Origin of the sequence: Luteibacter sp. ME-Dv--P-043b (assembly GCF_030209605.1) — a bacterium.
In the GTDB taxonomy this organism is placed as follows: domain Bacteria; phylum Pseudomonadota; class Gammaproteobacteria; order Xanthomonadales; family Rhodanobacteraceae; genus Luteibacter.
In genome coordinates this window covers 115,344-173,014 of record NZ_JARVRT010000012.1, presented here as the reverse complement: position 1 = coordinate 173,014, position 57,671 = coordinate 115,344, and the positions used below count along the sequence as shown (strand labels likewise).

The 57,671-nt window shown below is 68.0% G+C and carries 45 protein-coding genes and 1 riboswitch (1 of these 46 only partly in view); of the genes, 26 read left to right on the top strand and 19 right to left on the bottom strand.

The window, feature by feature from the left end; translation table 11 throughout:
- Positions 1-156, bottom strand: partial view of a YafY family protein gene (locus tag QRN34_RS07470; protein ID WP_036138794.1) — the start only. It extends 837 nt beyond the left edge of the window; 156 of the gene's 993 nt are visible here — the first part of the coding sequence; its start codon is at positions 154-156; the stop codon falls past the left edge of the window.
- A gap of 194 nt (positions 157-350) precedes the next feature.
- Between QRN34_RS07470 and QRN34_RS07465 the strand changes: the two genes are divergently transcribed.
- Complete coding sequence (locus tag QRN34_RS07465) at positions 351-1,277, top strand: hypothetical protein (RefSeq protein WP_285403387.1); 927 nt, start codon at positions 351-353, stop codon at positions 1,275-1,277.
- Positions 1,278-1,362: 85 nt separating this feature from the next.
- Entirely contained in the window at positions 1,363-2,241 is an 879-nt protein-coding gene (locus QRN34_RS07460; RefSeq protein ID WP_285403386.1) for a DUF481 domain-containing protein, read from the top strand.
- Between the two features lie 28 nt (positions 2,242-2,269).
- On the opposite strand, the gene hemC is transcribed toward QRN34_RS07460, so the two are convergent.
- Positions 2,270-3,190: a hydroxymethylbilane synthase gene (hemC, locus tag QRN34_RS07455; RefSeq protein ID WP_285403385.1), complete on the bottom strand. Its 921-nt coding sequence runs from the start codon at positions 3,188-3,190 to the stop codon at positions 2,270-2,272.
- Positions 3,191-3,276: 86 nt separating this feature from the next.
- Positions 3,277-3,993 carry a LytTR family DNA-binding domain-containing protein gene (locus QRN34_RS07450; protein ID WP_285403384.1) on the bottom strand — a complete coding sequence of 239 codons (717 nt, stop codon included), beginning with the start codon at positions 3,991-3,993 and terminating at the stop codon, positions 3,277-3,279.
- Positions 3,994-4,270: 277 nt separating this feature from the next.
- Here QRN34_RS07450 and QRN34_RS07445 point away from each other — a divergent pair, with 277 nt between their 5' ends.
- Positions 4,271-5,224, top strand: coding sequence for a hypothetical protein (locus QRN34_RS07445; protein ID WP_285403383.1), 954 nt, complete (start codon positions 4,271-4,273; stop codon positions 5,222-5,224).
- A gap of 74 nt (positions 5,225-5,298) precedes the next feature.
- Positions 5,299-6,360, top strand: coding sequence for a hypothetical protein (locus tag QRN34_RS07440; RefSeq protein WP_285403382.1), 1,062 nt, complete (start codon positions 5,299-5,301; stop codon positions 6,358-6,360).
- Here the strand turns inward: QRN34_RS07440 and QRN34_RS07435 are convergent.
- Together QRN34_RS07435 and QRN34_RS07430 are read right to left on the bottom strand one after the other, a co-directional pair.
- A complete protein-coding gene (locus tag QRN34_RS07435; RefSeq protein WP_285403381.1) occupies positions 6,344-7,426 on the bottom strand; it encodes a histidine kinase in 1,083 nt (360 codons plus the stop codon). The two genes, QRN34_RS07440 and QRN34_RS07435, sit on opposite strands and share 17 nt — an antisense overlap.
- Before the next feature lie 40 nt (positions 7,427-7,466).
- Positions 7,467-8,132 (bottom strand): carboxylesterase, encoded by a 666-nt coding sequence (locus QRN34_RS07430; RefSeq protein ID WP_285403380.1) that lies wholly within the window; start codon positions 8,130-8,132, stop codon positions 7,467-7,469.
- 175 nt (positions 8,133-8,307) lie between these two features.
- On the opposite strand from QRN34_RS07430, the gene QRN34_RS07425 reads away from it, so the two are divergent.
- Together QRN34_RS07425 and QRN34_RS07420 are read left to right on the top strand one after the other, a co-directional pair.
- The gene (locus QRN34_RS07425; protein ID WP_285403379.1) at positions 8,308-9,390 is read left to right on the top strand and encodes a hypothetical protein; all 1,083 of its coding nucleotides are present in this window, start codon (positions 8,308-8,310) and stop codon (positions 9,388-9,390) included.
- A gap of 129 nt (positions 9,391-9,519) precedes the next feature.
- Positions 9,520-12,354: a TonB-dependent receptor gene (locus QRN34_RS07420; RefSeq protein ID WP_285403378.1), complete on the top strand. Its 2,835-nt coding sequence runs from the start codon at positions 9,520-9,522 to the stop codon at positions 12,352-12,354.
- 21 nt (positions 12,355-12,375) lie between these two features.
- Here the strand turns inward: QRN34_RS07420 and QRN34_RS07415 are convergent, their stop codons facing one another.
- The 3 genes from QRN34_RS07415 to QRN34_RS07405 all read right to left on the bottom strand — a co-directional run bounded on the left by QRN34_RS07415 (position 12,376) and on the right by QRN34_RS07405 (position 16,182).
- Positions 12,376-13,362, bottom strand: coding sequence for a FecR domain-containing protein (locus QRN34_RS07415; protein WP_285403377.1), 987 nt, complete (start codon positions 13,360-13,362; stop codon positions 12,376-12,378).
- The gene (locus QRN34_RS07410) at positions 13,359-13,904 is read right to left on the bottom strand and encodes a sigma-70 family RNA polymerase sigma factor (protein ID WP_285403376.1); all 546 of its coding nucleotides are present in this window, start codon (positions 13,902-13,904) and stop codon (positions 13,359-13,361) included. The genes QRN34_RS07415 and QRN34_RS07410 overlap by 4 nt, the downstream gene beginning before the upstream one ends.
- A gap of 163 nt (positions 13,905-14,067) precedes the next feature.
- Positions 14,068-16,182, bottom strand: coding sequence for a prolyl oligopeptidase family serine peptidase (locus QRN34_RS07405; protein ID WP_285403375.1), 2,115 nt, complete (start codon positions 16,180-16,182; stop codon positions 14,068-14,070).
- Between the two features lie 449 nt (positions 16,183-16,631).
- Here QRN34_RS07405 and kdpF point away from each other — a divergent pair, with 449 nt between their 5' ends.
- The 8 genes from kdpF to QRN34_RS07365 all read left to right on the top strand — a co-directional run bounded on the left by kdpF (position 16,632) and on the right by QRN34_RS07365 (position 26,223).
- A complete protein-coding gene (gene kdpF, locus QRN34_RS07400) occupies positions 16,632-16,724 on the top strand; it encodes a K(+)-transporting ATPase subunit F (RefSeq protein ID WP_081908594.1) in 93 nt (30 codons plus the stop codon).
- The gene (gene kdpA, locus QRN34_RS07395; protein ID WP_285403374.1) at positions 16,721-18,442 is read left to right on the top strand and encodes a potassium-transporting ATPase subunit KdpA; all 1,722 of its coding nucleotides are present in this window, start codon (positions 16,721-16,723) and stop codon (positions 18,440-18,442) included. The genes kdpF and kdpA overlap by 4 nt, the downstream gene beginning before the upstream one ends.
- 3 nt (positions 18,443-18,445) lie before the next feature.
- A complete protein-coding gene (gene kdpB / locus QRN34_RS07390) occupies positions 18,446-20,524 on the top strand; it encodes a potassium-transporting ATPase subunit KdpB (protein ID WP_285403373.1) in 2,079 nt (692 codons plus the stop codon).
- 18 nt (positions 20,525-20,542) lie between these two features.
- On the top strand, positions 20,543-20,749 hold the full coding sequence (locus tag QRN34_RS07385) for a hypothetical protein (RefSeq protein ID WP_285403372.1): 207 nt from the start codon (positions 20,543-20,545) through the stop codon (positions 20,747-20,749).
- A gap of 64 nt (positions 20,750-20,813) precedes the next feature.
- Positions 20,814-22,232, top strand: a complete 1,419-nt coding sequence (locus QRN34_RS07380; protein ID WP_285403371.1) for an outer membrane beta-barrel protein — start codon at positions 20,814-20,816, stop codon at positions 22,230-22,232.
- 11 nt (positions 22,233-22,243) lie between these two features.
- Positions 22,244-22,819, top strand: a complete 576-nt coding sequence (gene kdpC / locus QRN34_RS07375) for a potassium-transporting ATPase subunit KdpC (protein WP_285403370.1) — start codon at positions 22,244-22,246, stop codon at positions 22,817-22,819.
- 42 nt (positions 22,820-22,861) lie between these two features.
- A complete protein-coding gene (locus QRN34_RS07370; protein ID WP_285403369.1) occupies positions 22,862-25,522 on the top strand; it encodes a sensor histidine kinase KdpD in 2,661 nt (886 codons plus the stop codon).
- Positions 25,519-26,223, top strand: a complete 705-nt coding sequence (locus QRN34_RS07365) for a response regulator transcription factor (protein ID WP_285403368.1) — start codon at positions 25,519-25,521, stop codon at positions 26,221-26,223. The genes QRN34_RS07370 and QRN34_RS07365 overlap by 4 nt, the downstream gene beginning before the upstream one ends.
- A 36-nt stretch (positions 26,224-26,259) precedes the next feature.
- Here the strand turns inward: QRN34_RS07365 and QRN34_RS07360 are convergent, their stop codons facing one another.
- Positions 26,260-27,066, bottom strand: a complete 807-nt coding sequence (locus QRN34_RS07360; RefSeq protein ID WP_285403367.1) for a helix-turn-helix transcriptional regulator — start codon at positions 27,064-27,066, stop codon at positions 26,260-26,262.
- 143 nt (positions 27,067-27,209) lie between these two features.
- Here QRN34_RS07360 and QRN34_RS07355 point away from each other — a divergent pair, with 143 nt between their 5' ends.
- The 5 genes from QRN34_RS07355 to QRN34_RS07335 all read left to right on the top strand — a co-directional run bounded on the left by QRN34_RS07355 (position 27,210) and on the right by QRN34_RS07335 (position 32,250).
- Complete coding sequence (locus tag QRN34_RS07355) at positions 27,210-27,452, top strand: hypothetical protein (protein ID WP_285403366.1); 243 nt, start codon at positions 27,210-27,212, stop codon at positions 27,450-27,452.
- Between the two features lie 77 nt (positions 27,453-27,529).
- Positions 27,530-27,988: a MarR family transcriptional regulator gene (locus tag QRN34_RS07350; protein WP_285403365.1), complete on the top strand. Its 459-nt coding sequence runs from the start codon at positions 27,530-27,532 to the stop codon at positions 27,986-27,988.
- A 23-nt stretch (positions 27,989-28,011) separates the two neighbouring features.
- Positions 28,012-29,475: an efflux transporter outer membrane subunit gene (locus QRN34_RS07345; protein ID WP_285403364.1), complete on the top strand. Its 1,464-nt coding sequence runs from the start codon at positions 28,012-28,014 to the stop codon at positions 29,473-29,475.
- Between the two features lie 24 nt (positions 29,476-29,499).
- Positions 29,500-30,711, top strand: a complete 1,212-nt coding sequence (locus QRN34_RS07340) for an HlyD family efflux transporter periplasmic adaptor subunit (RefSeq protein ID WP_285403363.1) — start codon at positions 29,500-29,502, stop codon at positions 30,709-30,711.
- Positions 30,712-30,723: 12 nt separating this feature from the next.
- On the top strand, positions 30,724-32,250 hold the full coding sequence (locus QRN34_RS07335; RefSeq protein ID WP_285403362.1) for a DHA2 family efflux MFS transporter permease subunit: 1,527 nt from the start codon (positions 30,724-30,726) through the stop codon (positions 32,248-32,250).
- A gap of 676 nt (positions 32,251-32,926) precedes the next feature.
- Here QRN34_RS07335 and QRN34_RS07330 read toward each other — a convergent pair.
- Positions 32,927-33,460, bottom strand: a complete 534-nt coding sequence (locus QRN34_RS07330; RefSeq protein WP_036138845.1) for an acyloxyacyl hydrolase — start codon at positions 33,458-33,460, stop codon at positions 32,927-32,929.
- Between the two features lie 189 nt (positions 33,461-33,649).
- Here QRN34_RS07330 and QRN34_RS07325 point away from each other — a divergent pair, with 189 nt between their 5' ends.
- The 3 genes from QRN34_RS07325 to QRN34_RS07315 are packed head-to-tail and all read left to right on the top strand — an operon-like array spanning position 33,650 to position 38,309.
- Complete coding sequence (locus tag QRN34_RS07325) at positions 33,650-36,652, top strand: GGDEF domain-containing phosphodiesterase (protein ID WP_285403361.1); 3,003 nt, start codon at positions 33,650-33,652, stop codon at positions 36,650-36,652.
- A 53-nt stretch (positions 36,653-36,705) separates the two neighbouring features.
- Positions 36,706-36,927, top strand: coding sequence for a DUF2239 family protein (locus QRN34_RS07320; protein WP_285403360.1), 222 nt, complete (start codon positions 36,706-36,708; stop codon positions 36,925-36,927).
- Positions 36,924-38,309 carry an MATE family efflux transporter gene (locus tag QRN34_RS07315; protein WP_285403359.1) on the top strand — a complete coding sequence of 462 codons (1,386 nt, stop codon included), beginning with the start codon at positions 36,924-36,926 and terminating at the stop codon, positions 38,307-38,309. The genes QRN34_RS07320 and QRN34_RS07315 overlap by 4 nt, the downstream gene beginning before the upstream one ends.
- Before the next feature lie 339 nt (positions 38,310-38,648).
- Here the strand turns inward: QRN34_RS07315 and QRN34_RS07310 are convergent, their stop codons facing one another.
- The 5 genes from QRN34_RS07310 to QRN34_RS07290 all read right to left on the bottom strand — a co-directional run bounded on the left by QRN34_RS07310 (position 38,649) and on the right by QRN34_RS07290 (position 47,277).
- A complete protein-coding gene (locus QRN34_RS07310) occupies positions 38,649-41,810 on the bottom strand; it encodes an efflux RND transporter permease subunit (RefSeq protein ID WP_285403358.1) in 3,162 nt (1,053 codons plus the stop codon).
- Positions 41,811-41,953: 143 nt separating this feature from the next.
- Positions 41,954-43,864, bottom strand: coding sequence for a TonB-dependent receptor (locus tag QRN34_RS07305; RefSeq protein ID WP_285403357.1), 1,911 nt, complete (start codon positions 43,862-43,864; stop codon positions 41,954-41,956).
- Between the two features lie 157 nt (positions 43,865-44,021).
- Positions 44,022-44,256, bottom strand: a riboswitch (cobalamin riboswitch).
- 41 nt (positions 44,257-44,297) lie between these two features.
- A complete protein-coding gene (gene nagA / locus QRN34_RS07300) occupies positions 44,298-45,446 on the bottom strand; it encodes an N-acetylglucosamine-6-phosphate deacetylase (protein ID WP_036138854.1) in 1,149 nt (382 codons plus the stop codon).
- Positions 45,447-45,473: 27 nt separating this feature from the next.
- Positions 45,474-46,514 carry an SIS domain-containing protein gene (locus QRN34_RS07295; RefSeq protein WP_285403489.1) on the bottom strand — a complete coding sequence of 347 codons (1,041 nt, stop codon included), beginning with the start codon at positions 46,512-46,514 and terminating at the stop codon, positions 45,474-45,476.
- Between the two features lie 10 nt (positions 46,515-46,524).
- Positions 46,525-47,277: a GntR family transcriptional regulator gene (locus tag QRN34_RS07290; RefSeq protein ID WP_285403356.1), complete on the bottom strand. Its 753-nt coding sequence runs from the start codon at positions 47,275-47,277 to the stop codon at positions 46,525-46,527.
- A 234-nt stretch (positions 47,278-47,511) separates the two neighbouring features.
- Between QRN34_RS07290 and zwf the strand changes: the two genes are divergently transcribed.
- Genes zwf through eda form a run of 4 tightly spaced genes read left to right on the top strand, consistent with a single transcriptional unit; the run spans position 47,512 to position 52,216 of the window.
- Positions 47,512-48,984, top strand: coding sequence for a glucose-6-phosphate dehydrogenase (gene zwf, locus QRN34_RS07285; RefSeq protein ID WP_285403355.1), 1,473 nt, complete (start codon positions 47,512-47,514; stop codon positions 48,982-48,984).
- Positions 48,981-49,682 (top strand): 6-phosphogluconolactonase, encoded by a 702-nt coding sequence (pgl, locus tag QRN34_RS07280; RefSeq protein ID WP_285403354.1) that lies wholly within the window; start codon positions 48,981-48,983, stop codon positions 49,680-49,682. The genes zwf and pgl overlap by 4 nt, the downstream gene beginning before the upstream one ends.
- A gap of 58 nt (positions 49,683-49,740) precedes the next feature.
- A complete protein-coding gene (gene edd / locus QRN34_RS07275) occupies positions 49,741-51,552 on the top strand; it encodes a phosphogluconate dehydratase (protein ID WP_285403353.1) in 1,812 nt (603 codons plus the stop codon).
- Positions 51,553-51,571: 19 nt separating this feature from the next.
- Positions 51,572-52,216 carry a bifunctional 4-hydroxy-2-oxoglutarate aldolase/2-dehydro-3-deoxy-phosphogluconate aldolase gene (eda, locus tag QRN34_RS07270; protein ID WP_285403352.1) on the top strand — a complete coding sequence of 215 codons (645 nt, stop codon included), beginning with the start codon at positions 51,572-51,574 and terminating at the stop codon, positions 52,214-52,216.
- A 262-nt stretch (positions 52,217-52,478) separates the two neighbouring features.
- Here eda and QRN34_RS07265 read toward each other — a convergent pair whose 3' ends face one another.
- The 4 genes from QRN34_RS07265 to QRN34_RS07250 form a co-directional block, all read right to left on the bottom strand.
- Positions 52,479-53,354 (bottom strand): EamA/RhaT family transporter, encoded by an 876-nt coding sequence (locus tag QRN34_RS07265; RefSeq protein ID WP_285403351.1) that lies wholly within the window; start codon positions 53,352-53,354, stop codon positions 52,479-52,481.
- 52 nt (positions 53,355-53,406) lie between these two features.
- A complete protein-coding gene (proP, locus tag QRN34_RS07260) occupies positions 53,407-54,897 on the bottom strand; it encodes a glycine betaine/L-proline transporter ProP (protein ID WP_285403350.1) in 1,491 nt (496 codons plus the stop codon).
- Between the two features lie 188 nt (positions 54,898-55,085).
- Complete coding sequence (locus QRN34_RS07255) at positions 55,086-56,126, bottom strand: LacI family DNA-binding transcriptional regulator (protein ID WP_285403349.1); 1,041 nt, start codon at positions 56,124-56,126, stop codon at positions 55,086-55,088.
- A gap of 67 nt (positions 56,127-56,193) precedes the next feature.
- Positions 56,194-57,483, bottom strand: coding sequence for a sugar MFS transporter (locus QRN34_RS07250; protein WP_285403348.1), 1,290 nt, complete (start codon positions 57,481-57,483; stop codon positions 56,194-56,196).
- Between the last annotated feature and the right edge of the window lie 188 nt (positions 57,484-57,671).

Genomic DNA, 57,671 nt, shown 5'->3' with positions numbered 1-57,671 from the left:
CACCGGGGCACCCAGGGCATCGCGCAAGAAGGCCACATCTCGATAGAGGGTGGCGCGCGAGCACTCCAGTTCGTCCATCAACCGGGACAGGGGCACCGGGTAATGCGCGGACTTCAGCAGGCGGTGCAGGGTAAGAATGCGCTCGTAGCGGTCCATGGGTGTCGCCGGCAGGAGGAGCGTGGGGAAGTGTGTCCGCGCAGGCGTGACGCCCGTATCTACGCAGGCCAAGCATGGCGGCGCCCGGCGCCGTCCGCAAGGGAGTCTCGCCCGCCGCGCGACCGTGGGTTTGCGCCCGGGACGATAAGGCGCAAAAATGTGCCTTTGCGATTCGCCGAAGGCCTTTTTCGACCATGGCGGAACCCAACGACGCCGCCGTCGCGCTGGACCCTCTGGGCCGGCATGACGAAACCACGCCCGCGCGCAGCCTGTTCTCTACCTCCGTGGTGGTGATCCAGGCCTGCACGGCGGCGGGCTATGGCCTGTGGATGGTGCTCGGCACCGCCCTGGCGCTGGGTTTGTACCCCGACGGCCGCGGCGAGGTCCTGGTGCCGCTGTCGATCGGCCTGGTGCTGGTCAGCCTGGGCCTGGTGTCCACCTGCCTGCGGCTGCCCTTCGCCCCCGAGTGGCACGGATGGAATCCGGTGAAGCGGATGATGCCCACGCCCGAGGGCATGGTGGCGATGGCCAACTACCTGCCGATGCTCGCGCTGGCCGGCCTGGCCCGGGGCGGCAACGACTTCTGGGCCACCCGCCTCGCCGGAGCGGCCCTCATGCTCTGCAGCCTGGCCACCCTGGTCTACACGGCCCGCAGCGTGTCGCGTCACCTGCCGCCGTCGGTGGCCTCCGTGGCCAATGCGCTGCCGCTGGGCCGTACCGTCTCCGCCTTGTTCGCCGGTGGGTTGTGGTTCTGGCTGTGTGTGGCGCTGCAGACCGAGATGCCGATCAATCCGCTCAACCCCTGGCGACTCGCCCTGCTTGCCGTGGCGCTGGCGCTGGGTGTCGTGGAGGGCATGCGTTGGCGCGCGCTGCGGCAACTGGCGGAGGAGCGCGGTGCCGTGCACCGCCTTGAAACCGGGCGCACCGCGGTCTCCCTGCTGGCCTGGCGCTTCGCCGTGGCGGCGCTGTCAGTGGGGTTGCCGTGCGTGTTGCTGGTATCGCACCCGGCCGGACACCTGTTGCCCGTCGCGGCGGGTCTGGCCGCGTTAAGCTGCGTTATCGGTCAATGTCTCGAACAGCGGCTGTACGGGCGGGCCTATGTTTACTGGGTGAACGACTGACCTCGCAGCGAGGCGCGTTCCACCCGGCCTGGCCATCCAGACGGCCGCGGTTCCTTCGGTTTTCCATTCCATCTACGGGTCGACGATGAAACAACTCCTTCTCGCCACGCTCGTCCTTGCCGCGCTGCCGCTCGCCGCGTCGGCCCAGGACGCCACTGCCAACCCCACCTCGACGCCGGACCAGAATGCCGATGCCTCGAAGAACGGTGGCTGGACCGGCTCCGGCGAATTCGGCTTCGCGTCCTCGCGCGGCAACTCGCGGTCGGAAAACGCCAACGCCAAGCTCGGTTTCAACCAGGAAAACGAGCTGTGGAAGAACAACTTCTACCTCAACGGCCTGCGCTCCAAGGGTGAGGTCACGGTGGACGACCAGAACGGCAACCCCATCGACAAGTTCAGCACCACCGCCAACCGCTACGACACCGGCGCCTCGGTGGGCTACAAGTTCGACCCGCGCAGCTACGTGGTCACGGCCGCCCGCTACGAGCACGACGATTTCGGCGCCAACCTGTGGCAGGGCATCATCTCGGTGGGCTACGGCTACATCGCCCTGAAGAACGAGCGTGCGGAGCTCTCCTTCGAAATCGGTCCCGGTTTCAAGCGCTACCAGCCCGCGAAGACCACCCGGCAGGCGACCAACCCGGACGGCACGCCGGCTTTCGAGCCCGGCGGCGTCGTGCCCCTGGAAGAAACCTACAAGCCCGATGCCGAAAGCGAAGTGGTCGGCCGCAGCCTGATCAACGCCAAGTACCGCATTACCGACAACACGGCGGTGGAAGACACGCTGCTGGTGGAAGCGGGCTCGAAGAACCAGTACTACCAGAACGACATCGGCCTCTCGGTCAGCATGACCAAGAAGCTGGCGCTGAAGATCGGTTACCAGATTCGCTACAACAGCGACACGCTGCCCGGCACGGTCAGCACCGACAAGCTGACCACGACCAACCTCGTCTACAACTTCTGACGGCGCCGGAGCGCGGCCTGCCGCGCTCCTACCGCTGCGGCTGAAGCAGGGCGGCAGCGCCCTGGTCGAGCAGCATGGCGGCCACCTGGTGACCCAGGGTCACGGGATCGTCGGTGGTGCTGTCGGCCTGGGCGTGCAGCAGTTCGCCGGTCAGCGCGTCGCCCACCATGCCATGCAGGGTCAGGCCGTACTCGGCCACGACGCACCACGCGCCGATGGCGACGGCACAGCTGCCACCCAGGCGCTCGTTCATGGCGCGCTCGGCGTTCACCGCCAGCAAGGTGTCGGGGTCGGTCAGGGCGCCCAGCAGTCCGGCCACCCGTGCATCGCCCAGGCGCGATTCCACGGCGATGGCGCCCTGCCCGGGGGCGGGCAGCCAGTCGGGGCTGGCCAGCCGCGTGGTGATGCGATGGGCCATACCCAGGCGCTCCACGCCCGCGCAGGCCAGGATGATCGCGTCGTAGTGGCCTTCGTCCAGTTTCGCCAGCCGCGTGTTGACGTTGCCGCGAAGGTCGAGCAGTTGCAGGTCGCCCCGTACCGCGCGCAGCTGGGCCTGCCGGCGCAGCGACGAGGTGCCCACGCGCGCGCCGTTGGGCAGGTCGGCCAGCGTCGCGTAGTGGTTGCTGATGAAGGCGTCGGCCGCGTCCGCGCGCGGCAGGATGGCCGACAACTCGAAGCCCGGCTCCAGCGCGGCCGGCACATCCTTGAGCGAGTGCACCGCGATGTCCGCGCGGCCGTCCTGCATCGCCACTTCCAGCTCCTTGAGGAACAGGCCCTTGCCGCCGATGGTGGCCAGCGAGCGGTCGAGGATCTCGTCGCCGCGCGTGGACAGCGGCACCAGCTCCACCACGAGTCCCGGATGCGCCTGGCGCAGGAGGACGGCCACGTGCTCGGCCTGCCACAGGGCCAGCGCGCTCTTGCGCGTGGCGATACGAAGCGGTGGGGTCATGGGATCCTGGCGGCGGCTCGGGCGAAACGGTGATTGTCCCGCAAACCGCCATCGCGTGCAGCGCGACGGGGTGTCGCGCGGGGCATTCAGCCGCCTTCGGCTCGCAGCAGCTGGCGCACGGCGGGCAGGTTGCGCCGGCTGACTTCCGGGGTCACCTCCGTGCCTGCCAGGCGCGCCAGCACGCGCCCGTCGGCCAGCGACTTCAGGCCCAGCAGGCGCGTGCGCGGCACCAGGCAGTTGCGGTGCAGGCGAACCAGGCGGTCGGGATGCGCGGTCTCCAGCTGGCGCAGCGACTCGTCGATCAGCCACATGCCGGCCGCGTGGTGTACCTCGACGTATTTGTCGTCGGCGAGCAGGTACAGCACATCGCCCAGTGCCACCCGTACCTCATCGTTGCCGCTGCGCGCGCGCAGCCAGGCCCCGCGCGTGGGTAGCGATGCCTGGGGGCGGCGCGCGGCGGCGCGGTCCAGCGCGTCGCCCAGTCGTTCGGCGCGCACCGGCTTGAGCAGGTAGTCGGTGGCGCCGAGGTCGAAGGCGCTCACGGCGTGCTGTTCGTAGGCGGTGCAGAAGATCACCTGCGGCCGTTCCGCCATGGCCGCCAGCTGCCGGGCCACGGCCGTGCCGGACAGGCCGGGCATCTCCACGTCCAGCAGCACCACGTCGGGCCGCAGCGACAGGCAGGCGTCGAGCGTGGCGTCGCCGTCGGCGGACTCGCCGACGATCTCGACCTCGCCACGCGCCGCCAGCAGCACCCTCAGGCGCGCACGGGCCAGCGGCTCGTCATCGGCGATCAGGACGCGCATGCGCCGGGCTCCGGGTGGAAAGCGTCGATGCTATCAGCGTCGCCGGCGACGCACGTGACCGGCAGGCGGGTGCGGGAGTGAGACGCGGGTCACGGTGTGGGCAGGCCCGGCCCGCGTTGTTCTCCTGGAGAGGGGACACATCACGCTACCTATCCGAGGATTCATGATGATATCGAGCAAGCGTAGTCCTTCCGCGCGATCGGCCTGTCGTGCCGTATCGCTGGCCACCGTCGGCGTGCTTGCTGTCGCCGCGGCGACAGTGCAAGCGCAAGCGGGCATGCCTTCCATCCCGGCGCAGGCCCAGGCCCAGGCGTCCGCCCGCTGGCACGATACGCTTACCGTCCAGGGTCCTCCTGACGCGGGCTGCTACAGCGCGTTGTTCCCCAGTGCCATATGGACGCCTGAACGGTGCGCGCCGCCACCGAAGCACGTGTCGCCGCCCGTCCATAAGGTCGTGGACTCCCGTACGGGCCGGGTCACCCTGCAGGCCGTCGCACCGACCACCGGCAACGGCAACGATTACGCCGCGCAGACGAACGGTCTTACCCGCAGCGCCGTGGGTAGTTTCCCGGCGGTCACGGGCGTTAACGCCGGCGGTACGCAGCCCTACACGCTGCAGATCAACACGACCACGGGCAGCAATCCGGCCGCGTGTCCCCAGTACGGTTACTCATCGTGCAGTACCTGGCAGCAGTTCCTCTATGACACCGGCGATGGCGAAGGCGCTTCGGTCTATATCCAGGACTGGCTCTACGTGGGCAGTGCCTCCGAGTACGCCAGCAAGGGTTGCCCGGCGGACTGGACGCCTTACGCGGACGATCAGGCCTGCTATCGCAACAGCGATGCGATCTCCGTCGGCTACTTCCCGCTCGCCAGCCTGGGCAGCATGCGTCTCAGCGGTGTTGCCAACCAGAACGGCAGGGATGTCGTAACGCTGACGGTAAACGGAAAGTCATTCACGGCCTCGCAGCCGGCCACCACCCTCGACATCGCCAGGATCTGGAAGCAGTCGGAGTTCAACGTCTTCGGCTACGGCGGGGACAAACCGCTGGTGACGTTCAATCCGGGCTCCACGGTGAACGTGCGCCTGAACGTCGTCGACGGTAGCACCAACGCACCGAGCTGCCTGCAGAACGCCGGTACGACCTTCGAGCAGAACAACCTCACGCTGGGTAGCTGCACGGCTTCGGGCGGCACGTCTCCGGGCATCCAGTTCAGCGAGTCCAACTAACGACAGGGTCAGTCACCGTTCCTGCCTGCGCAGGGGCGGTGCCATCACGCCATACCACTTCCTGAGGAACCGCCATGATCTCGAGTAAGAACCACCACGCTGCGCCGACCGTTCGTCGGGCCCTGTTGATCGCCATCATCAGCGGCTCCCCCTTCGCCGCCATGGCGCAGGTGCCCGTCGATACCGTGGCCGTCGAAGCCCGGGCACAGGCCATGACGCACTGGCATGACACGCTGATCGCCCAGGGGCCGCCGAGTACCGGCTGCTATCGCGCCTCGTTTCCCAGCTATGCATGGACCGCCGAAACGTGCGCCCCGCCGCCGAAGCGCATGTTTCCGTCGGGTCACAGAACGACACGCGACACGCGGGCCGGGCAGGTGACTCAGGCGGCCGTCCAACCGCTGGACGCAGGCAACGGCGTCGACTATGCCGCACAGACCACCGGCCTGACGCGCAGCGCCGTGGGCAGTTTTCCGAAGGTGAGCGGCGTCGACAGCGGCGGCTCGCAGACCTACACCTTGCAGATGAACACCACCTCCGCAAGCAATCCGGGTGCATGCACGCAATACGGCTTTTCCACCTGCGAGACCTGGCAGCAGTTCATCTACGACACCAACGACGGCAGCGCCACCGGCATCGGCATCTACATGCAGGACTGGTTCTACGTCGGCAGCGCATCGGAGTACAAGAGCAAGGGGTGCCCGGATGGCTGGGGTGCCTACGCGGAACAGCAAGCGTGCTATCGCAACAGCAAGGAAGTGGCGCTGGCCTACGTGCCCCTGTCCAGCCTCGGCAGCGTACGCCTGGCCGGCGCCGCCAACCAGAACGGCAAGGACGTGGTGACGTTCACCGTCAACGGCACCGTGCATGCCGTGTCCCAGCCCGCCAGCACGCTCAACATCGGCAAGATCTGGAAAGAGACGGAGTTCAACGTCATCGGGGGAACGCCTCCCGCCGTGTCGTTCAACTCGGGATCCCACGTGAACGTGCGCCTCGACGTGGTCGACGGCACCACCAATGCGCCGGCCTGCCTGGCCAACGCCGGCACGACGGCGGAAACGAACAACCTCAACCTCGGTCCGTGCACCGCCGCCGGCGGCACGTCACCGAATATCCAGTTCAGCGAGTCCAACTAGCGCGGCGGGGAAGCAACCGCTGACCGGGCTCCGGGAGGAACACCGTGACGACGAACCTGTCGTCATGGCGTTCCGTGCGTACGCTGGCGCGTTGTCCGAAATGGTAGGCGACGCGCTCGCGGACGTTGCGCAACCCGTGCCCCGTGCCGGGGTTGGCGGATGACCCGGGCAGCGTGTTTTCGATGACGATTTCCACCCCGCCGGGCACGCGATGCCCGGCGAGGCGGATGCGCCCGCCATGGCGGCTGGGCTGGATACCGTGGCGGACCGCATTTTCCACCAGCGGTTGCAGCAACAGGCGTGGCAGCGGCAGGTCGACCGGGACGTCGATGGCGCGTTCGACGTGCAGGCGGTCGCCCAGGCGCAGCGCTTCGATATCCAGGTAGCGATCCACCAGCATCCACTCCTCGCCCAGCGTACCGAGGGACTCGTGATCGGTGCCCAGTGCCGCGCGGAACAGCTCGGCCAGGTTTTCCACGGTGCGCTCGGCGGCATCCGGATCGACCCGGATCAGGGCGGCCACCGCGTTCATGCTGTTGAACAGGAAATGGGGCCGGATGCGCGCCTGCAAGGCCGCCACCTGCGCCTGCGCGGCGGTCGCCACGCGCACCTGCCACTGCGCCACCACGTAGAAATAACGAAGCAGCCCCGCTCCGAGCAGGCCGGTGGCGATGCTGGCATCACGGACGAAGCGCACGCGGGAGACCGGGGTCATGCCGGTGTGGATGCTGTGGTCCACCCAGCCGATCACCGCGGCGCTCACGCCGACGAGCAGCACCAGCAGCAGCCACACGGCGGCATACGGCAGCAGGCCGGGCAGCCGTTGCATCCAGGGGGTCAGCTTGCACAGGGCCACGGTCAGCAGCACCGCCAGCCAGCTGGTGAAAAGCACCGCCGTGCCGTAATCGCCGAGGTCGCCCCGGCTGCCGGGCGCCAGCCACATCAGCGTGACGGTGAGCGCGCCGACCACCAGTAACGCGAACAGCACCGGCAGGCTGCAGAAATCGGGCAGCGGCGCCGAGGGCGGGCGCGGAACCGGGGCGGTGTCGTCGGGAGCGGCGGGCATGGCGGGAGTATGCCGGAAGGCCCGCTGACCTCGCGCGGCTTCAGCGGTCGGTGAAGCGGTGCCCCAGCCAGGCACGGATGTCCGCGATCTCCGGCAGGCTGACCTGGTGGGCCATGGGGTAGCTGTGCCAGTCCACGTGGTGGCCCAGCGCTTCGAGCGCCTGTCGCGAGTACTCGGCCAGTGCCATCGGCACGACGGGGTCGGCGCTGCCGTGGCCCCAGAAAAGGGGCGTGGAGCGGTTCGCGTCGCTGCGTTCCGCTTCCAGCGTATCCGCCAGGGGCAGATAGGCCGACAGAACGAGCAGGCCGGCCAGCGCCTCTCTGTGGCGCAGGCCGGCGCAGAGGGTCATGGCGCCGCCCTGCGAGAAACCGGCGAGGATGATGTGGTCGGCCGGCACCCCGCGGTCGACCTCACGTGCGATCAGCGTATCCACCTCGTGGATCGACGCATGGATGCCCTCGGCATCCTGTTTATCCGCGATGGACACGCCCTTGATGTCGTACCACGCCCGCATCGGCACGCCGTTGTTCACCGTGACCGGGCGCACCGGCGCGTGCGGGAAGACGAAGCGGATGGGGGGCCAGGACGGATCGACCAGCTCGGGCACGATGGGCGCGAAGTCGTTGCCATCGGCGCCGAGCCCGTGCAGCCAGAGGACCGTCCAGGTGGGCGACGGGCCGGTTTCCTTCTCGACAGTGGGGAGCATGGCGTTTTTCCGGATTCGAAGACCCCCGATGCTACCAGTCGCCTCCGGGGCAGGACATGCGCTGCCCGGCACGCACGAAAGTGTGACGCAGTTCACGGGGTGGACGCCTCCGGCTCCCGTTTCAGGAGAAGGGGAAAGACCAGGGCAACCTTTTATTCGCTAGTGAGGACTCACCATGCTTTCGAGCAATCGCTTCTGTGCGACGCCGTTCATCCGCCGTGCGCTGCTGGCCGCCATCGTTGCCGGCCTTCCCGGCGCTGCCGCGTTCGCGCAGCCGGCTACCGACCAGATGGCCGCGCAGGCCCATGCCCAGGCCGTCGCCGGCTGGCACGACAACCTCACCGCGCAGGGCGCGCCCAGCACCGGCTGCTACCGCGCCTCGTTCCCCAGCAACACGTGGACGGCCGAACAGTGCGCGCCGCCGCCGAAGCTCATGTCGGCCGCCATCCTGACCGCTGCCACGAAGGCGGCCGTCGCGGCGCACAAGGGTCGTGTCACCCCGCAGGCCGCGACGAGCGGCACCCTCACCACCGGCAACGGCAACGACTACGCCGCGAAGACCGGCGGCTTCACGAAAACCGCGGTGGGTACGTTCCCGACGGTGACCGGCGTCAACAGCGGCGGCTCGCAGAACTATTCGTTGCAGATCAACACCGACATCGGCAGCAACCCGACCACCTGCAGCCAGTTCGGCTACAGCAGCTGCCAGACCTGGGAGCAGTTCATCTATGCCACCGACGATGGCAACGGCCCTGTCGCGTTCATCCAGAACTGGTTCTTCGCCGGTAGCGATTCCGAATACAACAGCCAGGGTTGCCCATCGGGCTGGAACGCCTACCCGGACCAGGACGCCTGCTACAGGAACAGCAACGCCGTGTCGGTGAGCTACGTGCCGCTTGCCAACCTCGCCAGCATCCGACTGACCGGTGCGGCCAACCAGAGCGGCAAGGACAGCGTGACCTTCACCATCAACGGCACGGCCCACACGGTGTCCGAATCGGCCACCACGCTTAACATCGGCAAGATCTGGAAGCAGTCCGAGTTCAATATTTTCGGTAACGATTCGTCGCAGCCCCTGGTGTCGTTCAACCGTGGCTCGAAGTTGAACGTGCGTGTCGGCGTGACGGACGGCAGCACCAGCGCGCCCACCTGCCTGTCGGGCGCCGGTACGACGTTCGAGCAGAACAACCTGGCACTCGGTTCCTGCACGGCCTCCGGCGGCTCGTCGCCGGCGATCCAGTTCAGCGAATCCAACTAAAGCCGCATGCGTAAACAGGGCGGGTCGCGCCGAGGTTGACAGCCTCGCGCGACCCGCGCTGAATACGGGGTCCACGGAGGGGATGCCACACGCATGCCGTTGCGACCCAGGGGACGTCCGTTTTGCCGCATGGCCCTGGTCGTGACCATGGCGGCTGCCCCGTGTTCCGCGGTCGCCGGGGAATCGTCCCCGCCGCGCGCCTTCCATATCGCCGCGGGCAAACTGGACGATGTGCTACAGGCGTTCACTCGCGACAGCGGCATCGAGTTGCTGTATCCCGCCGACACGGTGCATACCCTGGACAGCCCGGGCGTCACCGCCGTCACCACCGATCGCGACGCCTTGGATCGCCTGCTCCGCGGTACCGGCCTGGCCGTGGTTCCCGCGGGCGAACGGGCCTTCGTCCTGCGCGCCAGTCCGCTCGGTATCCATCCGCCCGGTGCGCGAGCCCCGAGCAAGGCGCCCGTCGCCGTACCGCTGGAACCGGTGGAGGTTACCGGCACCCATATCCGTCGCACCGAGATGGAAACGGCGTCGCCCGTCACGGTGATCAGCCGCGAGCAGATCGATCGCGGCGGCTACGAAACCCTCTACGACCTGCTTCGCGCGCAGCCCGGTCTGCGCGTGGTGAACGCGGGCGTGGGCGTGTCCAACGTCGCGCTGTTCCAGAACAACGGACTGGCCGGCGCCACCGGCGCGTCGTCCGTGGACCTGCGTGGCCTGGGCTCGTACGCCACGCTGGTGCTGGTGGACGGGCACCGGCTGGCAGGTTATGGACTGGCGCAGGACGACCTGGGTACGGTCACCGACCTCAACGGCATACCGCTGGCCATGGTGGATCACGTGGACATCCTGCGCGACGGCGCCTCGGCCATCTACGGCTCCGACGCCATGGCCGGCGTCATCAACATCGTGCTGCGCAAGAAGCTGGACGGCGTGCGCGCCTCGTTGGCCACGGGTCTTTCCACGCGCGGTGACGCCTTGCAGCGTCGCGTCTCGGCCAGCCTGGGCGGTCGCCTCGGCGAGCATGGCAACCTCCTGCTGATGGTGGACAGCCTCGACCGGGCACCCACGCTGGGTCGTGACCGTGCATGGAGCCGCCCGGCGCAGGCGGCGACGGCGTCGAACGGCCCCGAGGCGGCCGACGACTTCTACCTGCAGGGAGCGCAGCTGCGCTCGCAGGCGGCCGACTGCACGGGACCCATCCCGACGGGCGATAGCCGCTGCGTCGATGCATCGTCCGCGCAGACCACGGTGCAGACCGGCATGCGTAGCCACGCGATGTACCTGCATGCGGACCAGACGATCGGTGAGGTGCAGGCCTATGCGGATCTTCGCTGGACGTCGCAGAAGCAGCGCCAGCAGACCGCGCCGCTGAAGTACAACGTGGTGCTTCCCGCCGGCACGTCGGACAATCCGGATGACGCCTCGCGCATTTTCTATGGCTATCGCTTCGACGACGTGGGGCCCGTGCGCGATGTCACCACGTCGGACACGTACGTGTTCACCGCCGGCTTGCATGGGCCATGGGGTGACGGCGACTGGCACGTCGATGTGGACGGGCAACGCGGCAGCTACGACGACTATCTCGGCGGCCTCTTGCCGTCCGACAGCCTGACCCGTGCGCTGGACGATGGCAGCTACCAGCTGAAGCGACGCAACGCCCCGTCCCTGCTCACCACCCTGTCACCCACGGCGAACCGGCATGCACGCAGCGCGCGCGATGCCCTGCGTTTCCAGACGACCCACCCGCTGGCGACCCTGGCGGGCGGCCCGCTCGTGGTCACGGCCGGTGCGGAAGTCGCCAGCGATCGCCTCGACGACCGACCGGATGCGCTGCTGACCTCCGGCCGGGTGTTCCAGTTCGTCAGTCCAAGCGATCGCTCGGCCAGCCGCTGGACCACATCGGCTTATGCGGAAGCCAATGCACCGCTGACGTCGCGGCTGGAGGTCGGCCTGGCGTGGCGGGTCGACCGGTCCGAGGGCTACGGCAACGCGTTTTCGCCCAAGGCGACGCTACGCTGGAACGTGACCGGGACACTCACGGCGCGCGCGACATGGGCTCGCGGCTACCGTGCGCCCGCCACCCTGGACCTCAGTCGTGCGTCGCCCAGCTACCCGAACGGCTTCCTGCTTGACGTACCGGACAGCCTGCTGCCGTGCCGGGTGCTGGCGGTGCCCGCCACCGACGCCAACACCTGCTACCTGACGATGTCCACGGTACGTAACCGGGACCTGCGGCCGGAAACCTCGCACAGCCACACGCTCGGCCTGGTATGGGCCCCGTCGCCGGTGGCCAGTCTCGCGCTGGACTATTTCGCACTGCGTCGCGACCACGAGATCGACAGCCTGCCGTTGTCGTACGCCCTGACTCATCCGGAGACGTACCCACAAGCCTTTGCACGTGATGCGTCCGGTGAACTGACCGGGCTACGGCAGCAGTGGGTGAACCTGGGCCACACCAGTGCCCGCACCCTCGATGTGGACGGCGAGGCCCGACTGGTCGACCGCCCGGCCTGGGGCGTGGACCTGAAAGTCACGGGCAGCTACCTGTGGCAGCTGGACCGGCAGACCTTCGATGGCACGCCCGTTGCCCACGGTGCCGGCTACGCTTCGCAACCGCGCTGGACCGGCCTGGCCGAGGTCGTGCTGCACACGGGCGACTGGACCGTGTCCGCCAACGCGCGTTATACGGGCCGCTATCGCAATGCGCAGTCGTCGACGGATCCGCTGGGTTGCGAAACGGATGGCGGCACCGCCGTGCACTGTTCCACGCCGGATTTCATCCTCGTGGATGCCGGCCTGGCCTATCGCGGCGTACCGCGTTGGACCTTCGCGCTCAACCTGCACAACGTGTTCGACCACGCCCCCGTGTACTACGGCTCCCCCGGCATCGCGTACAACCCGTTGTTCGACGACGTCATCGGCCGGGCCTGGTTGGGGACAGTGTCGTTCCGGCTGTGAGCGCCCACCCCCCTGTGCCGCTCAGCGCAGCACCGCGGGGGCGCCATCGTGCAGCACCACCGTGCCGTCGCCGAGTCGCTCGGGCCGCAACTGCCAGCCCGCCACCAGCGCGCTGACCAGGGCATCCTGGTCGCCGGCATGAAAACTGCCGCTGACACGCAGTTCGCCCATGCCGGCATTGGCCAGGGTGATCCGGCGCGACGCGTAACGGTTCATCGTGGCCAGCAGGTCGGCCAGTCGTTCGCCGCGGAAGACCAGCCGGCCGTTGGTCCAGCCTTCGGCTTCGGCCGTGTCCAGGGGACGCGTCGGCTCGAGCTGGCCGTCCGCGGCCACGCGCACCGACTGGCCGCGGGCGAGCGTACGCGTGGCCGGCAGCCGCGCATCGGACACCGTTACCTGACCCTCCAGCAGCGCGACACGGGTGCCGACATCGCTCCGGTCCACCTGGAACGTGGTGCCGATGTCGTGCACGCGCACGTCGCCCGCCCGTACCTCGAACGGCGCCTCGGCCCTGCCGACCTGGAACTGGGCGCGCCCCCGCTCCAGCAGCACCTGGCGCGACTGTCCGTCGAACCGGATGGCGGCCTGCGTGCCCGCGTCCATCACCATGCGGGTGCCGTCGGGTAGCGTCACCGCGGCAATGCGGGTTTGCGTGGCGTATTCGGCGGATACCAGCGGCGTGCGCAGGTACCACCACACGGCGGGCAGGGCGACCAGCAACGCAGCGGCCACGGCCGCGCCGCCGAACCACCAGCGGCGCGCCGTCCGCCGCCGGGCCGTGTCGCGCAGGGCCTTGCGCGAGGCCGCGCGAAGCATGTCGTTGTCGCGCAGGCGACGCGCCATGTCGTGCAGCTGGCGCGCGGCACGGTAGGCCGGCCGGTGGGCCGGGTCTCGCGCGCACCAGGCGTCGAACGCCGCGGCTTCCGCCGGACCCGCGTGCGGCGCGTCCAGCCGGGCTACCCAGCCTTCGGCCGTGTCGGGACTATCCGCTTTGTCTGAGGGTGTCATGCTTGCGAAACCACGGATGAGAGGTGATGCCCGACCTGTTTACGAAGAAGGCCCAGGGCCTTGCCGATGTGCTTTTCGACGGCCTTGACGGAGATGCCGCAATGCACCGCCACTTCCGTATAACTCATGCCCTCGATGCGGTTGAGCAGGTAGATGTCTCGGCAGCGCGACGGCAGGCACAACAGGGCGCGCTGCACCTCCTCCAGTGCACGCAGCGTATCCAGGGCCTGACCCGGGTCGGGCCCCGGGGCCGCGATGGCCTCGGCGTAGATATCCACATCCACATGGTGCGCGGCATGGTGCGACTGCGCCCGCCGCGCGCGATCGGTCATGACGTTCACGGCGATGCGATACAGCAGCGCCGGCCACGACTCCGGCGGTTCGTCCCGGTAGCGGATCAGGCGCACGAAACTTTCCTGGGCCACTTCCTGGGCTTCGTCCTCGGTGGCGACGCGATGGCGCAGGAATCCCGCCAGCGGCGCACGCTGTTCGCGCACGAACTGGTCGAAGGCCATCCCGGCCTGGCGTTCCTCAGCGGTCACCCGCACCACCTGTCAGCAGGACGCCCTGCCCGGGACCACGCACAGCTTATGCATCGACGCGCTCGCACCTCACCCGACATGACATCACCGGAAGCTATAACGCAGCCGGCACGCCATCCCCCTACCTCGCGGTGGGGATGGCGGCCTTCGGTTCGGCCCGGGCTTATTCGCCCAGGCCCAGCTCGGTGGCGAAGAACGTCAGCTGCAACGCGGCGTTGCCGACACGCTGGCTGAAGGGCGCCCCGATGCCGTGGCCGGCGTTCATGCGGGTCAGCAGCAGCACCGGCTGGCCCGAGGTCGTGGCATCCTGCAATGCGGCCGCGAACTTGCGCGATTGCCACGGCGCCACGCGCGGGTCGTTGGCGCCGGTGGCCAGCAGCACGGCCGGATACTTCGTGCCCGGCTTGACGTTGTGCAGCGGGGAATAGGCCAGCATGGCCCGGGCGACGGCAGGGTCCGTCGTGCTGCCGTACTCGCTGACGTTGTAGGGGCCGTTGGCGAAGGCGGTCATGTGGCGCGGCACATCGTAGATGCCCACGGCGCCCACCACGGCACGGTACTGCTCCGGGTGCTGCGTCAGCGCCGCACCCATCAGCAGGCCGCCGTTGCTGCCGCCCAGGATGCCCAGGTGCGCGCGATCGGTCCACTTCGTGTCCAGCAGCGCCTGCGATGCGGCATAGAAGTCGTCGAACACGTTCTGCTTGTTCTGCTTCTGGCCCTGCGCGTGCCAGGCCTCGCCGAACTCGTTGCCGCCGCGGATGTTCGCATAGGCCAGCACGCCGCCGCGCTCCAGCCAGGCGAGGTTGGCGCCGACGAACACCGGCGTCACCGGCAGCCCGAAACCGCCGTAGCTGTAGAGGATGGTCGGACGCTTGCCGTTGGGCGTGGTGCCTTCCATGGCAATGACGGTCACGGGGATCTTCGTGCCATCCTTCGACACGCCGTCGATGCGCGACACCTTCACCTTCGAGTAGTCGGCCGCCGCCTTCACCTCGAAGACGGTCTTCAGGGCACCGCTGGCGCCGTCGTATTCCACCCAGTGCGTGGGCGTGGTCCAGCCGGCATAACTGAGCAGGGCTTTGTCCTGGCCGGCCTCGGAGGCCACGCCGCCGATGGTGATGCCGCTGGCCGGCAGGGGCACGCGGCGCACGAAACCGGCCTTGCCGTCGTACTGGTCGGCCCACCAGTCCGGCCCGACACTGCGGACCACCAGGAAGCCGTTGCCCAGCGCGGAGACATGCTGGATGGCGCCTTCGCCCTGGGCGAGCAGGTCGGTGGCCTTGCCGTCCGTGCCGATGGCCACCAGCTTGCCGCGCGGCGCGCCGGCAAAGCTGGCGACGACCAGGCGATCGCCTACCCAGGCGGCCGAGCGCGCGTCGGCGTCGCGGCCGAGAACGCGCTGGAACGTGCCGGTGCCCCGGCGCAGGTAGACCTCGGCGGGCCCGCCGTCGCCTTCGTTGGCGAGCAACGCGGTCGAGGCGCCGCCCTTGCCTTCCAGCAGGATGTATTCGGCCACGTGCGAATAGCCCTTGCCGAAGACCACACGGTCGGCGGTGGCGGGCTGGCCGAGCGTGTGATGCGCCAGCACGGCGTCGAACTCGCGCAGCGGTTGCCCCTTGGCGGGGGCCTCGAAGCGCGCGTAGGTGACACCCTTCTCGTCGGCATCCCAGGCCAGCGCCTGCGGGGTGGTGCCGCCGCCGGCCAGCGGCAGTAGGTCGGGCAGCGCCTTGCCGGTCGTGGTGTCCAGTACATGGATGGTGGTCAGCTCGCTACCGCCCTCGGCCGTACCGTAGGCCAGGTAACGGCCGCTCGGCGAGGGCCAGTACTCGGTGATGGCGGTGTTGCCATCGCTCTGGTTGGGATCGACCAGCGTGCGGGTCGGGCCATCCGGCCAGGCCTTGGCCACCAGCAGCGGCTGCGCCTGCGGCGGCGTGTTCTCGAAATAGAACAGCGTGCCGCCGGCCAGGGTCGGCGAACTGCGCGTGGTGGACGTGATGGCCAGTTCGCGCACCCGTGCGCTGAGGGCCTTGGCCAGCGGCATCGCGCCGATGGTGGCTTCGGTGTAGGCGTTCTGCGCGTCGATCCACTGCTTCACGTCCGGCGCATCGGGGTTTTCCAGCCAGCGGTACGGATCGTTGATCGCCTGCCCCGCCAGGGTCTCCGAGACCATGTGCTTCGGCGTGGCCGGCGGCGGAGGGGTGGTCGCCGCGGTGGCTGCGTGGGCGCCGTAGGCGACGAAGAGGCTGACGGCAAGCAGACGGGGAACGAAGGCGCGCATGGACTCTCTACTCCGGAACGGAAGGGAAATGCGAACGGCACACGATGCGTGAAACGAAAACGCTGCGTCAATCATGCCGTGTAGGAGCGCGCGATGCGCGCGACATGTTTTCGCGACACCTCGGGGCTGGCGCGCCAGCTCCGGGGCATGGCCTCAAAACATGTCGCGCGCATCGCGCGCTCCTACATGGGGCCGGACCGCATGCAGGAGTCGACCGTACGGGACCGGGCCTCAGGGTACGCCAGACGCCAGATTTTACGAAGACGTTACGCCCCCATGCCGGCGCGATACACCGTAAATATTGCGTAAGACGAACAATGCGCTCCGTCCTCTCCGCCGGAACGCACCCGTGGAACTTCTGTACGTCCTTCTCGTCATCGTGCTGTGCGCGCTGACGATCGGCTTCCTCATGATCTGCGACCGGCTTGGCCGGCGCTGAGGAATCCCCTATGTCCCTCGTCTACATCGTGGCCACGGCCATCGCGGTCGCCCTGACCGGCTACCTGTGCGTGGCCCTGCTCAAGCCGGAGTGGTTCGAATGACCGCCAACGGCATGCTCCAGATGGGTCTTTTCTTCGCCGTGCTGCTCGCCCTGGTCAAGCCGGTGGGCCAGTACATGGCCCTGGTCTTCTCCGACGAGCCGAACCGGGTCACCCGTTTCGGCGGCGGCATCGAGCGTTTCCTGTATCGCCTGGCCGGCATCCGTGCCGACGAGGACATGCGCTGGACGCGCTACGCCATCGCCATGCTGGTGTTCAACGTGGCGGGCCTGGCCATCGTCTACCTGCTGCAGCGCACGCAGCAGTGGTTGCCGCTGAACCCGCAGCACTTCGCGGCCGTCGCGCCCGATTCGGCGATGAACACCGCCATCAGCTTCGCCAGCAACACCAACTGGCAGGGCTACGCCGGCGAGTCGACCATGAGCTACCTCACCCAGGCGCTCGGCCTGTCGGTGCAGAACTTCCTCTCGGCGGCCACCGGTATCGCCGTGCTCATCGCCGTGGTCCGTGGCTTCAGCCGCCGCGCCGCCGCGGCCGTGGGCAACTTCTGGGTCGATGTGACCCGGGCCACCCTCTACGTGCTGCTGCCGTTCTCGCTGCTGCTGGCGCTGCTGCTGGTATCGCAGGGCGTGGTGCAGAACCTGGCCACCTACGTGGATGTCACCACGCTGCAGCACGGCACGCAGACCCTGCCGATGGGTCCGGCCGCCTCGCAGATCGCCATCAAGATGCTCGGCACCAACGGTGGCGGTTTCTTCAACGCCAACTCGGCGCACCCGTTCGAGAACCCCACGCCGTTCTCCAACTTCCTGCAGATGCTGTCGATCTTCCTGATCCCCGCATCGCTCTGCTACACCTTCGGCCGCATGGTCGGCGATCGTCGCCAGGGCTGGGCCATCCTGGCCACCATGCTGCTCATCTTCGTGCCGCTGGCCGTGGGCCTGGTGGCTGCGGAACAGGCCGGCAACCCGGTACTGCACGGCCTGGCCATCGACGCGCAGGCCTCGGCCACCCAGGCCGGCGGCAACATGGAAGGCAAGGAAACCCGCTTCGGCATCGCCGGCTCCGGCCTGTTCGCGGCAATCACCACGGCCGCGTCGTGCGGCGCGGTCAATGCGATGCACGATTCGCTCACCCCGCTGGGCGGCCTGGTGCCGATGTGGCTGATGCAGCTGGGTGAGGTGATCTTCGGCGGCGTCGGCTCCGGCCTGTACGGAATGCTGGCCTTCGCGGTGGTCGCCGTGTTCATCGCAGGGCTGATGGTCGGTCGGACGCCGGAATACCTCGGCAAGAAGATCGAGGCCTACGAGATGAAGATGGCCAGCCTGGCCGTGCTGTTGCCCTGCGCCCTGGTGGTGATCGGCACCGCCGTCGCGGTGATGTCACCCGCCGGTGTGGCCGGCGTGTCCAACCCGGGCGCGCACGGTTTCAGCGAAATGCTCTATGCGGTCAGCTCGGCGTCGAACAACAACGGCAGCGCCTTCGGTGGACTCTCGGCCAACACGCCCTTCTGGAACGTGCTGCTCGGAATCTGCATGTTCCTGGCGCGATTCCCGCTGGCCATCGCCATGCTGGCGATGGCCGGGTCGCTCGCCGCCAAGCGCCACGTTCCCGCGTCCAGCGGAACCCTGCCGACGCACACGCCGCTGTTCGTCGCGCTGCTGGCCTGCGTCGTCATCGTCGTCGGCGCGCTTACCTTCCTTCCGGCACTGGCCCTCGGGCCCATCGCCGAACAACTGATGTCCGCCACGGGCCACTGATCCATGACTACGCAAGCCCACGACACACCGCGCGGTTTCGACCGCGCGCTGGTGACCCGCGCCCTCGGTGACGCCTTCCGCAAGCTCTCGCCGCGCCTGCAGTTCCGCAACCCGGTGATGTTCGTCGTCTTCGTCTGCAGCGTGCTGACCACCCTTTTGTGGGTGCAGGCACTGGCCGGCCACGGCGAAGCCTCCGCCACCTTCGTGTTCTGGGTGGCGCTGTGGCTGTGGTTCACCCTGTTGTTCGCCAACTTCGCCGAGGCGCTGGCCGAAGGCCGCGGCAAGGCCCAGGCCGACGCGTTGCGCGGTTCGCGCCGCGATGTCTCCGCGAAGAAGCTCGCCTCCGCCGATCGCGAGGCGGCGATCACTTTCACGCCGTCGAGCGAGCTGCGCACCGGCCACTTCGTACTGGTCGACGCCGGCGATACCGTGCCGGGCGACGGTGAAGTAGTGGTCGGCGCGGCCAGCGTGGACGAGAGCGCGATCACCGGCGAATCCGCGCCCGTGATCCGCGAATCCGGTGGCGACCGCAGCGCGGTGACCGGCGGTACCCGCGTGCTATCCGACTGGCTGGTGGTGCGCATCACCAGCAACCCGGGCGAGAGCTTCCTCGACCGCATGATCTCGATGGTGGAAGGCGCCTCGCGGCGCAAGACGCCCAACGAGATCGCGCTGACCATCCTGCTGGCCAAGTTCACGCTGATCTTCCTGCTGGCCTGCGCCACGCTGCTGCCGTACTCGATCTACAGCGTGCAGGCGGCCGGCGTGGGCAGTCCGATCACGCTCACCGTGCTGATCGCCCTGCTGGTGTGCCTGATTCCCACCACCATCGGCGCCCTGCTCTCGGCCATCGGCATCGCCGGCATGGACCGGATGATCCGCGCCAACGTCATCGCCACGTCCGGACGTGCGGTGGAAGCCGCGGGCGATGTGGACGTGCTGCTGCTGGACAAGACCGGTACGATCACGCTGGGCAACCGCCAGGCCGTGGCCTTCCACCCGGCACCGGGCATCGAGGAGCGCGAACTGGCGGAAGCCGCGGAACTCGCTTCGCGTGCCGACGAAACGCCGGAAGGCCGCAGCATCGTCACCCTCGCCGCACGTTTCGTGGCGATGTCCACCGCCCGCCCTGCCAACGATCGCGATGCGGTGTTCGTGCCCTTTACCGCGCAGACCCGCATGAGCGGCGTCGATGTGGGCACGCGCCATGTCCGCAAGGGCGCCATGGATGCCGTGGAACGCTACCTGGATTCGCAGGACAGCCACATGCCGCCGCTGGTCCGCCGCATGGCCGAGGACGTTGCCCGTCGTGGCGCCACGCCGCTGATCGTGGTCGACGGCGCGCTCACCCTCGGTGTCGTGGAACTGAAGGACATCGTCAAGGAAGGCATCAAGGAGCGCTTCGCCGAGATGCGCCGCATGGGCATCCGCACGGTGATGGTCACCGGCGACAACCCGCTGACCGCCGCAGCCATTGCGGCCGAGGCCGGCGTGGACGACTTCCTCGCCGAGGCGACACCGGAAGCGAAGCTGAAGCTGATCCGCGACATCCAGGCCGAGAACCGCCTGGTCGCCATGTGCGGCGACGGCACCAACGACGCGCCGGCGCTGGCGCAGGCGGACGTCGCGGTGGCCATGAACAGCGGCACGCAGGCGGCCAAGGAAGCCGGCAACATGGTCGATCTGGATTCCAACCCGACCAAGCTGATCGAGGTGGTGGGCATCGGCAAGCAGATGCTGATCACCCGCGGCGCGCTGACCACCTTCTCCATCGCCAACGACATCGCGAAGTACTTCGCGATCATTCCCGCCGCGTTCGCCACCACGTATCCCGCGCTCAACACGCTGAACGTGATGCACCTGGCCACGCCGCAGAGCGCGATCCTGTCGGCGGTGATCTTCAATGCGCTGATCATCGTTTTCCTGATTCCGCTGGCGCTCAAGGGCGTGGCCTATCGCGCGCTCGGCGCCGCCGCGCTGCTGCGTCGCAACCTGCTGGTGTACGGGCTGGGCGGCGTGATCGTGCCCTTCATCGGCATCAAGCTGATCGACATGTTGCTGGTCCTGGTCGGACTGGCGTAACCCCCGAGGCCCACTGCCATGCATTGCGTGAAGCTCACCGTACTCATCGAAGACAGCGCCGACCTGGACATGGAAGTACGCGTCGTCGCCCCGGACACGCCTGCGCCGATGGCTCGCGCCACGGCAGTGACACCGATCGGCCTCGTGCGTACCGCTGCCGTGCCGTCGCCACCGCCGCGCCGCGACGAAGACGATTACGCCCTCGGCGGCTACGCCGGCATCTGAATCACCGCTTCACCCTCCCACCACCACCGACAAGGGGTCCCGAAAGGGATCGGTAAAACACGCCATGCGCACCACTCGTTACGCTTTTCTCGCTGCCCTGCTTGCCCTCGCGCCCGTCACCCGGGCCATGGCCGCTGGCAGCGACGACTGTTCCCAGGGCTTCGGCGCCCGCTTCGCCGCGGCCTACCGCGAAGATGCCCAGCCGGCCGACCCGAACGCACCCGCGCCGGCCCGGCGCGGCCTGGATTCGCCGCTGCCCTCGCCGCCGTTTCCGTCCGCCGAATGGCAGCTGGGCGGCGTGGCCTACCCGATCGGCGTGCCCAACCTGAATTCGCAGTATCCGCTGGAAAAGGCCATGGCCTGCAACCGCGTGGGCCGCTGGATGAAGGACAACCGTATCGAGGTGTACGGCTGGCTCAACGCGTCCGCCAACCTGAGCAGCTCGTCGCACACGAACTACCCGTTGTCGTACGCCGTGCGCCCGAACCGCGTGGAATTCAACCAGGCGCTGCTGCGCATCGAGCGGTTGCCGGACACCGTGCAGACCGATCATGTGGACTGGGGCTTCCACCTGGATAACCTCTACGGCTACGACTACCACTTCACCACGATGAAAGGCGTGCTCAGCAACCAGTTGCTGGACAATCCCAAGCCCGACCAGCCGCTCAACGGCAAGATCAACGGCTACGACCCGATGCTGTTCTACGGGGACATCTACCTGCCGCATATCGCCGAGGGCATGGTGGTGCGCATCGGTCGCTGGTTGTCGCTGCCGGACATCGAGGCGCAGTTCTCGCCCAACAACTACCTGGTGACGCATTCCATCCTGTACACGGTGGACCCGTATACGCAGATGGGCGTGATGACCACGACGCGCCTCAACGCGCAGTGGACCGTGCAGGTCGGCATCAACGGCGGCAACGATACGGCGGTGTGGAACCACCAGGCGCGCCCCACGCTGCAGGCCTGCGTGCGCTGGGTGTCGGCCGATAACAACGACATGCTCTATCCCTGCGCGAACAGCGTCAACGGTTCCGACTACAACTACAACAACGTGCAGATGTACGTCACCACCTGGGGCCACCGCTTCAGCGACAGCGTGCACATCCTCACCGAGGCGTACTACATGTACGGCCGGCAGATTCCGGGTTATGGCCCGGGCTTCGACAACCAGGTGGCCGGTTCGTCGCCGCTGCCGGGCAAGGCCGCGGAGTACGGCATCGTCAACTACCTCAACGTGGCGATCGATCCGAAGAACATGATCTCGTTCCGCAACGAGTTCTACAACGACCAGAAGGGCCAGCGTACCGGCTTCCCCACGCGTTACACCAGCCACACGCTGGGCATGACGCACTGGGTGACCCAGGACCTGGAGATCCGCCCCGAGCTGCGCTACGAGAAGTCGTACGACGTCGACGCGTATGACGGCGGGCGCAAGGACAACCAGGTGACCGCGCTCGTCGACGCGATCTGGCACTACTGAGGAAACACGTCATGACCACCCTGCTGCGCAATGCCATCGTCCTGCTCCTGCTGATGACCGCGGTCACCGGCGTCGCCTATCCGGCCGTGGTCGGTGGCCTCGCCGCGGTGCTGTTCCCGGCCCAGGCCGCGGGCAGCCTGGTCGAGCGTGACCACGTGCCGGTCGGCTCCGCGCTGATCGGCCAGTCGTTCACCGCACCGCGTTACATCTGGGGCCGCCCGTCGGCCACGACGCCCGTACCGAACAACGCCGCCGCGTCCACCGGTTCGAACCTGGGGCCGAGCAACCCGGCGCTGGCCGATGCGGTGAAACAGCGGATCGCCGCGCTGCGCGCCGCCGATCCGGGCAACGACGCGCCGGTGCCGGTGGACCTGGTCACGGCCTCGGCCAGCGGACTGGATCCGGAGATCAGCCCGGCCGCAGCCGCGTTCCAGGCCAACCGTGTCGCCCGTGCGCGGCAGCTGCCCGTGGACACCGTGCGCCGGCTGATCGCCGAGAACACCCAGGGTCGCCAGTTCGGCCTGCTCGGCGAGCCTCGGGTCAACGTGCTGGCGCTCAACCTGGCGCTGGATGCCGCGACGCGCTGACCGGTTCCGCTACTCTTGTCCCACTCCTCCCGGCCACACCCCATGAACGATGTGCGAGACGCCCGCGCCGACGCGCTGCTCAACGCGGTGAACGAGGAGGACGGCCAGCGGCTGAAGATCTTCCTCGGTGCCGCGCCCGGCGTGGGCAAGACCTTCGCCATGCTCTCGGCCGCGCGGGACCTGAAGCGCCAGGGCATCGACGTGGTGGTGGGCCTGGTGGAGACGCATGGCCGCAGCGAGACGGCGGCCCTGCTGGAGGGCATCGAGGTGCTGCCGACGCGGCCGGTGCGCTATGCCGGTCGCGAGTTCCGTGAGTTCGACCTGGAGGCCGCGCTGGCGCGCAAGCCGGCGGTGATACTCGTCGACGAACTGGCCCACACCAACCTGCCCGGCGGTCGCCACGCGCGGCGTTGGCAGGACATCGCCGAACTGCTCGATGCCGGCCTGGAGGTCTACACCGCACTCAACGTGCAGCATGTGGAAAGCCTCAACGACCAGGTGCGCCGGATCACCAACGTGGCGGTGCGCGAGACGGTGCCCGACGCGTTCCTCGACCGCGCGCGCGACATCGTGCTGATCGACCTGCCGCCGCGCGAACTGATCGCCCGGTTGAAGCAGGGCAAGGTGTACGTGCCGGAAACCGCCGCCGTGGCGCTGGATGCCTTCTTCTCGCCGACCAACCTGGCCGCCCTGCGCGAGCTGGCGGTGGAGACGGTGGCCTCGCACGTGGACAGCGACCTGCGCGAGCACATGCTGGCACGCGGCGATGCGATGCCGGTGCGTCGGCGGGTCATGGCGGCCATCGACGGGCACGGGCAGAGCGAATACCTGGTGCGGATCACGCGCCGCATCGCCGAGCGCCGCGGGGCCCCGTGGAGCGTGCTGTTCGTCGATCGTGGCGGCGGCATGGACGGCGCGCGCCGCGAGCGCGTGGATGCGGCGATGCGCCTGGCCCGCCGCCTCGGCGGCGAAGCGGTGATCCTGCGCGGCCATGCCGTGGCCGACGAGCTGATGGCCTGGGCCGACCGCGAAGGCGTGGGCCAGATCATCGTCGGCCGCACGCGCGAACGGCCCATCGCGCGCCGGCTGGGCTATTCGCTCACGCAGCAGTTGCTCACGCGCGGCGCGCACCTGGAACTGACCATCGTGGCCACGCCGACGCAGCGCGCGCAGTCGCGGCGGCGGCTGCGCGTGGAGGATGCGGGGTCGCGCCGCGACTACGGCTTCGCCACGGCCACCATCGCGGTGGCGATGGCGTTGTCGTTCATCGCCGACCGCTTCCTCTCGGTGGCCAACCTCTCGCTGATCTTCCTCACGGCGGTGCTGATCGTGGCGGTGCGCACGCGCATGGCCGTCGCGGTCTATGCCGCACTGCTCAGTTTCCTCGGTTACAACTTCTTCTTCGCGCCGCCGCGCTACACGCTGGCCATCGCCAACGCGGACGACGTGCTGGCGGTCACCCTGTTCCTTGTCGCGGCGCTGGTCTGCAGCCGCCTGGCTACCCGGTTGGCCGGGCAGGTGACCTCGCTGCGTGCAGCGCAGGTGCGTGGCCGCGCACTGGTGGCGCTTGGCCAGCAGCTGGCCACCAGCGCGGATGCCGACGCCGTGCGCGTCGCAGGCGCGCAGGCGCTGGCCCGTGCGCTGGACATCGATGTCGCCCTCCTGGCCCGCGATGCCTCGGGGGCCCTGGCGGTCGCCAGTGCCGCGCCCGCACCGTTTCCGCTATCGGCCCAGGACATGGCCGCGGCGGACTGGTGCGAAAGCCATGCCGAGCCCGCGGGTCGCTATACCGACACGCTGCACGGCGCGTCGTGCTGGGTGCTGCCGCTGGGCAGCGAGCAGCAGCGCGGCGGCGTGGCGGCGCTTCGTTTCCCGCAGGGCACCCGCGAGCCGGATGCCGATCGCCGTGGCCTGGCGCTGGCGATGATTCAGGATATCGGGCAGGCGCTGGACCGCGCGCGCCTGGCCAGCGAGCTGGAAAGCGCGCGCGTGCAGGGCGAGACCGAGCGCCTGCGCAACGCGCTGCTGTCGTCGGTCTCGCACGACCTGCGCTCCCCGCTGGCGTCCATGATCGGTTCTGCCGGCACGCTGCTCAGCTACGAGGACCAGCTTCCGGCCAGTGAGCGTCACGAACTGTTGCAGGCCATCCTCGGCGAGGGCCAGCGACTGGATCGCTACATCCAGAACCTGCTGGACATGACCCGCCTCGGCCACGGCACGCTCAAGCTCACGCGAGACTGGGTGGATGCAGGCGAGATCGTCGCCGCCGCGGTGTCGCGCATGCGCAAGCTGTTTCCCGAGGTGCGCGTCGACGTGCACCTGCCGCGCGATACGATCCTGCTGCACGTGCATCCGGCCCTGGTCGAACAGGCGCTGTTCAACATCCTGGAGAACGCCGGCCGCTTCACGCCGCCCGGCGAGCCGGTGCGGGTCACGGTCAGCAGCGAGGTCGGTCGCCTGCGCGTCGACGTAGCCGACCGGGGCCCGGGTATTCCGGAGGACGAGCGCGCGCGGATCTTCGACATGTTCTATTCGGTCTCGCGGGGCGATCGCGGCGGCAAGGGCACCGGGCTGGGCCTGGCGATCTGCCGCGGGATGATCGGTGCGCACGGTGGCAGCGTGGAGGCCTTGCCCCACGTCGGCGGAGGTACGACCATCCGGGTCTCGCTGCCCCTGCCGCCGCCCCCCGACGAGACCGCATGACTCCGACTCCCTCGGCTCCCCGTGTCCTGGTGATCGACGACGAGGCGCAGATCCGCCGCTTCCTGGACATCGGCCTGCGCGCCGAGGGCTACCAGGTACTGCTGGCCGCCACCGGCCAGGAGGGCCTGGGCCTGGCGGCCACGCAGTCGCCCGATGTGGTGGTGCTCGATATCGGCCTGCCCGACCTGGAAGGCCACGACGTGCTGCGCGAGATCCGCCAGTGGAGCCAGGTACCCGTGTTGATGCTGTCGGTGCGCGACACCGAGGCCGAGAAGGTCCGCGCGCTGGATGGCGGTGCCAACGATTACGTGACCAAGCCGTTCGGCATCCAGGAGCTGATGGCGCGCCTGCGCGTGCTGCTGCGCCAGGCGGCCCGCGGCGGCGAGGCCGAAGCCGCCGTGCGCTACGACGACGGTCGCCTCGCCGTGGACCTGGCCCGGCGCGAGGTGCTGCTCGACGGCACGGTCGTAGCGCTCACGCGCAAGGAATTCGCCGTGCTGTCGCTGCTGGTGCGGCATCCGGGTCGGGTGGTCAGCCAGCAGCAGATCCTGCGTGACGTGTGGGGGCCTACCCATACCCAGGACACGCATTACCTGCGCATCGTGATGGGCAAGCTGCGGCAGAAACTGGGCGACGACCCGGCCGCGCCGCGCTGGCTGAAAACCGAACCCGGCGTGGGCTACCGTTTTCCGGCCAGCTGAGCCGACCGCAGCGGACCCACCGGGGCACCGCCCGACTCAGGCGCCGGCCGCCTGCCTGGCGAGGTAGCGCCCCGGGGAATCGCCGAACGCCTTGCGGAACATCGCCACGAATGCGCTCGGCGTCGCGTAGCCCAGCGCATCGGACACCACGGCCACCGGCTCGCCCGTGGCCAGCCGTTCCAGCGCGCGGGTCAGGCGCGCCTGCTGGCGCCACTGCGCCACGCTGCACTGGGTTTCCTGGCGGAAGATGCGCGTCAGCGTGCGTGTGGACATGCCGGCCCAGGCCGCCCACTCCTCGATGCTGCGGGTGTCCTCGGGGTGTTCGAACATGGCGACGGCCACGCGGCGCAGGCGGCGGTCGATCGGCATGGGCAGGTGCAGCGACTCCACCGGCGCACGCTGCAATTCGTCCAGCAACACCGCGAACAGGCGCTCCCGCGCCGGATCGGGCGCGAAGATCTCGACCGGCCAGGTGGCCGCGCGCTTGATGATGGAGCGGACCAGGTCGTTGACGCCGACCACGCAGGGGCGGTCCGGCAGGCCGACCGCCGCGCAGGGCGCGATGAAGACGCCCCAGGCATGGGTCGGGCCGGTCATGCTCACCGTGTGCATCGTGCCGGGCGGCATCCAGCCGGCGCGGTGCGGCGGCAGCAGGTAGGAGCCATGCTCCGTGCGATTGGTGACGAAGCCTTCTTCCACGTAGAAGAACTGGCCGCGCACATGGCTGTGCCAGTCGACCTCCATCAGCGGCAACGCGCCGCGTGCCTCGTAGGCGACCAACGGCGGGCCGTCGGCTCGTTCGAGCAGGGCGTGGATCACCTCGTGGTCCCGGCTGGAATGCATGTTGGCCGATCCTCGCTATAAATTGGCCGAGTAACGATATCAGGCCTATACCCGTCATGGCTAATATCTGCCTACTCAAGTATCTGTACGTCTGCCGCCGAAACCTGCGGCCCCAGGCGGGATACCCGACGAAGGAGACACCCATGATCCGTCTCGTCACAAGTGATTTCAGCGAGGCCGGCGAAGGCCAGGAAGCCGGCGAAGCCCTGGTGACCTTCGTTGCCTGCGCCCACGCCATGCTCGACCACGGTACGCCGGAGGACCAGGTCAGGCGCCTGGAACCGAGGCTGCTGGCCCAGTTGCCCACCCTGAGGGCGCTGGGCGTCTTCGACCTGTTCGAGGTGCGCGACCCGGCCCTGGCGGCCCTTCTGGCCGATGAGGCATGAGGTAAAACCGTCACGGTAATATATGCCGAACGCATATTTGCCTTGACAACTATATTCGGGGCAATAGAATGCGTGGCATGGCCATGCCGTCTTTCCCGATCTGCGACACGCCCGACAGCCTCGGTGCCCTTATCGGCATGGTGCGCAGCGAAATTGTCCGGGCGATCGAGTCCGACCTGGCCGCCCAAGGCACGGACCTGAAGTTCACGCAGTTCCACGTGCTCAAGCGCCTGGCCACCGCCGGTCCGATGACCGCCACGGAACTGGCGCGTGCCGTGGACCTGGACGGCGGCGCCATGACACGCCAGCTGGACCAGCTGGAAACCAAGGGATACCTGCGCCGCCAGCCGCACGAGCAGGACCGCCGCGCGCTGCGCATCGACCTTACCGAGGCCGGCGTGGCGCTGTGGAAACACTTGCATGAAAGCAACCTCGCCACCCTGGAACGCGCCCAGAAAACGCTGACCCAGGACGAGCGCGACCAGCTGCACGACTACCTGGGGCGCGTGCTCAACGCGCTTCGCGAAAAGAACTGAACTTACGTCCGAGGCAAAACGCAATGCGTCTGCACACACTCGTGGCGGCCGTCGGGGCCGCGTTGATCCTCTCCGGCTGCGTCACCAGCCGTGGCCTGGATCCGCAAGGCACGCTGACCGATCCGTCCACACTTCACGCCGGCCGCAGCCTGGCGAAGGTTCCCGTCTCCCCGGCCGGCTGGCCGGCGGCCGACTGGTGGACCGGACTGGGCGATAGCCAGCTCACCTCGCTGATCGAGGAAGCCCTGAAGGAGAACCCCGACCTGGCCACGGCCAGCGCCCGTGTGCGCCAGGCGCAGGCGCAGGCCGGTTCGGCCGATGCCACGCGCAGTCCCACGCTCAGCGTGGGCGGCGGCGTGGCCGGCGCACACCTGCCGGGTTCGTTGCTGCCCGACCCGCCGGGCAACCACTTCTCGTGGACCAAGTACGGCTACGGCAACTTCAACTGGGACCTGGACCTGTGGGGCGGCCGTCGCGCCGCCTTCGAGGCGGCCGTGGGCTCGCAGCGCGCGGCCGAGGTGGACATGCGCGCCGCGCGCATCGAGATCTCGACCAACGTCGCCCGCGCCTACGTGCAACTCGGCTACGGCTTCACCCAGCTGGACGTGGCCCACGCCGAGCTGGACCGCACCCATGCGTCGCAGAAGCTGACCGTGCAGCGCGTCGCCGCGGGCGTCGACAACCAGATGCAGGTCAAGCAGGCGGACAGCGAAGTGGCGTCGGCCGAGCGCGAGGTGGCGGTGGCGCAGCGTGCCATCGACAGCGCGCGCAGCTCGCTCAGCGTGCTGCTGGGCAAGGGCCCCGATCGTGGCCTGGACATCGTGCGTCCCGCCGCCTTGAGCCCGGCCGCCGTCGCCATCCCGGCCAACCTGCCGGCCGACCTGCTCGGCCACCGTGCCGACCTGGTCGCCGCGCGCTGGCGCGTCGAAGCCGCCTCGAAGGACATCGTCTCGGCCAAGGCGCGCTTCCTGCCCAACGTGACGCTGGGCGTGCTCGCGGCGCAGCTGGCCGGCGGATCGGAAAACCTGTTCGCCTCGCAGGCGCGCTTCTGGCAGGTGCTGCCCGCGTTCTCGCTGCCCATCTTCGACGGTGGCCGCCTGCGCGCCAACCTGGCCGGCAAGGATGCGGACTACGACCTGGCCGTCGCGCAATACAACACCACCCTGGTGCGTGCGCTCAACGAAGTGCAGGACGAACTTTCCGCGCTCGACTCCCTGGCGACGCAGATCCAGGCCCAGCAGCGGGCGCAGGACGCGGCGCAGCAGGCGTACGACCTGTCGCAGCAGCGCTACAAGGCCGGCGTCGGCAGCTACCTGGAGTCGCTGGTGGTACGCCAGCAGCTGCTCGAGGCCGAGCAGCGCACGGCGTCGCTGAAAGCACAGCAGGTCGATACCTCCGTCCAACTGATCCAGGCGCTGGGTGGCGGGTTCCGCCCCTCGGCCGACGACGCATCCGTCGCGACCGCCAGCACGCCGGCAACCCCTTAAGAAATCGTCCCGAGGCCGCTTCCGATGTCACAAGAAACCACCGCCCCCGCCGGCGCCGTCGTCGCGCCGCCCCCGAAGAGCCGTCGCGGGTTCTTCCTCAAACTGCTGTTGCTCGTGGTCGTCCTCGCCCTCATCGGCTGGGTGATCTGGTACTTCGTGGACGGCCGCTGGTACGAAGAGACCGACGACGCCTATGTCAATGGCAACGTGGTGCAGATCACCCCGCAGATCGCCGGCACGGTCACCTCGATCGGTGCCGACGACGGCGACCTGGTCCACCAGGGCGACGTGCTGGTCAAGCTCGATCCCAGCGACGCCGAGGTCGCGCTCGAGAGCGCGCGTGCCAACCTGGCCAACACCGTGCGTCGCGTGCGTGGCCTGTACAACAACGTGACCTCGGCGCAGGCCGATGTCGCGGTACGCCAGACCGCGGTGGACCGTGCGCGGCAGGACTACAACCGCCGCCGCGACCTCGCCAAGACAGGGGCCATCTCCGCCGAGGAACTCTCGCACGCCGCCGACACGCTGACCTCCGCGGAAAGCAGCCTGGCCTCCGCGAAACAGTCCTACAGCAGCAACAAGGTGCTGGTCGACGACACCGTCGTCTCGTCCCATCCGGATGTGCGTGCCGCCGCCGCGAAGCTGCGTTCGGCCTACCTCGACTTCGTGCGCGCGACCCTGGTCGCCCCGGTGGATGGTTACGTTGCCAAGCGCAGCGTGCAGGTCGGCCAGCGCGTGCAGCCGGGCGCGGCCCTGATGGCCGTGGTGCCGTTGCACGAGGTGTGGATCGACGCCAACTTCAAGGAAACCCAGCTGACCCACATGCGCATCGGCCAGCCGGTGGACGTCACGGCCGACGTGTATGGCGGCGACACCGTGTACAAGGCGAAGATCCGCAGCCTGGGCGTCGGCAGCGGCAGCGCGTTCTCCATCCTGCCGGCGCAGAACGCCACGGGTAACTGGATCAAGATCGTGCAGCGCGTAGCGGTGCGCGTGGTGTTCACCGATCCCAAGCAGCTGGACGACAAGCCGCTGCGCCTGGGCCTGTCGACCAAGGTCACGGTGTCGCTGCACGACCAGGGCGGCGCGTTGCTGGCGAAGCAGTCGCCCACGCAGCCCGAGTTCAGCACGCCGATCTACGACAAGCAGCTGGCCGATGCCGACAAGGACATCGCGCGCGTGATCCACGAGAACACGTCCGCGGGTGAAGGCGCCGAGCAGCAGGCCCCGAAGTAAGGGAGAGGGCTCATGAGCACCGAATTTCGACCGCCCAACCTGGCGCTGTCCACGGTCGGGCTATCGCTCGCGACCTTCATGCAGGTGCTCGATACGACGATCGCCAACGTGTCGCTGCCCACGATTGCGGGCAACCTGGGCGTCAGCTCCAACCAGAGCACGTGGGTGATCACCTCGTTCGCGGTGAGCAACGCCATCGCGCTGCCGCTCACCGGCTTCCTCACCCGTCGCTTCGGTGAGACCAAGCTGTTCGTGTGGGCCACGCTGCTGTTCTCGCTGGCGTCGTTCCTGTGCGGCATCGCGCAGAGCATGACGATGCTGATCGTGTTCCGCGCCATCCAGGGTGCGGTGGCCGGCCCGATGTACCCGATCACGCAGAGCCTGCTGATCTCGATCTATCCACCGGCCAAACGCGGCATGGCGCTCGCGCTGCTGGCAATGGTCACCGTGGTGGCGCCCATCGCCGGGCCGATCCTCGGCGGCTGGATCACCGACAACTACACCTGGCCGTGGATCTTCTTCATCAACGTGCCCATCGGCATGTTCGCCAGCTTCGTGGTGGCCAACCAGATGAAGGGCCGGCCGGAAGTGACCGAGAAGCCTAAGGTCGACTACGTGGGCCTGATCACGCTCATCATCGGTGTGGGTGCCTTGCAGGTGGTGCTCGACAAGGGTAACGACGAGGACTGGTTCAACTCGCCCTTCATCGTGGTGACCGCGATCGTCGCCGCCATCGGCCTGGCCGTGTTCCTGATCTGGGAACTGACCGACAAGGACCCGATCGTCAACCTGAAGCTGTTCCGCCATCGCAACTTCGCCATGGGCACCCTGTGCCTGGTGCTGGCCTATGCGGCATTCTTCGCCATCGGCCTGCTGGTGCCGCAGTGGTTGCAACGGAACGTGGGTTATACCTCGACCTGGGCAGGCCTGGCGGCGGCGCCGCTGGGCATCATTCCAGTGATCCTCACGCCGTTCGTGGGTAAGTACGCGCACAAGTTCGACCTGCGCGTCCTGGCCTCGGGCGCGTTCCTGGTCATGGGCGCGACCTGCTTCATGCGCTCGGACTTCTACCTGCAGGTGGACTTCTACAGCGTGGCGATGGTCCAGCTGATCCAGGGCCTGGGCGTGGCGTTGTTCTTCATGCCGGTGCTGAGCATCCTGCTGTCGGACCTGCAACCCCGGGAAATCGCCGCGGGCTCCGGCCTGGCGACCTTCCTGCGCACGCTGGGCGGCAGCTTCGCCGCGTCGATCACCACGTTCCTGTGGGATCGTCGGGCCATCGTGCACCACGAGCGCCTGGCGGAGAACTTCACCCCGTTCAATCCCAACACCACGCAGGCCATGGCCCAGATAGGGGGCGGCGATCCGCAGTACGCCGCTTCGTCGGTCAACGCGATGATCACCAACCAGGCGTACCAGATCTCGTTCAACGAGGTGTTCTACCTGCTGGGCTTCGTCTTCGTCGCGCTGATCTTCGTGGTCTGGCTGGCCAAGCCGCCGTTCTCGGCCAAGGCGGGGCCGGCGGCTTCGGGGCATTGAGCGGTGGTTTGCCTTCGGTGTTGTGTTTGGTCCTAAAGCTTTAAGGCCTTGCGGTCGTGGAGCAAGAGCCGGCGGGTAGCCCCTCGGTGCCACGCCTGCGGCGACCCGTCGTGGAAAGCCGCTAGCGCGGCCGTGTCTTTGATTCGCGCACATCGTGCGCTCCTACCCGCGGCCGTATGTCTATTGCCCTTCGGGCCCGGGTCGGGCAGGTTGTGGAACGCGTGATCCGCCGGCGGTGTAGGAGCGCACGATGTGCGCGAACCCTCAACACACCTAAGGCGACCGATGCCGTGAGCAACAGGCAAGCGAGCGTTCCCGGCTACGAAGCAAAACCCGGCTTTTTGCTCTCCCCACACGCAACCTCAGTCATCGAAAGAGCCGGCGGGTGCCACCCTCGTGGCCGGTAGCCGCAGGCGAGGGCTTCGAACGGAAAAGGCCCGAAGGGGGCCGGCCAGGACGGCCGGCCATTTTTGCTGAGCCATGGATGGCGAATCAAAAATCCCCGTTCGAAGCCCGACCCGTGCCCGAAGGGCAATAAGTAAACGGACGCGCCAGCGGCCCTTCCCTTTCGGGTCGCCGCAGGCGTGGCCACGAGGGTGGCACCCGCCGGCTCTTGCTCCACGACCCAAGGCCAAACGCGATGCCGAAGGCTATCCCCCTCCTCAACACGAAAAACTCAGATATCGAACCCGATACCCACCAGGCCCATCGTCTCGCCACGGTTCGGCTCCTGGAAGCTCCCGTTGGAGATATGGCGGATCTGGAAGCTGATGTTCTTGTACTGCCAGCCCAGGGTGCTGACGAACTCGTAGCCGCTGGACAGCGCCTGCGTGCGCCCGCCCGCCGTGCCGGCGACCTGGAAGCTGAAGAAGAACGGACGGTACCAGTCACCCTCGCTGCCATAGTGGAGACGCGCACCGGCAGCGCCCACCCAGACATTGTTGGTGACGCCGGGACGGGACTGTTCGTAGCGACCGATGTCGCGCCCCTTCACGTAGCCGATCGACACGTCGGGTGACCAGGTGAAGCGACTGCCCCCCATCGGGCGGGCGTCGAACACCGACTCGATGAAGAAGACATTGGTGCCGTAACTGTCCATGTAGCTGCGGCCACCCTGCAGCTCGATGTGGGTTTCGGCGGCCGCGGGGATGGACACGGCGGCAAGGGAAAGCGCGGCGAGAGCGCCGAGGGCGAGGCGGGACGAACGCATGGCAGGGGAAGGTCCTTGTGCTGGGACGTGTTTATGAACCGGATGGTTCGGTAAATAGTGTTGAGCGGGCGTGAAAAAAGGGGGAGGGCGAAATCTTTCTCGTTCAAGCCGCGTCCTTCCGTGCCGTTACAGGACGACGAGGCTTCGCAAGGGCGGGCCAGGACCACGACCCGAGGAGGCGGCAATACGGTGGCGACCGCGACGGCACAGGGAGCGACCAAGACCCGCGCCCATACCATCCGTCTGGCGATCTGGGCCGTTTGTGTCGCGCTTTCGCTCGGCATCGCCGCGCTGGTCGCGGGCCTGCAGATGCAGGAATACGCGCGCATGCTGGCGACCAGCCAGCGTCAGGTCGCAGCGTCGGCCAATGGCGTGGTCAGACTGCTCGACCAACAGGTGGATGCCAGCCTGGGCCCCCTGCTGGCACTGCGTAACGAGGTCGATGGCCCCGATATTTCGGAGTTGCGCGCCAACCTTGCCGAGGTGCAGGCGCGGCACCCGGAGTTGCCCAATTTCCTGGCCCTCGACGCGCGCGGCACGGTCATCGCCTCCACGCACACGCCGGTCTACGACTGGGTCCCGATGCTGGCCGCTCCGCGGCGGATGGCCCTGGGTGCCAGCGTCCGGGTAGCCATCGGTGAGACGGAAGGATCCGGGTCGGCCTTACGCATCCTGGTGGACTCTCGAGTGGTGGAGCCGGCCGCCTTCGGTACGGTGATCCGCGCGGAGCGCATGCGCGACGCGATGCGCCTGACCATGCTGGGCAACACGGCCGAGATGACGATCTTCTCGCCGTCCGGCCGTGTGTTCACCAGCAATGGCGAGGGGCCGGTCAGGGCTTGGACCGCGGGTAACGTGGCCCCCGGCAGCACGGGCTTCGTCGACGACCCGGAGCGTATCGCGGCCTGGGCCGCCTCCACCGTCTACCCGTTCGTGGCCCGGTCCTCGGTCGATCGCTCGGCCGTGCTGGCGGACTGGTGGACGCAGGCCCGGCAGACCCTGCTGGCCACGCTGGCCCTGGTGCTGCTCATCCATCTCTTCGCCACCGCGTTCGACCGGGCCTACCGGAAGCAGTCGCGGCTGTTCGACGCGCTTTCACGCACGGCGCGGCACCTGGGCGACGTGCAGCGGACCGGTCACATCGGCCTGTGGGAGGCCGACCTGACCTCCGGCGAGATCGTCTGGTCCGGCCAGGTCCACCAGATCACCGGCCACCCTCCTGATCGCGTGGTGGTGCGTCGTGGCACGTACTACAAGCTGGTCCACCCCGACGACCAGGCCGGTATCGTCGCGTGGGTGGACCGCTTCGCCAGCGAGGACGGCCCGCTCGAGTTCGAGCACCGGCTGTGCCGCGTGGATGGCCAGGAAGTGCGGGTCGCCCTGCGCGCCTCGCGGATCACCGACGAAGAAGGCCGGCCCGTCCTGGCCGGTACGATCGCCGAGGTCACCGTGCTCCACGAAACGCGCCGCCGGCTGGAGGACACCGATCGCGACCTCGCCGCCAGCGCCGCCGCCTACCGTCAGTTGCTGGCCCGTGTGCCGCTGCCGCTGGCCATCGTGCGTGGCGACGGCATCGAGTATGCCAATCCGCGCGCGGAAGAACGCCTGGGAAGCAGCGGCGAGACCCTGGTCGGCCGCCGCGTGGACGGTTTCATGGACGACGACGCGCTGGCGGTGCTGCGAGCCGGGTCGCCCGACGGCGCCAACCTCATCGCGTGGCTCAATCCCGACCATGGCATGCCGTTCGAGGCCGAGCTGGCCCTGTCCGATTACCGTGACACCAAGGGCGACGGCACGCTGGTGATCATGCGCGACGTCACCGAGCAGCGCCGTTACGAAGAGCGCCTCAACTACCAGGCGACGCACGACGAACTGACCGGGCTGCCCAACCGGCGCGCCCTGCGCGAGAAACTCGACGAGCTGGTGACCGAGAGCGTGCGCGAGGGCTCCGGCCTGATGGTCCTGTTCATCGACCTGGACCATTTCAAGGTCATCAACGACGCGCTCGGCCATGCGCTGGGCGACCAGGTGCTGCGCGACGTCACCCTGCGCCTGGGCGATGCGCTGGACGGCCTGGGCCATGTGGGCCGTTTCGGCGGCGACGAGTTCGTGGCGATGCTGCCCTTTACCAGTCATCCGGCCACGGCCATGGAAGTGCTCCCGCGTATCCAGCGCGCCATCGAGGAGCCGCTGACCGTGGGCGGCACCATGCAGCGCCTGAAGTGCAGCATGGGCGTGGCCTTTGCCACCCGCGACGGCGCCGACGCCGACACGTTGATCCGCAACGCCGACACGGCCATGTACGTGGCCAAACGCTCGGGCCGGCACACGTGGAAGCGCTACGCGGCGGACATGCACGCCACCGCCATGGCCCGTCTCACCGTGCTCACCCGGCTGTCCGGCGTCAACCTGGACAACGAGCTGTCGCTGGCCTGGCAAACGCAGCACTCGGGCGACGATGGCCGGGTGATCGGCGTGGAAGCGCTGTTGCGCTGGCCTTCCGCACCGGCGGATCTGGCCGGCAACGACAAACTCGTGCCGCTGCTGGAAGAGACCGGCGCCATCGTGCAGATCGGCCAGTGGGTGCTGCGCGAGGCCTGCCGCCAGCAGCGACTGGTGTTCGAGCGCCTGGGTCCCGGGTGCCGCATCGCGGTGAACGTCTCCGCCCAGCAGCTGGTGCACACCGACCTGGTCGCGGAGGTGCGCATGGCCCTGGCCGAGACCGGCGCCAGTGCGTCCTCGCTGGAACTGGAACTGACCGAAAGCGCGTTCATGCAGGAGCCCGAGCGCGCCATCCGGACCCTGCACGAGCTGCGCGCCATGGGCGTGAGCATCTCACTGGACGACTTCGGCACCGGCTACTCCAACCTGACCTACCTCTCGCGGTTGCCGCTGGACAAGATCAAGGTGGATCGCCACTTCACCGCCAGCCTGCTCGACGACGATGTCGACGCATCGATCTGCCGATCCATCATCTTCCTGGCGCGCAGCCTCAACCTGGAGGTGGTCGCGGAAGGCGTGGAAACCGAAAGCCAGCGGCGCTGGCTCCTGGGCGAAGGATGCGTCGCGATGCAGGGTTACCTGTTCGCCCGGCCGGTTCCGATCGAGGCGCTCGAAGCCAGCTTCCATGGCAACGGCGCCGTCGAGGATCGATCCGCGCTGGTTGCCACCGGCTCGCCCGGCGGCCATTGACGCATGGTTTGCTCCGGGTAAAACTGCGCGCTCCTTCCCAGCCGGCCCTCGCCATGCCCACCCACCATGCAGCGGTGCCGCCCAGGCGCGGGCCGGGTCGTCCGAAGCTGGGCGTGGTCGCCCGTGAGGTCACCCTGCTGCCTCGCCACTGGGAGTGGCTGGCCGGGCAAGCCGGCGGCGCATCCATGGCCCTGCGCCGGCTGGTCGAGCAGGCCAGCCGCGAGGCTTCGGGCGCGGATGGCGCCCGTGGCGCTTCCCCCGGCGACGAGGCATGAGCCCGCCACGCGGCACGCTGACCGAGGGCCCGATCGTCGGCACGCTGTTGCGGTTCTCCCTGCCCATCCTGGGCGCCAACGTGCTGCAGTCGCTCAATGCGTCGGTGAACGCGGTATGGATCGGCCATTTCCTCGGCGAGTCCGCGTACGCGGCCACGTCCAACGCCAACCTGATCCTGTTCTTCCTGCTGGGCGTGGTCTTCGGCGTAGGCATGGCCACCACGATCATGGTCGGCCAGACGCTGGGCGCGAACGACGTGCCCGAGGCGCGGCGCGTGGTCGGTACGGGGCTCGGTTTCTTCGTCGTGATGTCGCTGCTGGTCGCGCTGGGCGGATTCGTCGCCACGCCGATCATGCTGGGCGCCATGGGCACGCCGCACGACGCGCTGCCCTATGCCACGGCCTACCTGCGCATCATCTTCGTCGCCCTGCCGGCGATGTACCTCTACACCTTCCTCATGATGACGCTGCGCGGCGCAGGCGACTCACGTACGCCCTTCGTCTTCATGCTGTTGTCCGTGGTGCTCGACGTCGCGCTCAATCCGCTCTTCATCTTCGGGCTGGGCCCGGTGCCCGCCATGGGCATCGCCGGCTCGGCGGTGGCCACGCTGATCGCGCAGGTGGTCTCGCTGCTGGCACTGGTCGGCTGGCTGTACCGGCGCCGCCATTTCCTGTGCATCGGTCGCCACGAACTGCACCTGTTGCTGCCCCGCCCCGCGCTGCTCAGGCAGCTGCTGCTCAAGGGCCTGCCGATGGGTGCGCAGATGATCGTCATCTCCTCGTCGGCCATCATCATGATGTCGCTGGTCAACCGGCATGGCTCGCAGACCACGGCCGCGTACGGCGCGGCCGCGCAGTTGTGGACGTACATCCAGATGCCTGCGCTGGCGATCGGCTCGGCGGTGTCGTCGATGGTGGCGCAGAACGTAGGGGCGCGGCGCTGGGATCGCGTCGCCGGCATCGGCCGTGCCGGCATCCTCACCAACTTCCTGCTCACCGGCACGCTGGTGCTGGTGATCTATCTGTTCAACCGGGCGGCACTGGCGCTGTTCCTGGGTGAGGACAGTTCCGCCATCGGCATCGCACAGCACCTCAACCATATCGTGGTCTGGTCGTTCCTGCTGTTCGGCGTCACCTTCGTGATGTTCGGCGTGGTGCGCGCCACCGGCGCGGTGATGCTGCCGCTGGTGGTGCTGGTCATCGCGATGTGGGTGGTCCGCTATCCGTTCGCCGCGCTCCTCGAACCGTATTGGGGAGCCGACGCCATCTGGTGGAGCTTCCCCGTGGGTTCGCTGGTGTCGCTCGGCATCACGGCGGTGTATTACCGCCGCGGGAGCTGGAAGCGCGCGGCGATGTTGCCTGCGGGGGATGCGGCGGTCTGACTGCGACGATGTAGCTTGCCGACGTATCGCGACGATGTATCGCGACGACATATCGCGCACATCGTGCGCTCCTACATGCGGTGCGGATGGATTTGCCGCGGTGCGGGGTAGGAGCGGACGATGTCCGCGAACCGTCACGGTATCTACCGCGACTGAAACCATGCAAACCATCCTGTCGGCGTTTCCGTGGCCCCGACGAAGCGGCTCTGACGTTGGAAGGCGAACAAAGCGCAAGAGCACTTTGTTTTGCGCACGGAAACGCCGTCATGGGTTGGTGCATGGCTTCATTCGCAGCATGCGCGTCTTGGGTTCGCGAACATCGTTCGCTCCTACATGCGCCTATTTTTTACGAAGGCGTTTCCAGCGTTTGTAGCGGCGCTTGAGCATGCGGCGATGTATCCGCGTGGCCTTGCGCTCCTTGCGGTCGTGGTTCCACAGGTAGATGGCGGGCGTGCTCAGCAGCGTCAGCATCTGCGAGACCAGCAGGCCGCCGACGATGGCGATGCCCAGGGGGCGACGCATCTCCGAGCCCACGCCGAAGCCGATGGCCAGCGGCAGTGCCGCGCCCATGGCGACCAGCGTGGTCATCGTGATCGGGCGGAAGCGCACCAGCGCGGCCTGGCGGATGGCCTCCACGGGAGACATGCCGTGCTCGCGTTCGGCGACCAGGGCGAAGTCGACCATCAGGATCGCGTTTTTCTTCACGATGCCGATAAGCAGCAGCACGGCGATGATCGCCATCAGCGTGAGCTGGGTCTGCGTGACCAGCATCGCCAGGAAGGCGCCTGCGCCGGCCGCGGGCAGCGTGGAGATGATCGTCAGCGGATGACCCAGGCTTTCGTAGAGGATGCCCAGCACGATGTACACGGCGAGGATGGCGCCGATGAGCAGCACCATGCCGTTGGACTGCGCATCGCGCATGCGCTGGTTGGTGCCTGTGACGTCCATGCGCACGCCCGCCGGCAGGCCGATCCGGCGTACGGCTTCTTCGGCCAGGGCATTGCCCTTGTCGGGCGTGATCTTCGGCGCGAGGTTGTACGTAATGTCGGCCGATTCGAGCTGGTTCTGGTGCGTAATCGCGCTGGGCGTCGCCACCGGCTTGATGGTGGCCACGGCCGAGAGCGGAATCATCTTGCCGACGGTGTTTTTCACGTAGGTGTTGAGCAGCGTGTCCGGGCTCAACTCCTGCGCTGCCGCGGCAGTAAGCACCACCCAGTACTGGTTGACGTCGGAGTAGATGATCGATACCTGGCGCTGGCCGAAGGCGTTGTACAGGGCCGAATCGACCATACCCATGCCGACGTTGAGCCGGCCGGCCGCATTGCGGTCCACGGAGAGCATCTGCTGCTTGCCGACGATATCGAAGTCGCTGCCGACGTCGCGGAACTCCGGCATGGCCCGCATCTGCCGCACCAGCTTCAATGTCCATGGCTGCAGCGGCTCGCCGCCGGTGCTGACCAGCTGGAAGGAATACTGCCCGCGATTGCTGTTGCCGCCGTTGCCGCCCAGAAACTGCATCGGGTTCATGAACACCTGGACATCGGACAGCTTGTCGTACTCCTTGCCCTTGCGATCCAGGAACTCCTTCATCGACTCGTGGCGCTGCCCGACGCCGCTACCCTTGGGCTTGAGATCGATGAACATCGTGCCGTTGTTGCCCACCGCGGCGCCGTCGTTGCCGCTGCCCAGGATCGTGGTCACGTCCGCCACGGCGGGATCGCTCTGCATCATCTCGCCGACCCGCTTGAGCCGGCGCGACATCTCCGTCGGGGATATGTTCGCGTCCGCGGTGACCTCGGCCTGGAGCATGCCGGTGTCCTCGTCCGGCATGAAGTTGCCGCCGGCGGTCTTCACCACGGCGAAGCCAAGCCCGAACGTCGCGACGAGCAGGATCAGCGGCTGCCAGCGCATCACCCGCCGGTGCCGCATGGCCCAGTCCAGGCCACGCGAGTAAAAGTGCAGGAACCCGCGATCGAAGCGCTCCAGCGCGCGTTCCATCCGACCGGGCTGGCGCCCGGGCGCATCGTGCTTGAGATAGCGGGCACACAGGGCCGGTGTCAGCGTGAGCGATACGATGGCGGAGATCAGTACCGCCGCGGCCAGCGTCACCGAGAACTCGCGCAGCAGCTTGGTGATGAGGCTGTTGCCGAACAGCAGGGGCGCGAACACGGCCACCAGCGACAGGGTGATCGACATGACGGTGAAGCCGATCTCGCGGACGCCATCCAGCGAGGCAGGCATCGGCTTGGATCCGTTCTCCATGTGCCGCACGATGTTTTCGATGACCACGATCGCATCGTCCACGACGAAGCCGATGCACAGCACCAGCGCCATCAGCGACATGGTGTTGAGCGTATAGCCGAGCGTCCACATCACCACGAAGGCGCCCGCCAGCGACAACGGCACGCTCAGCGTGGCGATGAGCGTGGGGCCGAGCCGGCGCAGGAACACCATCATCACCAGAAACACCATGACGATGCTGATCAGCAGCGCCACCTTCACCTCGTGCAGCGCCGACTGGGTGGTCTGGGTCAGGTCGAAGATGGGGGTGACCTTCGCATCCGCCGGTAGCAGCGAGCGGAACCGGGGCAGCGCCGCTCGGATCGCGTCCGCGGTAGCGATGGAGTTCGCCTCCGGCCGCTTGCTCATCTGCATGGTGACCGCGCGCTCGCCCTGGAACCACGCGGCCTGGTACTGGTCCTGCTGCCCGTTGTAGACCCGGGCGATATCCGAAAGGCGCACCGGCACGTTGTCGCGCACGGCGATAAGTATCTTGCCGAAGTCCTTCGCGTCGCGCAGGCTGTCGGTGGCCGTCACCGTCATCTGGCTGTGGCCATCCGAGAGGACGCCCTGTGGCGAGGTGACGTTGGCGGCACTGAGCGCATTGGAGACGTCGTTGGCGGTCAGCCCCTTCGACGACAGTGCGCGCGTATCCAGTTCCACGCGCACCGCGTGCGGTGTGCCACCGAACATCTGCACGCGTGACACGCCGTCGATCTGCGCCACGGCCGGGCGGATGAGCGTGTCCACCACGTCGTAGAGCTTGTCCGGCGGTAGCGTCTTCGAGGTGAAGGTCACCAGCAGGACGGGGATCTGGCCGGTGTCGAACTTGAAGTACTGCGGCGGCGTCGGCATGCCGGCCGGCAGGTCGGCGGCGGCCGCGTTGATCGCGGCCTGCACGTCACGGGCGGCCGCATCGGTGGAGCGCGCCAGGGTGAAGCGCAGCCGCACGAAGCCGCTGCCCTCCGAGCTGTTCGAGTACATCTGGTCCACGCCCGGGATCTGGCCGAGGTGGCGCTCCAGCGGGGCGACGATGGTCGAGGCCACGGTCTGCGCATTGGCACCCGGCATCTGGGCCTGGATGAACACGGCGGGCACTTCGATGGACGGCAGCGCCGCCACGCCCAGCAGCATGTAGGCGATGGAGCCGCACAGCACCAGCCCCGCCGCGAGCAGCGAGGTTCCGATCGGTCGGCGGATGAAAGGTGCAAAAACGTTCACGACACTTCCTGTGATCGCGGGAAGCATACCCGCGCCCACAGACTTTATGACGTTCGCGCGGTTTCGTGGCGTGTGCCTTTAGTGGGGCCCCTGCCGGAAGGCAGGGGTACCCCGTTTGCCGGCGGGAGCCGCCGGCAGGCCGATCAGCGCAGGGGCGAGAAGCGCAGGGTGAGGTAATACGTGCGGCCCAGCTGGTTGTAGTACGCCACGGTCTCGTAGTGCTTGTCGGCAATATTGGCGACGCGGCCCTGCACGCTCCAGGCATCGTCCAGGTGCCAGGTGGCCCGCACGTCGGCGGTGGTGTACCCGCCCAGACGCGTGGTGTTGGCCGGATCGTCGTAGCTGTAGCCCGAGGCGTAGACGGAGCCGCCCAGCGTGAACGCGCCTAGGTCTTTGTCCAGGTCCACCCGGCCGGTGCGGCGAGGGCGCCGGGCCAGCAGGTTGTCCTTTTCCGCGCCGCTGTCGCGGTCCAGCGGCTGCTGCAACGTCAGGTAGCCACGGACATGCCATCCATCCATGTCGGCACCCAGCTGGCCTTCCACGCCGCGCAGCCGTGCCTTGCTGACGTTGATCGGCAGGAAATTGGCGTCGGAGCCGATCAGGTCGTCCACCCGGGTCTGGTACGCGTTGACCGCCCAGGTCCAGATGCCGGGGCGGCTGGACAGCCCGATTTCGGCCGTGCGCGACTTCTCCGGCTTCAGGTTCCGCACGGACGGGCCGTACTGGAAGTACGGGTAGTACTCGTCGTTGAACGTCGGCGCATGGAAGGCGGTGCCGTACGAGGCCGTGATCTTCATGCCGTCGTCGAAGCGGTAGCCATAGGCGGCCGAGCCGGTGGTGTGGTTGCCGAACTGCGTATTGTGGTCATGGCGCGCGGACAGCTGGATCTCGTGCGGGCCGAACACGCCCTGGTACAGCGCGAACACGCCTGTGTTGTTGCGGGTGTCCTTCAGGTATGCCGTGTCGCTGTCGAGCTTTTCCTGTTGGTAATCGACGCCGGCGGTGAGCGTTTGGCCGGCGGCCAGCGTGATGTCGTTCTGCCAGGATGCCTGGTTGCGCCTGGAGTACAGGTAACCCCCACGGACCTTATCGGCGCCGGTAACAAAGAGTTGGGCAAGGCCGCCGAAGTAGGTCTTGTCCGCGCCGTTAAGGTAATTGTCCCCGCGATCCTGGTTCTGGCCCAGGCTGACCGACATGCGCCAGGCCGACAGCACGTCGAAGGCCAGGTTTGCACCGGCCACCTGCTGCGAGCGCCGGGTCAGGTTCTGGAAATCGCCGTCGTATTCGATGTCGCCCTTGCTGCGCAGCCAGCTGCCGGTGAGCTCGGTGCCGTTGTCCCAGCGATAGCCGCCCGAGAGCGCGCCGTTGTAGGTGCGGTAGGCGTCATGGTCCGGCTCGTCGGTGAAGCAGCCCTTGCCGGCTTCCCTCGCACCAACGCGGCAGGCGTTGATCCCGGCGGTGTACTGGCCGCCCAGGCTGGCGTTGTACCAGCCATGCGTGGTGCCGCCCGAGAGACCCACCTGCCCGGCGGTGTAGCCGTGGCTGCCGCCGCCGATCGACAGGCTGGGCGTGGGCGCTTCGCCGGCCTGGCCGCGACGGGTGAAGATCTGGATGACGCCGCCGATGGCATCCGAGCCGTACAGGCTGGAGCGCGGGCCGCGGACCACCTCGATATGGTCGATCTGCTCGACCGGCAGCTGCTCGTAGGCGGGCAGGCCGGCACCCACGGTGCCCACGCGCACGCCGTCCACCAGCACCAGCGTGTGTGCCGAGTTGCTGCCGCGCATGAAGAGCGAGGTCTGCTGGCCCAGGCCGCCCGTGTTGGTCATGGTCACGCCGGGCAGGCCGGCCAGCAGGTCCTGCACGTTGCGGGGCTGCAGGCGCTCGATGTCCTCGCGGCTGATGACGGTGACCGGGGCCAGCACTTCGTCCAGTGGCGTGGGCGCGCGGTTGGCGGTGACCACCACCGGGTCGAGGGTGCCGTTGGGTGCGTCGGCCGCATGGGCAGCGACGATCGTCGACAGCAGGGCCGTCGCGAGCAGGGTCTTCTTCATGGAACGGGTTTCCTCCGCCGCTGGTGCGGCAATGCGTAGCCTCAACAGGCGCGCGGGAGGACACAACGACGAACGGCACCACGGGCAACACCCGGATGACTGTCCGGATTCGCCCTCCGCGAATCGCCGATAACGGGACGGCGCCCGCGCTTAAAAGCGCAGGATTCGCCGATCGGGCCGGTCTCCGGACTCGCGCTGGCCCGAGGGCATCGCACCGGCGCCTTCCCGCTTGCGCAGTGGCTGTGGCCGGTGGATGGAGCCGTTCTGGGCGGCTCCTCACGCTTACCGTTGCGGGGGCAGTGCCGGCCTTGCCACATGTGTGGCGCACCGGCTTCCCGTTTCATCCCCGCCCGCTTCAGGCCGGCGGGGACACCCGAACAACGCAATGTTAACGCCTGGCCCGCGCGGAAGCGAGCCAGTGCAGGGCGACGGATCAGGCGGCGTAGACGCGCTCGCCGCCGATCCAGGTTTCGGCCACCGTGTGATCGTCGTCCATCACCACGAAGTCGGCGCGATAGCCCGCCGCGATGTGGCCGTGGGTGGCTTCCAGTCCGAGGAAGGCGGCCGGATAGGTGGAGGCCATGCGGGCGGCCTCGTCATAGGCCACGCCGACCATCTCCACCGTGTTGCGCACGGCAGTGGCCATGTCCAGCGCGGAGCCGGCCAGCGTGCCGTCGGCCGTCTGGCAGACGCCGTCGCGGACGGTGATCGTCTCGCCCTTCAGGACGAAGTTCGGATCGTCCGACCCCACGGGTGGCATGGCGTCGGTGACCAGCATCATCTTCTGCGGCGCCTTGGCCGCGATGGCGACACGCAGCGAACTCGGGTGCACGTGGTGGCCGTCGACGATCAGACCGCACCAGCTGGCGGCGTCTTCCAGAGCGGCGCCGACCACGCCGGGCTCGCGGCTGGTGAACGGCGTCATGGCGTTGAACAGGTGCGTGAAGCCACGCACGCCGGTCGCCAGGGCCTGGCGGGTGGTGTCGTAGTCGGCGGCCGTGTGGCCGGCCGCCACGATCACGCCGTGGGCGACCAGCTGTTGCAGCACCGCGGCCGAGGCGCGCTCGGGCGCCAGCGTGAGCAGCGTGACGCCGCCGTGCCGCCGGGCGACCATGGCTACGTCGTCGGCGTCGGCGATACGGAACTTGGCCGGATCGTGCACGCCCTTGCGCTCGGGCGCGATGAACGGGCCTTCGAGGTGGATGCCGAGCACGCCCGGCACGCCCTGGGCCACCGCGTCGTTCACCGCATCGATGGCCTTCGCCATCACCGCGGCATCGTCGCTGATCAGGGTGGGCAGGAAGCCGGTGGTGCCGAACTTCGCGTGCGCCTGCCCGATGCGACGGATGGTGTCGACGGTGGGCACGTCATTGAACAGCACGCCGCCGCCGCCGTTGACCTGGCAATCGATGAAACCGGGCAGCAGCGTGCGGCCACCGAGGTCGTGACGCTCGGCGGCGCGCACGCGGGGATCGGACGGCAAGGCCAGCCCGGTGATGGTGCCGCCGTCGACCAGCACGGCAAAGCCACCCTGGAAGCCGTTATCGGTCAGCACACGGCCGTTGACGAGGGCGATGGTCATGGCAATTCCTATACGTGGGGCGAGAGGTCAGACGGTCTCGGTGACCTTGTTGAGGTGCGGCGGCACGTCGGGGTTGAAACCGCGTGCCAGTGCCAGCGCGGCCGTGGCGCGGTAGAAGCTCTGCACGGTGATCAGCGGTGCGGCGATGGGCGCGGTGGCGACCAGGGGCAGCACACCCTCGCCCGTGGCGCCGGGTGCGGCGATCCACACATTGGCGCCGCGCTTGCGGAACTCCGCCGCGATCTCCAGCACCCCGGGCAGCGTATCGTCGTTCTGGGCGAAGAACAGCACGGGGAAATGCGGGCCGACCAGGGCCATCGGGCCGTGCTTCACCTCGGCCGCGCTGAACGCCTCGGCGTGCAGGTTGCAGGTTTCCTTGAACTTCAGCGCGGCTTCCAGCGCCCCGGCAAAGCCGAAACCGCGGCCGACCACGAACAGGTTGTGCGCATCGACCAGGCCCTCGGTAAGCGCGGACCAGTCCGCGTCCCAGCCCTGGCGAAGCTGCGCGGGCAGCGCGGTGAGGGCGTCGCCGATCTCGGCGCGGCCGCTCCAGCGGGCGGCGATGTGCAGGATCGCGAACAGCGCGCCCAGGTAGCTCTTGGTCGCGGCGACGCTGGTTTCCGGGCCCGCGTGCAGCGGCACGACCACGTCGGCCACGTCGGCCAGCGGGGAATCCACCACGTTGACCAGGGCGACCACATAGGCGCCGGCCTTCTTCGCGGCCTCCGCGTTGCGCACCAGGTCGGGGCTCTTGCCCGACTGCGAGACGGCGAGGTACAGCGCGCCGTCGAGGCGCTGTGCCGCGTGGTAGATGGAGGTGACCGATGGTGAGGCCGACGCGGTGACCACGCCCAGCTGGGTTTCGAACACGTACTTGGCGTACATGGCCGCGTGGTCGGAACTGCCACGGGCGCAGGTGATGACCATACGCGGGGGCTGGGCGCGAAGCCGGTCGGCAAGGGCGCCGATCACGCCTTCGTTCAGCGCGAGCTGCCGTTCGACCACCTCGGCCGTCTCGTGCGCTTCGCGGTACATCAGGGTGTCTTGCGGCTGGGTGGTCATATCGATGGTGTGCCCGTCAGTCGCTTTGCAGTTCGGCGACGAAGTCGTAGATGTCCCCGCGATACCAGGAACAGGTGAATTCGACGATGCGGCCGTCGTCGAGGAAACTGCGCCGCTCGATGTTCAGGCCGGCGCTGCCGGCACCGAGCCGGAGCAGCCGGGTCTGGGCCGGGCCCAGCACCACCGCGCGCAGGCGTTGCAGCGCGCGTCGCGGGCGGTTGCCCAGCGTATCGAGCGCTTCGTAGAGGGAATCCTCGACCAGGCTGGGGTCGGGCAGCAGGCTGAGCGGCACGGCGCTGCGCTCGATTGCCAGGGGCTCGTCGCCGGCATAGCGCAGGCGGTGAAGGCGCACCACCTGGGTGCCGGGCGAGAGGTTCATCGCCATGGCTTCCTCGGGGGTGACCTCGCCGATGGCCCGCTCGAAGAACTCCGAGCGCGGGTTGAGCCCGCGGGCGCGGAGATCCTCGGTGAAACTGGTCATCCGCGACAGTGGCTTGACGATGCGCTCGGAGACGAATGTGCCGGCGCCGTGGCGCTGGGTGAGCAGGCCATCTTCGACCAGTCCGCCGATGGCCTTGCGCACCGTGACCCGGGACAGGGTGAGGGCCCGGGCCAGGTCGCGTTCGCTGGGCAGCGCGTGGCCGACCTGCACCTCGCCGTTCTCGATCACCGTGCGGATGGCCCGGCGCAGGCGCATGTACGCCAGCGGCTGCCGGGAGGCCGGATCGTGCTGCAGGCGCTGGTACTCGGCGACGAGGGCGGTTTCCATGCCGGGAAGATACCAATCCACAACCACTGCGGCAAGGCTCATTCGCACATCTCACAAACCCTTTGGATTCAAACGCCTGTTTGCACGATCCAAATGGGGAGAGTAAACGTTTGCGCCACCGGTGCGACCCTCGTCCGAGGCGAAATGTCGCGCCGATTGGTACGGGGCTGGTACGTCCTGGTATGTCACTGGTACGATCCTCCGGCACCCTTCCGTTTTGCAAAGGCCACTGTCGTGAGCGCCCAACTCCTCCCGATCGAACCCTTCGACCTCGTCATCTTCGGCGGCACCGGCGACCTGGCCGTGCGCAAGCTCCTGCCTGCGATGTACCAGCGGTTCGTGGATGGCCAGATCCAGCCCGGCAGCCGCATCCTCGGCGTCGCCCGCGAAGGCCTGGACGATGCCGGCTACCGCGACCTGGTGCGCGGTTCGGTCGAGCAGGGCGTCACCCATGTCGCCCCCGCCCAGCTCGAGGCGTTCATCGCCATGGTGGGCTATCTCTCGCTGGATGCACGCAAGGAAGAAGGCTGGGACGACTTTTCTGCCCTGATGCAGGTGCAGCCCAACCACATCCGCGTGTTCTACCTGTCGACCGCGCCGGACATCTTCACCGACATCTGCCAGCGCCTCGGCGCGCTGGGCTTCAACGGCGCCCGCTCGCGCGTGGTGCTGGAAAAACCCATCGGGCGCGACCTGGAAAGCGCCAACGCCATCAACGATGCCGTGGCCCGCGTCTTCAACGAATCGCAGACCTACCGGATCGACCATTACCTGGGCAAGGAAACGGTGCAGAACCTGCTGGCGCTGCGCTTCGGCAACGCCCTGTTCGAGCCGCTGTGGAACGCCCAGCACATCGACCACGTGCAGATCACCGTCGCCGAGACGGTCGGCGTCGGCCATCGCGCGGGTTACTACGACCGCGCCGGCGCCCTGCGCGACATGGTCCAGAACCACATCCTGCAGCTGGTCTGCATGCTCGCCATGGAGCCGCCGTCGTCGCTGGCGCCGGACGCCGTGCGCGACGAGAAACTCAAGGTGCTGCGGTCGCTGCGCCCTATCGACGCCAGTAACGCCGCCCAGCTGACGGTACGCGGGCAGTACCGCGCCGGTGCGGCCGAAGGCCAGGGCGTGCGGGGCTACCTCGACGAATTGGGTAGCGACCAGTCGCGCACCGAAACCTTCGTCGCCCTCAAGGCGGAGATCGGCAACTGGCGCTGGGCGGGTGTGCCGTTCTACCTGCGCACCGGCAAGCGCCTGCCCAGCCGGGTCTCGGAGATCGTGGTGACGTTCCGTGCGTTGCCGCATTCCATCTTCGATCCCACCAACGGTGCACTGCTGCCCAACCGCCTGACGCTGCGCCTGCAGCCGGACGAAGGCGTCAAGCTGTGGCTCACCATCAAACATCCGGGTCCGGGTGGCCTGCGCCTGCGCCACGTGCCGCTCGACATGAGCTTCGCGGCGGCGTTCGGCGTGCAGCAGCCCGACGCCTACGAACGGCTGATCCTCGATGTCGTGCGTGGAAACCCCACCCTGTTCATGCGCCGCGACGAAGTGGAAGCGGCATGGAACTGGGCGGGTCCCATTCTCGACGCGTGGGAATCCGGCGGTGACACGCCGAAGCCGTATACCGCGGGTACCTGGGGTCCGAGCGCCGCCGTGGCGCTCATCGAACGCGATGGCCGCACCTGGGCCGAGGACGCAGCATGAACGCCACGATCCACAAGCACGATTTCGCCGACAAGCTCACCCTTGCCGACCAACTGGCCCGGGACATCGCCGGCAAGCTGGAAGCCGCCGTCAAGGCGCGCGGCAAGGCCAGCCTCGCCGTGTCCGGCGGCAGCACGCCGAAGCAGATGTTCGCCGTACTCGCCCAGCAGGAGATCGACTGGTCCAAGGTCACCATCACGCTCGTCGACGAGCGCTGGGTGGACGAGGACAACGAACGCTCCAACGCCGCCCTGGTCAAGGATCACCTGATCCGGCACGAGGCCCACGTGGCGGCGTTCCTGCCGTTGTTCGACAAGTCGCACGCCGACGACGTGGACGCCGCGCTGGATGCCGTGGGCGAGCGTGTCGATGCACTCGGCAAGCCGTTCGACGTGGTCGTGCTCGGCATGGGTCCGGACGGCCATACGGCCTCGTTCTTTCCCGGTGGCGACCACCTGGCCGAGGCACTCGACCTGAAGGGCACGCAAAGCGTGCTGTCCATGCGTGCCGAGGGCGCGGGTGAACCACGCATCACCCTCAGCCTGCCGCGCCTGCTCGATACGCGCACGCTCTACCTGCACATCGAAGGCGCCGACAAGAAGGACGTGCTGGCCAAGGCCGAGGCCGGCGCGGACCTGCCGATCGCCGCGGTGCTCACGCAGGATCGTGTCCCGGTGGATATCTACTGGGCCGCCTGATCATCGTTAAATCGCCGCGCGATAACCGCGCGGCACCTCGCCGCTCCGGACACATGTCATGACCATCCATCCCATCGTCGCCGAGGTGACGCAGCGCATCGTCGAGCGCAGCCGTGCAACGCGCACGGCCTACCTGGCCAGGATCGACGCCGCGCGCGGCAAGGGCGCGAAGCGCCACCACCTGTCCTGCGGCAACCTTGCCCACGGCTTCGCCGCCTGCGGCGAGAACGACAAGGACGCGCTGCGCAACGGCCACGCCTCCAACATCGCGATCGTCACCTCGTACAACGACATGCTCTCGGCCCACCAGCCCTACGAGCGCTATCCCGAACTGATCCGCCAGGCCGCACGCACGCTGGGTGCCACGGCGCAGGTGGCCGGTGGCGTGCCGGCCATGTGCGACGGCGTGACCCAGGGCCGCCCCGGCATGGAGCTGTCGCTGTTCTCGCGCGACCTGATCGCCATGGCCACCGCGGTGTCGCTGTCGCATGATATGTACGAGGGTGCCCTGTACCTGGGCATCTGCGACAAGATCGTGCCGGGCATGCTGATCGGCGCGCTGAGTTTCGGTCACCTGGCCAGCGCGTTCGTGCCGTCGGGCCCGATGCCGTCGGGTATTCCCAACGAAGAAAAATCCAAGGTCCGCCAGGCGTTCGCCGCCGGCAAGGCCACGCGCGCCGAACTGCTCGATGCCGAGGCCCGCTCGTATCACGGCTCGGGCACGTGCACCTTCTACGGCACCGCCAACTCCAACCAGATGCTGATGGAGATCATGGGCCTGCACCTGCCGGGAGCCAGCTTCGAGGCACCGGATACCCCGCTGCGCGACGCGCTGACCCGCGCCACGGTGGCGCGCGTGCTGGCGATCGACACGCTGGGCGACGACTATCGCCCCATCGGCCGCATCGTCGACGAGCGCGCCGTGGTCAACGGTGTCATCGGCCTGCACGCCACGGGCGGTTCGACCAATCACCTGCTGCACCTCGTGGCCATCGCGCGCGCGGCCGGCGTGGAACTGCGCTGGGACGACTTCGACGCGTTGTCCGCCGTGGTGCCCCTGCTGGCGCGCGTCTACCCGAACGGCTACGCCGACGTGAACCACTTCCACGATGCCGGCGGCATGGCCTTCCTCATGGACCAGCTGCTGGACGCCGGCCTGCTGCATGGCGACGTCGACACCATCATGGGCCACGGCCTGGACGCCTACCGCCATTTGCCGGTGCTGGAAGGCGACACGCTGACCTGGAAGCCGGTGTCGAAGGAAAGCGGCAATCGCGGCGTGCTGCGCACGATGGCGGAGCCGTTCCGTCACGACGGCGGCCTGCGCATGCTCAAGGGCAACGTCGGCCGCGGCGTCATCAAGGTGTCGTCGGTGCCGGACGATCGCATGGTGATCGAGGCGCCGGCCATCGTCTTCGACGAACAGGACGACGTCAAAGCCGCGTTCGACCGCGGCGAGCTGGATCGCGATTTCATCGCCGTGGTGCGCTTCCAGGGCCCGCGTGCGCGCGGCATGCCCGAGCTGCACAAGCTGACACCGACGCTCAGCTTGCTGCAGGATCGCGGCCACCGCGTGGCGCTGCTGACCGACGGCCGCATGTCCGGCGCGTCGGGTCGTGTACCCGCGGCCATCCATGTCACGCCCGAGGCGGAAGCCGGCGGCCCCATCGCGCGCATCCGCACGGGTGACATGGTGCGCCTGGATGCCGTGGCCGGCAGCATCGAGGTGCTGGTGCCTACGGACGAGTGGGAACGTCGCGTTCCCGAACAGATCGACCTGGCGGTGCACCACACCGGCATGGGTCGCGAACTTTTCGCCATGTTCCGTCAGTCCGCCGTCACGGCCGACCTCGGTGCCGGCGTCTTCTGATTCACCGGAGCAGTACCTGATGAGCAACGAAGCGAAGCAACAGAGTGTCGAATCCGCGTTGCGCCTGGCGCCCGTGGTGCCGGTGGTCATCATCGAGGACGCCTCCAAGGCCGTGGGCATGGCGCGCGCGCTGGTGGCCGGCGGGGTTCCCGCCATCGAAGTCACCCTGCGCACGCCGGCGGCCCTCGACGCCGTGCGGGCGATCGCCGCGGAAGTGGAAGGCGCCTTCGTCGGCGTGGGCACCGTGCTGACCGCGCGCGATCTCGAGAACGCGTTCAAGGCCGGCGCGAAGTTTGCCGTGTCGCCCGGCAGTTCACCCCGCCTGCTCGATGCCGCCGACGACCACGAACTGCCGCTGCTGCCCGGCGCGGCCACGTCCAGTGAAGCCATGGCCTTGCTGGAACGCGGGTATCGCTTCCAGAAGTTCTTTCCCGCCGTGCCGGCCGGCGGCCCGAAGTTGATCGGCGCCTGGGCCAGCCCCCTGCCGCAGATCCGCTTCTGTCCCACCGGCGGTATCAGCCTGGCCAACGCGCCGGACTTCCTCTCGCTGCCCAATGTCGTGTGCGTGGGTGGATCGTGGCTCACGCCAGCCAAGCTTCTCGCGACGTCGGATTGGGCGGCCATTGAAGCCCTGGCGCGCGAGGCGGCGCAGTTGGGCCGCTGAGTCGGCACGACCTATCGGGATTGGGGATCGCCCACATCGTGGGCTCCTACAGGGTTTCGATGCGTTGGTATGTGGCGTGGGATCGCCCACATCGTGGGCTCCTACAGGGGTTTCGATGCGTTGGTATGTGGCTTGGGATCGCCCACATCGTGGGCTCCTACCGGGGGCATCGATGCGGTGGGGTCGGCAACCGTTGCGGTGGTGCCGGCGGTTGTAGGAGCCCGCGATGCGGGCGATCCACGCACATCGTGGCGCGCGGCGCTCAGCCCGTCATCACCGCAATGGCCGCAAGCGCCATCACCAGCCCGCCCCAGTTGATCCACGACAGCTTCTCGCGAAACGCCAGCGCGCCTACCAGCGCGCCCAGCACCATCACGCCGACATTCATCGCCGCAAACACCAGCGACGGATCGTTCGGCAAGGCGATGTGCGCGCGCACATAGAACAGGATGTTGGCGAAGTTAGCCGCGCCCAGCACGATACCGAAACCGATGCTCCGCCACGACAATGCCGCCGCGCCGGCGATAGCGCGGCCGACGACGACCAGCCAGCACAGCACCATGGCGATCAGGAACGAGACCAGCAGCGCACTGGCGAACGGCGCGCCGGCCTTGGCCAGCAGTTTGAAACACAGGTCGATCACGCCGAAGCCGGCAAACACGGCGAGAGGCGCTAGCCATGTAGCGGGTTCCCTGCGAAGGCCTGCGGCGCGCGGGTCGAGGTCGCCGCGATACCGTCGCCAGAGCACGCAGACGACCGCCACCAGCGCGAGCGTGACGCCGAGCAGCTTGCGTCCGGTGGCGACCTCGCCCAGGAGCGCGAATGCGGCGATCAACGGGATGACCAGCGACAGGCGCTGCGCCACGTCGGTGCGCACGATGCCGGCGCTGCGTATCGAGCGCGCCAGCACGAGGAAAATCGCAGGCAGCAGCACGCCGAGCAGGAGCAATGGCGCGTAGGTGTCGCTGGCGGCCATGGCCGCTTGCGGACGGGCATCCAGCAGCAACCAGGCCAGGGCCGCGGCCACCACGTAGTTGGTGGCCACGGCCTGGACCATGTCGACCTGGCCGCGGCGTGCCAGCTTCAGCAGGATGGAAACGGCCACGCTGAACGCGATGGCGAGGACGACATAGAACATGGACAGTGCCACCGAGGGGACGAAGACGCGCAGGATCGCACGTCACGTCATGTCACGCGGCGTGACCTTCGATCGCAGCGCGCTCGGGCACCGGCGGCAAGGCCTCGTCCACCGTCAGTGGCGCGTCGCCGGCCAGCAGTTCCGTCGCCTCGGCATGGTCGGCCACCGCCGGCGGCGAACCGCGCAACGGCATGCCGGCCGTCTCGCGCACGAACAGCATGGTGACCAGTCCGATCACGGACGCACCCATCAGGTAGTAGGCCGGCAACAGCGGGTCGCCCGTACGCTCCACCAGCCACGCGGTGACCAGCGGCGTGGTGCCGCCGAACAGCGAGACCGACACGTTGAACGCGATCGACAGCGCGCTGTAGCGCACCGGCGTGTAGAACAACGCCGGCAGCGTGGCGGGCATGGTGCTGGTGAAACACACCAGGGCCACGCCCAGGCCCATCAGGCCTGCGAAGATCAGCCAGTCGTTGCCGGTGCCCACCAGCCAGAGGCAGGGGATGGCGAGGACGAACATCGCCACGCAGGCGCCGATGATCATCGGCCGGCGCCCGAGTCTGTCGCTGAAGAAACCGCCCACCACGTTCAGCGGCATCATCACCAGCATGACGATGAGGATCAGCAGCAGGCCCTTGGCTTCGCTGTAGCCGAGCGTCACCGTGAGGTAACTGGGCATGTAGGTCAGCAGCATGTAATCGGTGACGTTGAACACCAGCACCAGCCCGATGCATTTCAGCAACTGCGGCCCGTGCACCGAGACCAGCTCCTTCAGCGACACGCGCGAGGCGTCGCCGGCCGCTTCCATGGCATCGGCATGCGCCTTGAACGCCGGGGTTTCCTCCAGCTTCATGCGCATGTACAGGCCCAGCAGGCCGAGCGGACCGGCGACGAGGAACGGTACGCGCCAGCCCCAGTCGAGCATCTGCTGCGCGCTGAGCAGCGTGGTCAGCGCGGTGACCACGCCCGCCCCGGCGATGTATCCGCCCAGCGTGCCGAACTCCAGCCAGCTGCCCATCTGCCCGCGGCGTGCATCGGTGGAATATTCGGCGATGAAGGTGGCTGCACCGCCGTATTCACCACCGGTGGAAAAGCCCTGCAACAGGCGCGCGAGCAACAGCAGGGCCGGCGCCCACAGGCCGATGGTGTCGTAGCCGGGAATCAGGCCGATCGAGAACGTGCCTGCCGCCATCATGATCATGGTCGCGGCCAGCACCTTCTGCCGCCCGAAGCGATCGCCCATCGGGCCGAATACCAGGCCGCCGATGGGGCGCACCAGGAAGGCCACGGTGAACGTGGCGAAGGTTGCGATCACCTGCGCCGTGGGGCTGCTGCCGGGGAAGAACACGTGCCCCAGGGTGACGGCCAGGTAGCCGTAGACGCCGAAATCGAACCACTCCATGGCGTTGCCCAGTGCCGCGGCACCCACGGCGCGTTTCAGCATGGCCTGGTCGACGATGGTCAGGTCGGCGGGCTTGAGGTGTTTACGACGGCGATGGAACCAGCCGAAATGGGCTTCGTGCCCGTGGCGATCTTGCATGGATGTTTAATCCTGTCACGCGAGCGGGCACGGCACGACGCAGCCGGTGCTTGCCGCCCAAGGGAAAGGGATGCGCCGCGTCAGTCGGCGGCGCGCGAACGGTCCATCAAAGGGACGCGTGGTTGCCGGCAGGTTGCATCGAAGCACGACGCGGCGCGGACAACCCCGGAAGTATACGTAAAACGGTGTTAAGCGCCCGTAGGCGGGCGACGCGGCGCCGTGGAGCCGCGCACGACCAGGTCGGGACTGAAGCCCTCGTTGGCCAGCGCGTGCGCGGGGTCGTCGTGCTCGATTTCGGCGATCAGGCGTTGCGCGGCATGGCGTCCGATTTCCTCGGTGTTCTGCCGCGCGGTGGTCAGCGCCGGCCACGACTGCTTGGAGAACGGGCTGTCCTCGAAGCCGGCGATCGACAGCTCCCAGGGCACATCCACCCCACCCGAGCGCGCGGCGGCCAGCACGCCAGCGGCGATCTCGTCGTTGGAACCGAAGATGGCGGTGGGCGGTTCCTTCAGGGCGAGCAGACGGCGCGCACCACGGAAACCGTCGTCGAACGAGTAGTCGCCCTCGACTACCAGCTTCCTGTCCACGGGCAGGCCGTACTCGCGCAGGGCGTCTTCGTAGCCCTGGTAGCGCTCCGGGCTGGATCGATGCTCCTTGCCGCCCCACAGGAAACCGATGCGGTGGTGGCCCAGCTGGATCAGGTGCTCGGTGATGGCGTAGGCGGCGTCGCGGTCGTCCACGAATACACACGGCCAGCCGTCCTTCGGGTCCTGCCGGGCGGAAATGATGCGCACGAAAGCCACCTTCTGCTCGGTCAGCGCCGTCAGCAGCGCCGGCTGCTCCGACATCGGCGGACACAGCACCAGGCCGGCCAGGCGGTTGCGCCTGACCAGGTCGCACAACTGTTCCGCAAGCCGCGGCACGGACGAATCGCACGGATGGATCTGCAAGCCGAAGCCGCGCTCGCGGCACACGGACAGCACGCCGTTCTGCATGGCGATCACGTAGTGCGCGTTGGGATTGTCGTAAACCAGGCCCAGGGCATAGGTGCGCTGGCTGCGCAGGCTGCGCGCGGCCTGGTCGGGCTGGTAATCCAGCGCATCGATGGCGCGCTGCACCTTCTCGCGGGTGCGCGCATGAACGGATGCCTCGTGGTTGATGACACGGGAGACGGTCTTCAGCGACACGCCGGCCCGCTCGGCCACGTCCTTGATGGTGGGACTACGCAATCGACGAACCTCGTAAGCAAGACGGCCATCCTACTGGATGGCCGTCGTCGAGCGAAGATGCCGCGGCTTACGTGCGGGCGTGCTGTCCCACCCGGTGGCCGGCCGCGCCGTAGTACAGGATGTAGAGGTAGCACGGCACCATCAGGCAGAGGAACACGGCCTGGAAGTCGTGGGTCTGCTTCAGGTGCGCGAACAGCTGCGGGATGACCGCGCCGCCGGCGATGCCCATGATGAGGAACGCCGAGCCGAACTCGGTCAGGCGACCCAGGCCCTTGATCGCCAGCGGGAAGATCGCCGGCCACATCATGGCGTTGGCGAAACCCAGTGCGGCGACGAAAGCGACCGACGTGTACCCCGTGGTGACATAGGTGCCGATGGAGAACAGCACGCCCAGGATCGCGGAGATCGCCAGGTAGCGCTGCTGCGAGACGAACTTCGGGATCAGCAGCAAGCCGGCGATGTAGCCCAGCAGCATGGCGAACAGCGTATACGAGGTGAAGTGCTTGGTGGCCTCGGGCGTCATGCCGAAGCCCTGACCGTAGGTGCCGATGGCGTCGCCGGCCATCACTTCCACGCCGACGTAGACGAACAGGCACAGCACGCCCAGCCACAGGTGCGGGAAGCTGAAGACGCTGCCCTTGTCGTGGCCGATGGCGCGCTCCGAGTTGTCGTGCGAGGCGCGGATCTCCGGCAGCGAGGAACGCACCACCCAGATCGCCAGCACCACCAGCAGGGCGGCCATCACCATGTACGGCATATGCACCTTGGCGGCGAAGGCGGCCAGCAGGGCATCCTTCTCGCCCGGTGTGGCGGCCGCGGCGATCTGCTTGTCGAAGGTGCCGATGTTGCTCATCACCACCGCGCCGAAGACGAACGGCGCCAGCGCGCCGGCGATCTTGTTGCAGATGCCCATGAACGCGATGCGCTGCGCCGCGCTGTCGATCGGGCCGAGGATGGAGATGTACGGATTGGACGCCGTCTGCAGCAGCGAAAGGCCCGCGCCGATGACGAACAGGCCGACCAGCGCGCCGGGGTAGATGCGCATGGTGACGAACTGGCCGAACAGCACCGCGCCGATGGCCATGACGAACAGGCCCAGGCCCATGCCTTTCTTCATGCCGGTGCGCTTGAGGATGAACGACGAGGGCAGGGCCAGGAAGAAGTAGGACAGGTAGAACGCCATCGGCACGAGGAAGGCGTTGACGTCGTCCAGGTTGAAGGCGAGCTTGACGAAGGTGATCAGCGGGCCGTTGAGCCAGGTCACGAAGCCGAAGATGAAGAACAGGACGCCGATGATGATCATCGGGACCAGGCTGGAATGGCGCGTCTCTTCGACGGCGACCGGTGTGGACGACATGGCTTACCCCTCGTTGTTGAACCCCGAATTGTCCCTTTATTGACTCGGCTGCGTAACGTTGTCAATCGGCAGTGAGGTTCTTGCGAAACCACGGGCAGCGCGTTGTGACTTTCGATGTGGCGGCGCGTCACGCGCCTTGCGGCAAGCGAGCCGGCGTCACGACAGCGTGTGCAAAGGCATGCATCGCA

Excerpts from the sequence above, each read along its gene's own strand:
- QRN34_RS07465 (WP_285403387.1), top strand. The coding sequence starts at position 351 with ATGGCGGAACCCAACGACGCCGCCGTCGCGCTGGACCCTCTGGGCCGG.
- QRN34_RS07460 (WP_285403386.1), top strand. The coding sequence starts at position 1,363 with ATGAAACAACTCCTTCTCGCCACGCTCGTCCTTGCCGCGCTGCCGCTC.
- hemC (WP_285403385.1), bottom strand. The coding sequence starts at position 3,190 with ATGACCCCACCGCTTCGTATCGCCACGCGCAAGAGCGCGCTGGCCCTG.
- QRN34_RS07450 (WP_285403384.1), bottom strand. The coding sequence starts at position 3,993 with ATGCGCGTCCTGATCGCCGATGACGAGCCGCTGGCCCGTGCGCGCCTG.
- QRN34_RS07445 (WP_285403383.1), top strand. The coding sequence starts at position 4,271 with ATGCCTTCCATCCCGGCGCAGGCCCAGGCCCAGGCGTCCGCCCGCTGG.
- QRN34_RS07440 (WP_285403382.1), top strand. The coding sequence starts at position 5,299 with ATGATCTCGAGTAAGAACCACCACGCTGCGCCGACCGTTCGTCGGGCC.
- QRN34_RS07435 (WP_285403381.1), bottom strand. The coding sequence starts at position 7,426 with ATGCCCGCCGCTCCCGACGACACCGCCCCGGTTCCGCGCCCGCCCTCG.
- QRN34_RS07430 (WP_285403380.1), bottom strand. The coding sequence starts at position 8,132 with ATGCTCCCCACTGTCGAGAAGGAAACCGGCCCGTCGCCCACCTGGACG.
- QRN34_RS07425 (WP_285403379.1), top strand. The coding sequence starts at position 8,308 with ATGCTTTCGAGCAATCGCTTCTGTGCGACGCCGTTCATCCGCCGTGCG.
- QRN34_RS07420 (WP_285403378.1), top strand. The coding sequence starts at position 9,520 with ATGGCCCTGGTCGTGACCATGGCGGCTGCCCCGTGTTCCGCGGTCGCC.
- QRN34_RS07415 (WP_285403377.1), bottom strand. The coding sequence starts at position 13,362 with ATGACACCCTCAGACAAAGCGGATAGTCCCGACACGGCCGAAGGCTGG.
- QRN34_RS07405 (WP_285403375.1), bottom strand. The coding sequence starts at position 16,182 with ATGCGCGCCTTCGTTCCCCGTCTGCTTGCCGTCAGCCTCTTCGTCGCC.
- kdpF (WP_081908594.1), top strand. The coding sequence starts at position 16,632 with ATGTCCCTCGTCTACATCGTGGCCACGGCCATCGCGGTCGCCCTGACC.
- kdpA (WP_285403374.1), top strand. The coding sequence starts at position 16,721 with ATGACCGCCAACGGCATGCTCCAGATGGGTCTTTTCTTCGCCGTGCTG.
- kdpB (WP_285403373.1), top strand. The coding sequence starts at position 18,446 with ATGACTACGCAAGCCCACGACACACCGCGCGGTTTCGACCGCGCGCTG.
- QRN34_RS07385 (WP_285403372.1), top strand. The coding sequence starts at position 20,543 with ATGCATTGCGTGAAGCTCACCGTACTCATCGAAGACAGCGCCGACCTG.
- QRN34_RS07380 (WP_285403371.1), top strand. The coding sequence starts at position 20,814 with ATGCGCACCACTCGTTACGCTTTTCTCGCTGCCCTGCTTGCCCTCGCG.
- kdpC (WP_285403370.1), top strand. The coding sequence starts at position 22,244 with ATGACCACCCTGCTGCGCAATGCCATCGTCCTGCTCCTGCTGATGACC.
- QRN34_RS07370 (WP_285403369.1), top strand. The coding sequence starts at position 22,862 with ATGAACGATGTGCGAGACGCCCGCGCCGACGCGCTGCTCAACGCGGTG.
- QRN34_RS07365 (WP_285403368.1), top strand. The coding sequence starts at position 25,519 with ATGACTCCGACTCCCTCGGCTCCCCGTGTCCTGGTGATCGACGACGAG.
- QRN34_RS07360 (WP_285403367.1), bottom strand. The coding sequence starts at position 27,066 with ATGCATTCCAGCCGGGACCACGAGGTGATCCACGCCCTGCTCGAACGA.
- QRN34_RS07355 (WP_285403366.1), top strand. The coding sequence starts at position 27,210 with ATGATCCGTCTCGTCACAAGTGATTTCAGCGAGGCCGGCGAAGGCCAG.
- QRN34_RS07350 (WP_285403365.1), top strand. The coding sequence starts at position 27,530 with ATGGCCATGCCGTCTTTCCCGATCTGCGACACGCCCGACAGCCTCGGT.
- QRN34_RS07345 (WP_285403364.1), top strand. The coding sequence starts at position 28,012 with ATGCGTCTGCACACACTCGTGGCGGCCGTCGGGGCCGCGTTGATCCTC.
- QRN34_RS07340 (WP_285403363.1), top strand. The coding sequence starts at position 29,500 with ATGTCACAAGAAACCACCGCCCCCGCCGGCGCCGTCGTCGCGCCGCCC.
- QRN34_RS07335 (WP_285403362.1), top strand. The coding sequence starts at position 30,724 with ATGAGCACCGAATTTCGACCGCCCAACCTGGCGCTGTCCACGGTCGGG.
- QRN34_RS07330 (WP_036138845.1), bottom strand. The coding sequence starts at position 33,460 with ATGCGTTCGTCCCGCCTCGCCCTCGGCGCTCTCGCCGCGCTTTCCCTT.
- QRN34_RS07320 (WP_285403360.1), top strand. The coding sequence starts at position 36,706 with ATGCCCACCCACCATGCAGCGGTGCCGCCCAGGCGCGGGCCGGGTCGT.
- QRN34_RS07315 (WP_285403359.1), top strand. The coding sequence starts at position 36,924 with ATGAGCCCGCCACGCGGCACGCTGACCGAGGGCCCGATCGTCGGCACG.
- QRN34_RS07305 (WP_285403357.1), bottom strand. The coding sequence starts at position 43,864 with ATGAAGAAGACCCTGCTCGCGACGGCCCTGCTGTCGACGATCGTCGCT.
- nagA (WP_036138854.1), bottom strand. The coding sequence starts at position 45,446 with ATGACCATCGCCCTCGTCAACGGCCGTGTGCTGACCGATAACGGCTTC.
- QRN34_RS07290 (WP_285403356.1), bottom strand. The coding sequence starts at position 47,277 with ATGGAAACCGCCCTCGTCGCCGAGTACCAGCGCCTGCAGCACGATCCG.
- pgl (WP_285403354.1), top strand. The coding sequence starts at position 48,981 with ATGAACGCCACGATCCACAAGCACGATTTCGCCGACAAGCTCACCCTT.
- edd (WP_285403353.1), top strand. The coding sequence starts at position 49,741 with ATGACCATCCATCCCATCGTCGCCGAGGTGACGCAGCGCATCGTCGAG.
- eda (WP_285403352.1), top strand. The coding sequence starts at position 51,572 with ATGAGCAACGAAGCGAAGCAACAGAGTGTCGAATCCGCGTTGCGCCTG.
- QRN34_RS07265 (WP_285403351.1), bottom strand. The coding sequence starts at position 53,354 with ATGTTCTATGTCGTCCTCGCCATCGCGTTCAGCGTGGCCGTTTCCATC.
- proP (WP_285403350.1), bottom strand. The coding sequence starts at position 54,897 with ATGCAAGATCGCCACGGGCACGAAGCCCATTTCGGCTGGTTCCATCGC.
- QRN34_RS07250 (WP_285403348.1), bottom strand. The coding sequence starts at position 57,483 with ATGTCGTCCACACCGGTCGCCGTCGAAGAGACGCGCCATTCCAGCCTG.